This is a genomic window from Streptomyces vietnamensis (assembly GCF_000830005.1).
Taxonomy (GTDB): Bacteria; Actinomycetota; Actinomycetes; order Streptomycetales; family Streptomycetaceae; genus Streptomyces; species Streptomyces vietnamensis.
Genome location: NZ_CP010407.1, coordinates 686,119 through 741,641, shown reverse-complemented (window position 1 = coordinate 741,641; position 55,523 = coordinate 686,119). Strand labels below are relative to the sequence as shown.

The 55,523-nt window shown below is 73.9% G+C and carries 52 protein-coding genes and 1 pseudogene (2 of these 53 only partly in view); 21 read left to right on the top strand and 32 right to left on the bottom strand.

Annotation, left to right across the window (positions count from 1 at the left end; genetic code table 11):
- Window positions 1-62: the 3' portion of a response regulator transcription factor gene (locus SVTN_RS03290; RefSeq protein ID WP_041127730.1), read on the top strand. 586 nt of this gene lie to the left of the window's left edge; the window shows 62 of its 648 coding nt (coding positions 587-648); its start codon lies beyond the left edge, outside the window; the stop codon is at window positions 60-62.
- A 7-nt stretch (window positions 63-69) separates the two neighbouring features.
- Here the strand turns inward: SVTN_RS03290 and SVTN_RS03285 are convergent, their stop codons facing one another.
- The 3 genes from SVTN_RS03285 to SVTN_RS03275 are packed head-to-tail and all read right to left on the bottom strand — an operon-like array spanning window position 70 to window position 2,417.
- Window positions 70-432 carry a DUF952 domain-containing protein gene (locus SVTN_RS03285; protein ID WP_041127729.1) on the bottom strand — a complete coding sequence of 121 codons (363 nt, stop codon included), beginning with the start codon at window positions 430-432 and terminating at the stop codon, window positions 70-72.
- A gap of 40 nt (window positions 433-472) precedes the next feature.
- The gene (locus SVTN_RS03280; protein WP_052498917.1) at window positions 473-1,414 is read right to left on the bottom strand and encodes a LysR family transcriptional regulator; all 942 of its coding nucleotides are present in this window, start codon (window positions 1,412-1,414) and stop codon (window positions 473-475) included.
- Window positions 1,415-1,436: 22 nt separating this feature from the next.
- On the bottom strand, window positions 1,437-2,417 hold the full coding sequence (locus tag SVTN_RS03275; protein WP_041127728.1) for a GlxA family transcriptional regulator: 981 nt from the start codon (window positions 2,415-2,417) through the stop codon (window positions 1,437-1,439).
- Window positions 2,418-2,505: 88 nt separating this feature from the next.
- Between SVTN_RS03275 and SVTN_RS03270 the strand changes: the two genes are divergently transcribed.
- The 4 genes from SVTN_RS03270 (at window position 2,506) to SVTN_RS03255 (ending at window position 5,403) form a co-directional block, all read left to right on the top strand.
- Window positions 2,506-3,444 carry an NADP-dependent oxidoreductase gene (locus tag SVTN_RS03270; protein WP_052498916.1) on the top strand — a complete coding sequence of 313 codons (939 nt, stop codon included), beginning with the start codon at window positions 2,506-2,508 and terminating at the stop codon, window positions 3,442-3,444.
- Window positions 3,445-3,709: 265 nt separating this feature from the next.
- Window positions 3,710-4,144, top strand: coding sequence for a MerR family transcriptional regulator (locus SVTN_RS03265; RefSeq protein ID WP_052498915.1), 435 nt, complete (start codon window positions 3,710-3,712; stop codon window positions 4,142-4,144).
- A 50-nt stretch (window positions 4,145-4,194) separates the two neighbouring features.
- Window positions 4,195-5,010, top strand: coding sequence for a maleylpyruvate isomerase family mycothiol-dependent enzyme (locus SVTN_RS03260; protein ID WP_041127727.1), 816 nt, complete (start codon window positions 4,195-4,197; stop codon window positions 5,008-5,010).
- A gap of 93 nt (window positions 5,011-5,103) precedes the next feature.
- The gene (locus SVTN_RS03255; RefSeq protein WP_041127726.1) at window positions 5,104-5,403 is read left to right on the top strand and encodes a DUF1876 domain-containing protein; all 300 of its coding nucleotides are present in this window, start codon (window positions 5,104-5,106) and stop codon (window positions 5,401-5,403) included.
- A gap of 88 nt (window positions 5,404-5,491) precedes the next feature.
- On the opposite strand, the gene SVTN_RS03250 is transcribed toward SVTN_RS03255, so the two are convergent.
- Window positions 5,492-6,112 (bottom strand): CBS domain-containing protein, encoded by a 621-nt coding sequence (locus SVTN_RS03250; RefSeq protein WP_041127725.1) that lies wholly within the window; start codon window positions 6,110-6,112, stop codon window positions 5,492-5,494.
- Between the two features lie 173 nt (window positions 6,113-6,285).
- Here SVTN_RS03250 and SVTN_RS03245 point away from each other — a divergent pair, with 173 nt between their 5' ends.
- Window positions 6,286-7,536 (top strand): YncE family protein, encoded by a 1,251-nt coding sequence (locus tag SVTN_RS03245; RefSeq protein ID WP_041127724.1) that lies wholly within the window; start codon window positions 6,286-6,288, stop codon window positions 7,534-7,536.
- Between the two features lie 66 nt (window positions 7,537-7,602).
- Here SVTN_RS03245 and SVTN_RS03240 read toward each other — a convergent pair whose 3' ends face one another.
- From SVTN_RS03240 to SVTN_RS46535, 7 genes are all read right to left on the bottom strand, one after another.
- Window positions 7,603-9,672, bottom strand: coding sequence for a galactose-binding domain-containing protein (locus tag SVTN_RS03240; RefSeq protein WP_078908162.1), 2,070 nt, complete (start codon window positions 9,670-9,672; stop codon window positions 7,603-7,605).
- 141 nt (window positions 9,673-9,813) lie between these two features.
- On the bottom strand, window positions 9,814-10,407 hold the full coding sequence (locus tag SVTN_RS03235; protein ID WP_041127722.1) for a TetR/AcrR family transcriptional regulator: 594 nt from the start codon (window positions 10,405-10,407) through the stop codon (window positions 9,814-9,816).
- A 67-nt stretch (window positions 10,408-10,474) separates the two neighbouring features.
- Window positions 10,475-11,248, bottom strand: coding sequence for an ABC transporter ATP-binding protein (locus SVTN_RS03230; protein WP_041127721.1), 774 nt, complete (start codon window positions 11,246-11,248; stop codon window positions 10,475-10,477).
- A complete protein-coding gene (locus SVTN_RS03225) occupies window positions 11,235-12,278 on the bottom strand; it encodes a taurine ABC transporter substrate-binding protein (RefSeq protein ID WP_041127720.1) in 1,044 nt (347 codons plus the stop codon). Before SVTN_RS03225 ends, SVTN_RS03230 begins: the two co-directional genes overlap by 14 nt.
- A 40-nt stretch (window positions 12,279-12,318) precedes the next feature.
- Window positions 12,319-13,191 (bottom strand): ABC transporter permease, encoded by an 873-nt coding sequence (locus SVTN_RS03220; protein ID WP_041127719.1) that lies wholly within the window; start codon window positions 13,189-13,191, stop codon window positions 12,319-12,321.
- The gene (locus tag SVTN_RS03215) at window positions 13,188-14,312 is read right to left on the bottom strand and encodes an LLM class flavin-dependent oxidoreductase (protein WP_041127718.1); all 1,125 of its coding nucleotides are present in this window, start codon (window positions 14,310-14,312) and stop codon (window positions 13,188-13,190) included. Before SVTN_RS03215 ends, SVTN_RS03220 begins: the two co-directional genes overlap by 4 nt.
- Before the next feature lie 183 nt (window positions 14,313-14,495).
- Window positions 14,496-14,594: a putative leader peptide gene (locus tag SVTN_RS46535; protein ID WP_425428941.1), complete on the bottom strand. Its 99-nt coding sequence runs from the start codon at window positions 14,592-14,594 to the stop codon at window positions 14,496-14,498.
- Between the two features lie 124 nt (window positions 14,595-14,718).
- Between SVTN_RS46535 and SVTN_RS46090 the strand changes: the two genes are divergently transcribed.
- Window positions 14,719-14,853 carry a hypothetical protein gene (locus SVTN_RS46090; protein WP_281192293.1) on the top strand — a complete coding sequence of 45 codons (135 nt, stop codon included), beginning with the start codon at window positions 14,719-14,721 and terminating at the stop codon, window positions 14,851-14,853.
- 2 nt (window positions 14,854-14,855) lie between these two features.
- Here SVTN_RS46090 and SVTN_RS46085 read toward each other — a convergent pair whose 3' ends face one another.
- The gene (locus SVTN_RS46085) at window positions 14,856-15,536 is read right to left on the bottom strand and encodes a GntR family transcriptional regulator (protein WP_041127717.1); all 681 of its coding nucleotides are present in this window, start codon (window positions 15,534-15,536) and stop codon (window positions 14,856-14,858) included.
- Between the two features lie 66 nt (window positions 15,537-15,602).
- Window positions 15,603-16,811 carry a CaiB/BaiF CoA transferase family protein gene (locus SVTN_RS03205; protein ID WP_052498912.1) on the bottom strand — a complete coding sequence of 403 codons (1,209 nt, stop codon included), beginning with the start codon at window positions 16,809-16,811 and terminating at the stop codon, window positions 15,603-15,605.
- Window positions 16,812-17,015: 204 nt separating this feature from the next.
- Here SVTN_RS03205 and SVTN_RS03200 point away from each other — a divergent pair, with 204 nt between their 5' ends.
- Window positions 17,016-18,197, top strand: a complete 1,182-nt coding sequence (locus tag SVTN_RS03200) for an acyl-CoA dehydrogenase family protein (protein WP_052498910.1) — start codon at window positions 17,016-17,018, stop codon at window positions 18,195-18,197.
- A gap of 49 nt (window positions 18,198-18,246) precedes the next feature.
- On the opposite strand, the gene SVTN_RS03195 is transcribed toward SVTN_RS03200, so the two are convergent.
- From SVTN_RS03195 to SVTN_RS44120, 3 genes and pseudogenes are all read right to left on the bottom strand, one after another.
- Window positions 18,247-18,750 carry an FBP domain-containing protein gene (locus SVTN_RS03195; RefSeq protein ID WP_041127716.1) on the bottom strand — a complete coding sequence of 168 codons (504 nt, stop codon included), beginning with the start codon at window positions 18,748-18,750 and terminating at the stop codon, window positions 18,247-18,249.
- A gap of 72 nt (window positions 18,751-18,822) precedes the next feature.
- Complete coding sequence (gene yczR / locus SVTN_RS03190; protein ID WP_041127715.1) at window positions 18,823-20,292, bottom strand: MocR-like transcription factor YczR; 1,470 nt, start codon at window positions 20,290-20,292, stop codon at window positions 18,823-18,825.
- A 437-nt stretch (window positions 20,293-20,729) separates the two neighbouring features.
- Window positions 20,730-22,106, bottom strand: a pseudogene (locus tag SVTN_RS44120) (DUF6777 domain-containing protein); the annotation flags it as partial.
- 93 nt (window positions 22,107-22,199) lie between these two features.
- Between SVTN_RS44120 and SVTN_RS03180 the strand changes: the two are divergent.
- Window positions 22,200-23,510, top strand: coding sequence for a streptophobe family protein (locus SVTN_RS03180; protein ID WP_425428940.1), 1,311 nt, complete (start codon window positions 22,200-22,202; stop codon window positions 23,508-23,510).
- A gap of 36 nt (window positions 23,511-23,546) precedes the next feature.
- Here SVTN_RS03180 and SVTN_RS03175 read toward each other — a convergent pair whose 3' ends face one another.
- The 4 genes from SVTN_RS03175 to SVTN_RS03160 all read right to left on the bottom strand — a co-directional run bounded on the left by SVTN_RS03175 (window position 23,547) and on the right by SVTN_RS03160 (window position 29,235).
- Entirely contained in the window at window positions 23,547-24,659 is a 1,113-nt protein-coding gene (locus tag SVTN_RS03175) for a hypothetical protein (RefSeq protein WP_041127712.1), read from the bottom strand.
- Window positions 24,660-24,795: 136 nt separating this feature from the next.
- The gene (locus SVTN_RS03170; protein WP_052498908.1) at window positions 24,796-25,788 is read right to left on the bottom strand and encodes a serine/threonine-protein kinase; all 993 of its coding nucleotides are present in this window, start codon (window positions 25,786-25,788) and stop codon (window positions 24,796-24,798) included.
- On the bottom strand, window positions 25,785-26,429 hold the full coding sequence (locus tag SVTN_RS03165; protein ID WP_041127711.1) for an SH3 domain-containing protein: 645 nt from the start codon (window positions 26,427-26,429) through the stop codon (window positions 25,785-25,787). Before SVTN_RS03165 ends, SVTN_RS03170 begins: the two co-directional genes overlap by 4 nt.
- A gap of 97 nt (window positions 26,430-26,526) precedes the next feature.
- Window positions 26,527-29,235, bottom strand: a complete 2,709-nt coding sequence (locus tag SVTN_RS03160) for an FHA domain-containing protein (RefSeq protein ID WP_041127710.1) — start codon at window positions 29,233-29,235, stop codon at window positions 26,527-26,529.
- Window positions 29,236-29,336: 101 nt separating this feature from the next.
- On the opposite strand from SVTN_RS03160, the gene SVTN_RS03155 reads away from it, so the two are divergent.
- Window positions 29,337-29,987 (top strand): TetR/AcrR family transcriptional regulator, encoded by a 651-nt coding sequence (locus SVTN_RS03155; RefSeq protein WP_041133486.1) that lies wholly within the window; start codon window positions 29,337-29,339, stop codon window positions 29,985-29,987.
- Window positions 29,988-29,998: 11 nt separating this feature from the next.
- Here the strand turns inward: SVTN_RS03155 and SVTN_RS03150 are convergent, their stop codons facing one another.
- Window positions 29,999-30,805 carry a class II aldolase/adducin family protein gene (locus SVTN_RS03150; protein WP_041127709.1) on the bottom strand — a complete coding sequence of 269 codons (807 nt, stop codon included), beginning with the start codon at window positions 30,803-30,805 and terminating at the stop codon, window positions 29,999-30,001.
- 134 nt (window positions 30,806-30,939) lie between these two features.
- Here SVTN_RS03150 and SVTN_RS03145 point away from each other — a divergent pair, with 134 nt between their 5' ends.
- Window positions 30,940-31,686 (top strand): hypothetical protein, encoded by a 747-nt coding sequence (locus SVTN_RS03145; RefSeq protein WP_159026410.1) that lies wholly within the window; start codon window positions 30,940-30,942, stop codon window positions 31,684-31,686.
- The gene (locus SVTN_RS03140; RefSeq protein ID WP_041127707.1) at window positions 31,683-32,021 is read left to right on the top strand and encodes a winged helix-turn-helix domain-containing protein; all 339 of its coding nucleotides are present in this window, start codon (window positions 31,683-31,685) and stop codon (window positions 32,019-32,021) included. The genes SVTN_RS03145 and SVTN_RS03140 overlap by 4 nt, the downstream gene beginning before the upstream one ends.
- On the opposite strand, the gene SVTN_RS03135 is transcribed toward SVTN_RS03140, so the two are convergent.
- On the bottom strand, window positions 32,018-32,839 hold the full coding sequence (locus tag SVTN_RS03135; protein ID WP_041127706.1) for a DUF3626 domain-containing protein: 822 nt from the start codon (window positions 32,837-32,839) through the stop codon (window positions 32,018-32,020). The genes SVTN_RS03140 and SVTN_RS03135 overlap by 4 nt on opposite strands.
- A 159-nt stretch (window positions 32,840-32,998) precedes the next feature.
- Here SVTN_RS03135 and SVTN_RS03130 point away from each other — a divergent pair, with 159 nt between their 5' ends.
- Entirely contained in the window at window positions 32,999-33,658 is a 660-nt protein-coding gene (locus tag SVTN_RS03130; protein ID WP_041127705.1) for a ThuA domain-containing protein, read from the top strand.
- 155 nt (window positions 33,659-33,813) lie between these two features.
- Window positions 33,814-35,211: an NADP-dependent succinic semialdehyde dehydrogenase gene (locus SVTN_RS03125; protein ID WP_041127704.1), complete on the top strand. Its 1,398-nt coding sequence runs from the start codon at window positions 33,814-33,816 to the stop codon at window positions 35,209-35,211.
- Window positions 35,212-35,303: 92 nt separating this feature from the next.
- Here SVTN_RS03125 and SVTN_RS03120 read toward each other — a convergent pair whose 3' ends face one another.
- Both SVTN_RS03120 and SVTN_RS03115 read right to left on the bottom strand, forming a co-directional pair.
- Complete coding sequence (locus SVTN_RS03120; RefSeq protein WP_041127703.1) at window positions 35,304-36,332, bottom strand: PHP domain-containing protein; 1,029 nt, start codon at window positions 36,330-36,332, stop codon at window positions 35,304-35,306.
- 10 nt (window positions 36,333-36,342) lie between these two features.
- Window positions 36,343-38,427 (bottom strand): SpoIIE family protein phosphatase, encoded by a 2,085-nt coding sequence (locus SVTN_RS03115; protein WP_041127702.1) that lies wholly within the window; start codon window positions 38,425-38,427, stop codon window positions 36,343-36,345.
- A 242-nt stretch (window positions 38,428-38,669) separates the two neighbouring features.
- Between SVTN_RS03115 and SVTN_RS03110 the strand changes: the two genes are divergently transcribed.
- Window positions 38,670-41,984 (top strand): ATP-binding protein, encoded by a 3,315-nt coding sequence (locus tag SVTN_RS03110; protein WP_041127701.1) that lies wholly within the window; start codon window positions 38,670-38,672, stop codon window positions 41,982-41,984.
- A gap of 14 nt (window positions 41,985-41,998) precedes the next feature.
- Here the strand turns inward: SVTN_RS03110 and SVTN_RS03105 are convergent, their stop codons facing one another.
- Window positions 41,999-42,856 carry a siderophore-interacting protein gene (locus tag SVTN_RS03105; RefSeq protein ID WP_041127700.1) on the bottom strand — a complete coding sequence of 286 codons (858 nt, stop codon included), beginning with the start codon at window positions 42,854-42,856 and terminating at the stop codon, window positions 41,999-42,001.
- Window positions 42,857-43,016: 160 nt separating this feature from the next.
- Between SVTN_RS03105 and SVTN_RS03100 the strand changes: the two genes are divergently transcribed.
- Together SVTN_RS03100 and SVTN_RS03095 are read left to right on the top strand one after the other, a co-directional pair.
- Window positions 43,017-43,217 (top strand): hypothetical protein, encoded by a 201-nt coding sequence (locus SVTN_RS03100; protein ID WP_041127699.1) that lies wholly within the window; start codon window positions 43,017-43,019, stop codon window positions 43,215-43,217.
- A gap of 175 nt (window positions 43,218-43,392) precedes the next feature.
- A complete protein-coding gene (locus SVTN_RS03095; protein ID WP_041127698.1) occupies window positions 43,393-44,571 on the top strand; it encodes an acyl-CoA dehydrogenase family protein in 1,179 nt (392 codons plus the stop codon).
- Between the two features lie 101 nt (window positions 44,572-44,672).
- On the opposite strand, the gene SVTN_RS03090 is transcribed toward SVTN_RS03095, so the two are convergent.
- From SVTN_RS03090 to SVTN_RS03065, 6 genes are all read right to left on the bottom strand, one after another.
- On the bottom strand, window positions 44,673-45,515 hold the full coding sequence (locus SVTN_RS03090) for an SDR family oxidoreductase (RefSeq protein WP_041127697.1): 843 nt from the start codon (window positions 45,513-45,515) through the stop codon (window positions 44,673-44,675).
- Between the two features lie 17 nt (window positions 45,516-45,532).
- Complete coding sequence (locus SVTN_RS03085) at window positions 45,533-46,462, bottom strand: ScbA/BarX family gamma-butyrolactone biosynthesis protein (RefSeq protein ID WP_041127696.1); 930 nt, start codon at window positions 46,460-46,462, stop codon at window positions 45,533-45,535.
- An 82-nt stretch (window positions 46,463-46,544) separates the two neighbouring features.
- Window positions 46,545-48,071, bottom strand: a complete 1,527-nt coding sequence (locus SVTN_RS03080; RefSeq protein ID WP_052498905.1) for an FAD-dependent monooxygenase — start codon at window positions 48,069-48,071, stop codon at window positions 46,545-46,547.
- A 68-nt stretch (window positions 48,072-48,139) separates the two neighbouring features.
- A complete protein-coding gene (ppnP, locus tag SVTN_RS03075; RefSeq protein WP_041127695.1) occupies window positions 48,140-48,421 on the bottom strand; it encodes a pyrimidine/purine nucleoside phosphorylase in 282 nt (93 codons plus the stop codon).
- A gap of 122 nt (window positions 48,422-48,543) precedes the next feature.
- Window positions 48,544-49,110 carry a YciI family protein gene (locus SVTN_RS03070; protein ID WP_041127694.1) on the bottom strand — a complete coding sequence of 189 codons (567 nt, stop codon included), beginning with the start codon at window positions 49,108-49,110 and terminating at the stop codon, window positions 48,544-48,546.
- Between the two features lie 68 nt (window positions 49,111-49,178).
- Window positions 49,179-50,096, bottom strand: a complete 918-nt coding sequence (locus SVTN_RS03065) for a potassium channel family protein (RefSeq protein WP_052498903.1) — start codon at window positions 50,094-50,096, stop codon at window positions 49,179-49,181.
- 229 nt (window positions 50,097-50,325) lie between these two features.
- On the opposite strand from SVTN_RS03065, the gene SVTN_RS03060 reads away from it, so the two are divergent.
- The 3 genes from SVTN_RS03060 (at window position 50,326) to SVTN_RS03050 (ending at window position 54,172) form a co-directional block, all read left to right on the top strand.
- The gene (locus SVTN_RS03060; protein WP_041127693.1) at window positions 50,326-50,826 is read left to right on the top strand and encodes a GNAT family N-acetyltransferase; all 501 of its coding nucleotides are present in this window, start codon (window positions 50,326-50,328) and stop codon (window positions 50,824-50,826) included.
- Window positions 50,827-51,041: 215 nt separating this feature from the next.
- Complete coding sequence (locus SVTN_RS03055; protein WP_041127692.1) at window positions 51,042-51,962, top strand: oxygenase MpaB family protein; 921 nt, start codon at window positions 51,042-51,044, stop codon at window positions 51,960-51,962.
- On the top strand, window positions 51,944-54,172 hold the full coding sequence (locus tag SVTN_RS03050) for a serine/threonine-protein kinase (RefSeq protein ID WP_041127691.1): 2,229 nt from the start codon (window positions 51,944-51,946) through the stop codon (window positions 54,170-54,172). The genes SVTN_RS03055 and SVTN_RS03050 overlap by 19 nt, the downstream gene beginning before the upstream one ends.
- Window positions 54,173-54,175: 3 nt before the next feature.
- Here the strand turns inward: SVTN_RS03050 and SVTN_RS03045 are convergent, their stop codons facing one another.
- Complete coding sequence (locus tag SVTN_RS03045; protein ID WP_041127690.1) at window positions 54,176-54,838, bottom strand: M15 family metallopeptidase; 663 nt, start codon at window positions 54,836-54,838, stop codon at window positions 54,176-54,178.
- Between the two features lie 71 nt (window positions 54,839-54,909).
- Here SVTN_RS03045 and SVTN_RS03040 point away from each other — a divergent pair, with 71 nt between their 5' ends.
- Window positions 54,910-55,523, top strand: the 5' portion of a protein-coding gene (locus SVTN_RS03040; protein ID WP_041127689.1) for a phytoene desaturase family protein. The gene runs 955 nt beyond the window's last position; the window shows 614 of its 1,569 coding nt (coding positions 1-614); the start codon lies at window positions 54,910-54,912; the stop codon falls past the right edge of the window.

Genomic DNA, 55,523 nt, shown 5'->3' with positions numbered 1-55,523 from the left:
TCGACGACGGCACCAACAACCGTCGTGTCCTCGCCGTCCTGGCCTACCTGAACAAGGACTGACGGCCGGTCAGCCGGTTGCGGTCAGCCCCGTGGCCCGGCCGTCCGCGTCCCAGACGACCTCCAGGATCCCGTCGACGGCGGCGCGGTCGATCGGCCCGAACACGTGCGGGAAGAGCGTCTCCTCCGAGACGCCGGGCGGCGGGGTAGGCGCGGCGGCCTCCCACTCGGTCCTGGCCGCGATCCGGCTCTCGTCGAGGAGGAGCACCAGGAGCGGCCGGGAGGCGCTGCGGTAGAAGGCGTTGACGACGGCGAGCGTGGTCGGCTCGTCGGGGGAGCAGTGGACGAAACCTTCCTCCGCGAGGGAGGCGGGGGCGTACGGTTCCTCCGGCCGGGCGGACCATTCGGCGGGCGTGACGACGTGGTAGATCATGTTCCGGTTATAGCAGGAGCCACTGGCGCTCCCCCCCGGGTCACCAGGTGCGTCCGGCCTCGATCAGCAGGTCCCGCACGCGCGTGACGTCGGGGTTGTCCGGGCGGCCCGGGCGCTGCACGAGATAGCCGGTGTTGAGGGGCGGGTCCTCCGGTTCGTGCAGGGACACGAGGGCGCCGGAGGCCAGCGCGGTCTGGCAGAGGTAGCGCGGCAGGACGCTGAACCCCGCTCCGGCGACGACCGCGGCGAGGACCCCGCGCAGATCGGGAACGGTCACGGCCGCGGAGCGGGAGAGCCGCGCCCCGAACACGTGCCGCCAGTAACGGCGGGCGATGGGCAGGTCCTCGGCGTACGTGACCAGGGGGACGGGATGCAGCGCCGCCGGTCCCTCCAGGGCGAGGCGCTCCTTGACGCGGTCGGCCCACACGGGGGCCGCGACCAGGACGAACTCCTCGTCGGTGAGCGGTACGGAGGTCAGCGCCCGCCCGCGCGGCCGGAAGGTGGCGATCACCAGGTCGTGCCGGCCCGCGCGCAGCTCGTCGAGGAGCGGCTCGGTCAGGCCCGGGCTGACCCTCAGCCGTACCCCTTCGGCCGTCAGCGGGACGAGCGCGGGCAGGACGCGCGTACAGAGCAGCTCGGCGGGGCCCGCCAGGTGGACGGGCGCGGTCCGCTCGTGGGGCGCGGCCTCGTGCCCGGCCGCGGCGGCCAGCGCGTCGAGCGGCCCGGCGACCCGGGCCGCGAGGTCGTGGGCGACAGCGGTGGGGGCGACACCGCGCGGCAGCCGCTCGAACAGCTCGCGGCCCGTCTGCCGCTCCAGGGCGCGGATCTGGGTGGTCACCGTCGGCTGCGACAGACCGAGCAGCCCGGCGGCGGCGGTGAACGAACCGGAGCGGTAGACCGCCAGGAAGGTCCGCAGCAGGTTCAGGTCGGCCGGCGGCTGCGCCGCACCGCCCGCACCGCCATCGGAATCCTTATGCCTCATGGGCGCCAAGCCTACCCAGGGCCTATGGGAGGGCGGCGGCCCCGCCCCGGAAGGTGCGCCGGTAGGCGAGCGGGGAGACGCCGATCGCCGCGTGGAGGTGCTGGCGCAGCGAGGTGCCGGTGGCGAAGCCGACCTGGCCCGCGATGTCGTCCACGGCGAGGTCCGTGGACTCCAGGAGATGCCGGGCGCGGGCCACCCGCTGCTGGATCAGCCAGCGGCCCGGGCTCATGCCGACCTCCTCGTCGAACCGGCGGGCGAAGGTCCGCAGGCTCATCCGGGCGTGGTCGGCGAGCGTGCTGAGCGCCAGCGGCTCGTGCAGGTGCTCGAGGGCCCACTGCCGGGTCGCCGAGGTGTCGTTGGCGGTGGTCTCGGGCACGGGCTGCTCGATGTACTGGGCCTGCCCGCCGTCCCGCCAGGGCGGCACGACGCACACCCGGGCCACGAAGTTCGCGACGGCGGTGCCGTGGTCCTTCCGTACGAGGTGCAGGCAGGCGTCCACGCCGGACGCGGCGCCCGCCGAGGTCAGCACGTCGCCGTCGTCGACGAACAGCACGTCCGGGTCGAGCGCCACCTGCGGGAACCAGTCGCGGAAGACGGGGGCCAGCGCCCAGTGCGTGGTGGCGGGACGACCGTCCAGGAGCCCGGCGGCGGCGAGGACGAACGCGCCCGTGCAGATGGACACGATCCGCGCCCCGGCGGGCACGGAGGCCAGCGCCTCGGCGACCCCGGAGGGGAGCTCGCGGGAGAGGAGGGACATGTCGAAGGGCGGAAGGATGACGGTGTCGGCCGTGCGGAGCGCCTCGGGCCCGTGCTCGGCGGTGACGGAGAAGTCGGAGTTGGTACGGACGGGCCGGCCGTCCACCGAGCAGGTCAGGACCTCGTAGTGCTCGGCCACCGAGCCGAACACCCGGCTCGGGATGCCCAGTTCGAAGGGGTAGACCCCGTCCAGGGCGAGGACGACGACACGATGCCTCGGAAGACGGTCACCCGTGGCAGGACTCATGGCAGGATCCCTTCGAAAGATGGCAATCGTGCCATGGTACGCGGCGGTGCGGGCGGCGAGTCTGGACGGCATGACGAATCACCCCACCATGCGAGCCATCAGCCAGGACGCCCACGGCACCCCCGAGGTCCTCCGGGAGGTCGTGGTCCCGCGGCCCGTGCCCGGCCCCGGCCAGATCCTCGTCGCCGTCCGCGCGGCCGGCGTCAACCCGACCGACTGGAAGCACCGCTCCGGCCCCCTCTTCCTCAACCGCCTGCCGCTCGTCCTCGGCTGGGACGTCTCCGGCGTCGTCGAGGCCGTCGGCTTCGGCGTGACCCTGTTCAAGCCCGGCGACGAGGTCTTCGGGATGCTGCCGTACCCGCACGGCGCCGGCTCCCACGCCGAGTACGTGACCGCCCCGGCCCGCGCCTTCGCCCACAAGCCGGCCGAGCTCGACCACGTCCGGGCCGGCGCCCTGCCGCTCGCCGCCCTCACCGCGTACCAGGCGATCGTCGACACCGCCCGGGTCGGCCCCGGGCAGCGGGTCCTGATCCACGCGGCCGCCGGCGGCGTCGGCCACCTCGCCGTCCAGATCGCCAAGACCCGCGGCGCGTACGTCATCGGCACCGCGAGCGCCCCGAAGCACGCGTTCGTCCGCTCCCTCGGCGCCGACGAGGTCATCGACTACCGCACCACCGACTTCACCGAGGCCGTCCAGGACGTCGACATGGTCCTCGACCTGCTGTCCGGGGACACCCGCACCCGCTCCCTCGACGTCCTCCGCTCCGGCGGCACGCTCGTCTCCCTGCTCCCGCCCACCGACCCGGACGAACCGGCGAAGGCGGCCGCGCGGGGCGTCCGCGTGGAGACCCTCCTCGTCGAGGCCGACCACGCCGGCATGAACGCCATCGCCGCCCTCGCGGCCTCCGGCGCCCTGCGCCCCCACGTCGAGGCCGTCTTCCCCCTCGCGGAAGCCACCAAGGCCCACACCCTCGGCGAGACCGACCGCACCACCGGCAAGCTCGTCCTCACGGTGGACGGTGCCTGAGCCCGACTCACGGGGCCCGTGTCCCGGACGCCGTGAAGACTGCGAACGGGCGCGCAGCGCGGCCGCTGCCGGGGCGCGGTCGACGGCGTCGAGGACGGCGAGCAGGGAGGAGGGGCGGCGGTCGGGAGCAAGGCGGTGGTCGTGGCCCGAACGGGCCCCAGGAGTAATGGACATGGCGGCCACGCTCGTGGTTAATGCCGACATGAAGTCAAGCGGTACGCCCCCGACGCCTCCCGCGTCTCCCACGCCTCCCGCGTCTCCCACGATGAGCATCGGCGAACTCGCGGGCCGGTTCGGTCTCGCGACCCACGTGCTGCGGCACTGGGAGTCCACCGGGCTCCTCGACCCCGCCCGCGACCCCCACGGCCGCCGCCGCTACGACGACACCCACGTCACCCGCGTCGCCGTCGTCCTCCGGGCCAAGCGTGCGGGTCTCTCCCTCGACGACATCCGGGAGCTGCTCCGGGCCGGCGACCCGGGCGCCCGTCGGCGGCGGCTCGCCGCCCACCGCGAGGAGCTCCGGCGCCGGATGGCGGAGGCGCAGGCCTGTCTCGACCTCGTCGAATGCGCGCTGGGCTGCGCCCACGACGATCTCGCCGACTGCCCCCGCTTCCGGGAGGCCGTCGCCGCCACGGCCGGTGGCGAAGACCTCCCCGCCGGGACCGGTGCAAACGGACCTACTCGCTGGTACGGTCCCTGACCTACCGGCGGCTCCACACGGGAGCCGCCGGACCGGGGAGGGGCGGAACCATGACGCGGCGAACGGGCGGGGTGCTTCCCGAAGGGCTTGCCGAGGCGATACGCGGGACCGCCGACGACATCGCGGCGGTCCTGCGCACCCCGGCGCGGGACGCCGGCCGGCTGCCCGTGCCCCGCTCCACCTGGACGGTCGGGGAGGCCGCCGCCCACCTGGCGCAGGCGAACGCCCTCATGGCCGACCTGGCCGCAGGACACGAGCGCCCCTACGGCGACGGCACCCCCGGCAGCCTGGCCGAGGCCAACGAGCGCGCCCTCGCCGGATTCGGCGAGCGGGCGCCCGGCCCGCTCGCCGAGATGATCACGGCTCAGGCCGCCGCGTTCCTGGGGAGCATCGAGGAGCGCGACCCGGCCGAGCCGATCTCCACACCCCTCGGCCGCCTGAGCCCGGCCGTCCTCGGTTCGTACCTGCTGACCCACATGCTCGGCCACGGCTACGACCTCGCCCTCGCCCTGAACCGGCCGCACATGCTCGACGCCCGCCGGGTCGAACTCACCCTGCCGTTCATGATCGAGGCGATGCCCCGGGTCGCCGACCCCGCCGCGGTCGCCGGCCTCACCGCGAGCTTCGCCGTACGGCTCCGCAACGGCCCGAGTTTCGGCGTCACCGTCACGGACGGCACGGTCAGGACCGACCACGAACCACCGGCCCGGCCCGACTGTACGATCCTCACGGAGCCGGTCGCCTTCCTCCTCCTCGGTCTCGGGCGGCTCGACCCCTGGCCGGTGATCGCGCGGGGCAAGGCGCTCGGCTGGGGTCGCAAGCCCTGGCTCGCCCCCCGCTTCCCCCGCCTCTTCCGCGCGCCCTGACCGTGCGTTCCCGGCCCCGCCGATGGATCCTGGAGGTATCGGAAGGGGCCGTGCCTCGGTTGCGCGCGACCCGGCGATGCAAGGAGGCGGACCATGAGCCGCACGCTGGAATGGACGGTCGGCGTGGAGCTGACCGAGGACAGCGGCAGGACGAAGGCCGAGGCCCGGCTGGACACCGGCACCTCGACCATCACGGGCCACGGCTCCGCGCGGTGCAACCCGGCGGACGTGGACGTGCCGGCGATCGGCGACGAACTCGCCGCGAGCCGGGCGATGAAGAACCTGGCCGACAAGCTCATGCGGGAGGCCAACCGGGAGATGGAGGCGGCGGGCGCCGGGACCGTACCCCAGCACACCGGCCCCGGCTACGGCTGGCCGGAGGCGGTCTCCTGACGGACCTGACGGAACCGCCTTCCGCGCCGGGAGCCCGACGGGCCGGTGACGCCCCGCCGGGCTCCCCGGTCGTGCGCCCCGACACCCCTTAGGGGGTGTCGCCCTCCCCGTCCACCGTGTCGCCCTCCCCGTACGCCATCCGGTCCACGACCTCCACCACCCCGTCCACCGTCTCGCAGAGGCGGACCAGGATCGGGCCGAGGCCCGGGCGTTCCAGGGTGCCGCTCAGCGTCACCCGGCCCTCGTCGACGTCGATGTGCACGGCCGAGGGGGAGAGGCGCAGGATCCGGACGATCACGTCCTCGCGGATCTCCTCCTGGATCGAGCGGTCCCGCCGCAGGAACAGCTGGAGCAGGTCGCTGCGGCTGAGCACCCCGATCAGCCGGCCGTCCGCGTCCACGACGGGGAGCCGCTTCACCCGGTGCCGTTCCATCAGGCGGGCCGCCTCGACGGCCGTCCAGGAGGGCCGGGCGGTCACGGCCGGGCTCGACATCATGGCCTCCGCCGAGCTCGGCCCGTCCTTCGCCGTGTGCCGCCGCAGCAGGTCCGCCTCGGAGACGACGCCCACCGGCCGGTTCTCCTCGTCGACCACCGGGACCGCGGTGATGCCGTACTCGTCGAGGAGCCGCGCGATCTCCTTGAACGACGTCCCGCGCTGCACCGCGACCGCGGTGGGCGTCATCAGGTCCGCGACACTGCGGTGCCTCATCGTCCGTTCCGTCCCTTCTGTGGTCCTTCCTTCATGATCCCGCACCGGGGAGAAGCGAAGCGCGACGGGGTGCCGGGGCCTGTCCGGCGGATCGGGTCCCAGGGGCTTGTGGGCTCGACACGACCATGGTTACCTCCGGTAACTCGTTGTCGCGACACGGAAGAAGGACCCCCATGCCCTCTCCCCGCCCGTCCGGGACCCGCCGCTTCCTCGGAGCCCTCGCCACCGCCCTCGCGCTCGTCGCCACGACGGGCGGCACCGGAGCCGCCGCACCCACCGGGCTCCGTGAGGTGATGTTCGTCGGCAACAACTGGGACGGCACCGCCGACGTCATCGCCTCCCGCGGCGACTTCGGCCGCATCGCGCGCGTGAACGTGATCCCCGACAAGGAGGAGCGCCTCCGCGAGATCTATCTGAACCCCGTGAAGCTCGCCTTCTTCCTCGGCGTCCGCACCGGACCGGGCGAGGGCCACGACCAGTTCGTCGACGACATGTACGCGACCCCCGACGGCTCCGCCATGGTCGTCTCCCGCCCCAGCTTCGCCGACGTCGTCTCCCTCGACCTGCGCACCGGACGGATCAACTGGCGCTTCCCCGTGGCCGGTTACCGCGCCGACCACATGGCCGTCTCGCCCGACGGCACCCGCGTCGCGGTCTCCGCCTCCACCGCGAACACCGTGCACGTCCTGGACATCGCCACGGGACGCCAGGTCGGTTCCTTCAAGACCGGCGACAAGCCCCACGAGAACGTCTTCACCTCCGACGGCCTGCTCTGGAACATGTCCATCGGCGAGGTCACCACCGCGCTCGACGCCCCCTGGCTCGACTGGACCAAGGGCGACCGGAAGATCACCGTCGTCGACGCCCGCACCTTCGAGACCGTCCGCGTCATCGACATGCGCGACCGCCTCGACGCCTTCGGGCGCGGCGACCTCTCCGACGCCGTCCGCCCGCTCGTCTTCACCCCGGACGAGAAGAAGATCTACTTCCAGGTCTCCTTCTTCAACGGCTTCCTGGAGTACGACGTCGAATCCGACCGCATCACCCGCCTCAAGAACCTCCCGGGCAACCCGGCGACCGACCCCGACCGCACCACCTGGGTCAACGACTCGCGCCACCACGGCCTCTCGATCAGCCCCGACGGCGACAAGCTCTGCGTCGCCGGAACCATGGACGACTACGCCACCGTCGTCGACCGCGCCACGCTCCGGCAGGGCCCGCTCGTCCCGGCCTCCAAGCCCTACTGGGCGACCGTGAGCGGCGACGGCAAGTCCTGCGTCATCTCCGAGAGCGGCGCCGACCGGGTCACGGCCGTCGACTTCGCCACCGGACAGCGCGTGGCCTCCGTCGACGTCGGCGACCACCCCCAGCGGGTACGGCTCGCCCGCGTCCCCGCCGACTGGACCGGCCCCACGGCCGGCTGACACCCCGCACACGGAGAGGGGCTGTCGGATCCGCACCCGGATCCGGCAGCCCCTCTTCCCTTGCGCTCAGGACCTGTTGACGGCCACCTCGTAGAGCGAGTAGCCCCAGTCCGTGGCCCGCTTCACCCCGTGGATGCGCACGTAGCGGGCCGACTGCGAGTCGAACGTCGCCGTGTCGTAGCCGCCGTCGCCCGCGTCCGTGGACCACACGTCCCGCCAGGTCGTGCCGTCCTCCGACAGCTCGATCCGGTACGCGCGCGCGTAGGCCCGCTCCCAGTCCAGCGTGACCCGGCCGACCCGGCGCACCGAGCCCAGGTCCACCTTCAGCCACTGGTCGTCCGACCACTCGCTGGCCCAGCGGGTCCCCGTGTTGCCGTCGACCGTGAGGCCGGGCGAGAAGTCCACGAACGGGTTCCACCACTGCGTGGTGGAGGCCGACACCGGCTGCCCGGCCGCCAGGTTCACACCCGGCTCGTGGTCCTCGGTCCGCTTCCAGGTCGTCAGGTACGACTCCGCTCCCCGCGACAGGTCGTCCACGACGCTCTGACCGCCGGGGGAGAGCCGGATCTGCTCGACCCAGTCCGGCACGAGACCGTTGTGCGCGGCGCCGTCGGTGTTGAGGTCCCAGGTGCGCTCACCGGTGACCTGGCGGTCGAGGACCGAGCCTCCGTCGAAGCTGCGGAACGGGTACTTCACCGCGTTCGGCGCGTCGGCCCCGACCGGACCCGGATGGGCGCCGACGCCGTTCATGTCGGTGCCGTAGCCGAGCCCGACCCCGTACTTCCTGCGCAGTTCGGCCTTCTGCCCGGCCTCGCCGACGAAGCCCTGGGCGCTGCCCATGTACTGGGCGACGAAACCGCCGAGCCCGTAGACCCGGTCCGTCCAGTCCAGGTCCATCCAGCTGTGGCTGGAGATGACGCCCGGGTACTCCTCGGCCTCCAGGATGTCGAGCGCCCGCCCGGCGGCCTTGACGCTCATGTGGTCCAGCTCCAGCATCATGCCGCGCTGGATCATGCCCTTCAGGGCGTACTCGCCGAGCCGGGTGAGGCCGCGGGTGTTGCACTTCGCGTCCGAGGCGTACGAGGGGACGCTCACCCCGGCCGGCAGCTTCTCGGCCATCGCGGGCGGCGCGGCGGCGAGGCCGATCGGGTTGTCGTGCTGCGGGCCCGCGCACTTCTCGGTGGCCCAGAAGGTGCCGGTCGACAGGAACTGGCCGATGTTCACGGCGACACCGGTCGTGCCGCTGTCGAAGCGGACGCCGCACAGCGCGTTGTCGAACTTGTGGCACAGGAACATGCTGCGCACGCCGAGCCCGTACAGCTCGTCGAGACCCTTGTCGATGTCCGCCTGGCTGCACTGGGCGATGTCGAGGATCTGCTTGCAGCCGAAGGGCTCCGAGGTCTCCACGCCCAGGACGACGGCGAGCTTGCCCTCCTTGATCACCGAGCGGGCCTGCGCGGAGTCGGTCACGATGCGGAACCAGCCCTTGCCCGGGCCTCCGTACATCTTGTCGATGTAGTCCTGCAGCTCGTAGCTCTTGCGGGCTTCGAGCCGGATGGCGTCCATCTCGTCGCAGCCGCGGTCGCGCGGCAGGAGCGAGCAGATCAGGCCGTTGGTCACCAGGTCGTTGACCAGGACCCGCTGCCCGCCGCGCCAGGCCCGCTCGACCCACGCGTAGTAGTTCTGCTGGTGGCTCATCGAGTCGGGGGCGGGCCAGTCCTTGAAGGTGGGCCAGCCGACGGGGTCGTGCTTGCCGTTGTCACCGCCGGTGAGGTGCTCGAAGAGCGCGCCGGAGCCGTCCGGGTAGTGCTCCGGGCAGTCCTTGAGCGCGTCGGCGGCGCCGGCATTGGAGAAGGTCGCGCCGCAGATCATGCGGCCGCCGAAGCCCTCGTTGGACATCAGGTGGTTGTGCGCGTCGACGAACCCGCGCACCTTGCCCTGGGCATCGGTGCCCTTGAAGGGGGCGCCCGTGACGTTGATCTGGGAGTCGGGGGCGGGCCGCGCGGTGGGTTCCCACCACGAACCGGCGTCGGCCGCGGGGACCGGCCCCGCACCGAAGACGACGGTGGCCAGGGCGATGAAGAGCGAGACGAGGGCGAACCGCCCGCCCCCTCTGCGCGTTGTTGGTCGATTCATGGTCAGCGATGCCTTCGGTCATGGGGGAGTACCGGGCGCGGGCCGCCAAGTGTTTCTTGCGGTAACAGCGGCCCGGCCCGAGGATCGCGAGGATCGCCGAGTGAGTCAAGGGTCCGGGTCAAACGACCTGTTGATGAAGTGTCAGCCGCCGATCAGCGTGACCAGTTGTTCGGCCGTCGCGTCGAGCAGTGCCGCGGCGGTCCGCTCGTCGCCGAGGACCAGGTACTGCAGGGTCAGCCCGTCGATCATCGCCGCGAGCAGATGCGCGAGCAGGTTCACGGGCACCTTCGGCTCGACCTCGCACACCGCGCAGACCTGCTCGATCAGGACGGTCCCCGAGGCGACGTACTGCTCGTACTGGGCCCGCGCCAGATGCTCGAACCCCTCCTCGCGCAGGGCGTACTGGGTGAGCTCGTACGTCAGCATGTGCTCGGCCGGATGGGCCGTGACGTGGTTCCAGTACGTGCCGAGGGCGCCCCGTACCGTCTCGTGCAGGGTCGCCCTGGGCTCGACCGCGGACATGACGTGGACGACGTAGGTGTCGGTGATCGACTCGATGGCGGCCTCCAGGAGCGCCTGCTTGGAGTCGAAGCAGTAGTGGAAGACGCTCAGCGAGACCCCCGCCTCGGCACAGATCGACCGGGTGGTGGTCCGGGCGACGCCGTCCCTGGCCATCGCCCTGATCGCCGCCTCGACCAGCTGCCTGCGTCGTTCGGCCGACGGCATCCGCGCCATGGTTCCTCCTCGCGTCCGGCGCACAGGGTAACCGCACCCTCCGCGCACGGCGCCGGACGCGATCCCGTCAGGCCGCCGAGCTCCGCGTCGCCGTCGCCAGGTCCGCCCGCAGGGCGGCGAACGCGGGGTCGCCCCGCAGGGAGGCCACGTCCGTGCTCGGGTCGCGGGGGAGGGGCACCGGCACCTCGGCGACCACACGCCCGGGGCCGGCCGCCATCACCAGGACCCGGGAGCCGAGGAGGACGGCCTCCTCGGCGGAGTGCGTGACGAAGAGGACCGTCGTGCCGGTCGTGGCCGCCAGCGTGCGCACCTCCTCCTGGAGACGCTCGCGGGTCAGCGCGTCGAGTGCGGCGAACGGCTCGTCCATCAGCAGGATCTGGGGCTCCGCCGCCAGCGCCCGCGCGATCGCGACCCGCTGCTGCTGCCCGCCCGACAGCTCCCAGGTCCGCCGGCCCGCCATGCCGGACAGGCCCACCAGGGACAGCAGCTCCTCGATCCGGGCCGCCCGGCCGGGGCGGGCCACCCCGTGCCGGGCCAGGGCGAAGGCGAGGTTCCCGCCCACCGTGCGCCACGGGAAGAGGCGCGGCTGCTGGAAGACGACGCCGACCTTCCTGCGTACCTCCACGGCTCCGGTCGCGGGCCGCTCGAAACCCGCCACCAGGCGGAGCAGCGTCGTCTTGCCGCAGCCCGAGGGGCCGACCAGGACCACGAACTCACCGGGGTCCACGGCCAGCGAGACACCGGCGACCGCGACGACGGGCGCCTTGGCCGTCCCGTACCGGACACCGACGTCCGAGAGCTCGATGTCGGCGAGGCGCGCGGCGGTGTCAGCGGGCGACACGGGCGAGCTCCTCCACCGCGAGGGCCTTCGCGAACTCGGCCTGCTCCGGCACGGCGTCGATGGCCTTCTGGCCCTTGAGGAAGACGGCGGCGTCGTGCAGGTTGGCGGCGAGCGCGCCCGGCGCCCCCGGCCTGCCGAGGTACGGGGCGCCCTGCTGCTCCTTCGCGGTGAGCAGGACCAGCTCGGCGAGCTGCTTCCGGGCCTCGTCGGGGGCGAGGTCGAGCTCGGCGCCGATGGCGCCGGCCGCCTTCGCCGGGTCGCTCTTGGCCAGCTTCACGGCCTGGTCCTCCGCCTTCAGCCAGGCGTCGACGATCTCCGGGTGCTTCGCCGCGAACGCGTCGGTGACCACCCCCAGATCGGCCGTCGGCTTGCCCTGCCCCGCGATCGCACGGCTGGTGACGAGGACCTTCCCGTCCTTCTTCAGCTCGGTCAGGCTCGGCGTCCACACATAGGCGGCGTCGATGTCGCCGCGCTGCCAGGCCGCGAGCGCGTCCTGAGGCTGGAGGTCGACGAGCGTCACGTCGGAGGCCTTCAGGCCGGCCGACTCCAGCGCCACCAGCAGGGAGTAGTGGGAGGTCGACCCGAAGGGGGTGGCGATCTTCCGGCCCTTGAGGGCGGCGACGGACGCGATGTCCTTCTTGGCGACGAGCGCCTCGTTGTCGCCGATCAGATCGTGGATCCACAGCACCTTGTACGGGATGTCCAGCGGCGCCGACAGACCCTTGGTCACCGGGCTCGAACCGAGCAGCCCGAGGTCCACGGACCCGGCGATCACGGCGGTGTTGACGTCGCCGCCCGAGTCGAACTTCACCCAGGACACCTCGGCGTCCGGCAGGGCCTTCTCCAGGAGCTTCTGGTTCTTCACCACCAGATCGGCGTTGGGGATCGCCTGGTACGCGATGCGCACCCGGACCTTCCCGCCCTTCCCCTCGGCGTCGTCGGCACCCGTGCCGCAGGCGGTGGTGGACAGGGCGAGCAGCAGGGCGGTGGCGGAGGCGGCGAGGACGGCGCGGCGACGGGACGAGGGCATGACGGTTCCTTAGGAGAGATCGGGTGTGGTCGTGGGGTTCTCAGGCGCGGCCGCGCCACGGGACGGCGGCCCGCTCCAGGCCCCGGAACAGCGCGTCGAGGACGATGCCGGAGAGGCCGATCGCGATGATCCCCGCGATGACGACGTCGGTCCGGTTGTAGCGCTGGGCGTCACGGATCATGCCGCCGATGCCGGGGACGCCGTTGATGGTCTCGGCGGCGACGACCGAGGTGTACGCGATGCCGACGGCGATCCGTACGCCGGTGAGGATCTCCGGCAGCGCGGCCGGCAGCCGGATCGAGAACAGCAGCGCCGACGGGCCCGCGCCCAGGGCCCGCCCCGCCTCGACCAGGTCGGCCGGGACGCCCCGTACGGCGGCCGCGGTGGCGGCGGCGATGGGCGGAAGCGCCGCGATGAGCAGCAGCCAGATCTTCGGGGACTCGTCGATGCCGAACCAGATGACGAGCAGGGAGAGGTACGCCAACGGGGGCAGCGTGCGCAGGAACGTGACGGCCGGCTCCAGGACCACGGCCAGCGGCTTCACCACGCCGATCAGCAGCCCCAGCGGGATGCCGACGAGCGTCGCGTAGCCCGTGCCGATGGCGATCCGGCGCAGGGAGACCGCCAGATGCTCGACCAGCAGGTGGTCGCCGATGCCGCGCACCCCGTCGTGGACGGTCGACGCCCGTACGAAGGCCTGCCACACGTCGCCCGGGGAGGGGACGAGGACCCGGGGCCAGACGCCGACGGAGACCACGGCCTGCCAGGCGGCGAGGAGCACCACGAGCGCGAGGAGCCGCAGCGCGGCCCAGCGCAGGGCGGCCACCCCGGCCCAGGCGCGGCGGGCCGGGTGCGCGGAGGCGGAAGCGGTTCGGGCGGTCGTCGTGCCGCCCGTCGTGTCGAGGACGGTCACGCCGCCGCCTTCCCGGCCGCCGCCTCGGTGAGCGCCCGCAGCCGGGGCGCCACCTCCTCGCCGACGCGGTAGGCCTCTTCGAGGTGCGGGTAGCCGGAGAGGACGAACTCGTCGATGCCGGCCCGCCCGTACTCGAAGAGCCGCAGCGCGACCTCGTCGTGCGAACCGACGAGCGCCGTCCCGGCGCCCTCGCGGACGAGTCCGATGCCCGCCCACAGATTGGGCGCGACGGTCAGGCTCTCGGCGGAACCGCCGTGCAGCGCGGTCATCCTGGCCTGCCCGGTCGAGTCCATACGGGCGAACCGTTCCTGCGAGGCGCGGACCGCCTCGGGATCGAAGCCGGCGAGGATGCGGCCGGCCTCCTGCCAGGCCTCGGCCGAGGTGTCCCGGGTGATGACGTGGAGGCGGATGCCGAAGCGCAGGGTGCGGCCCTCCCGCGCGGCCTTGGCCCGTACCCGGGCGACACGTTCCGCGACGGCGGCCGGAGGCTCGCCCCACAGCAGCTGCACCTCGGCGTGGCGCGCCGCGACGTCCTCCGCCTCGGGGGACGCGCCGCCGAAGTAGAGGGGGACGGGGGTCCCGACGGAGGGCGCCGTCAGACGGGCCCCCTCCACCCGGACGTGATGTCCGCTCAGCGTGACGGCCGAACCGTCGAGCAACTCACGGACGACGCCCATGAGTTCGCCCGTCCTGACGTATCGCTCGTCCTTCGGGAGGTGGTCGCCGTACGCCTTCTGCTCGACCGGGTCGCCGCCGGTGACCACGTTCAGGGCGATGCGGTCGCCGAAGAGGCGTCGGAAGGTGTCCGCCTGCTGCGCGACCAGCGTGGGCTGCGCGAGACCGGCGCGGAACGCGACGAGGAAGCCGATCCGCTCCGTCACCGCGGCGACGGCCGAGGTCAGAACCCAGGGATCCACGCAGCCGAGCCCCACGGGCGTCAGCAGCCGTGCGAAACCGGCCTGTTCGGCCGCGCGGGCCACCTGCGCCAGATAGCCGAGGTCGGCGCCGCGGCGGGTCGCGGCGGCGGAACGGCCCTGGACTGCGGTGACCCCGCCGGGGTCGCGGCCGTCGCCGCCGGTGGGCAGGAACCAGTGCAGGACGGGAGCGGGGGAAGAGGACATGCGGACGTACCTCGGGGAAGAGCGGAGCCGGAACGGGTGCGCGCGGCACCCCGTCAGGCGCGCGGAGCGTGAAGGGAGGCCCATGGGTCCAGGGCCGTGGAAGGTGTCGGCAGCGACGGAGACGGTCGGCGTCGGAGAACGACGGTCGACGGTGTGAGGAGGTGCGGAGCGCCGGGAGAGGGCTCAGCAACAGGCCGCGTGGCGACACGACTCGAACCGACACAGCATCCCCGCGACACGCAGAAGATCCACGTGGCGGCGGGAGACGAGGGCGGGAGTCATGCGGGCATCCTTCCCGCGGCGAGTGCCGGCCCACAAGTCGCGTCCGCGATACGGACGCAGACGTCTCGGGTTTCGGGATCCGCTTCGGCCCGCACACGGCGTCCGGGCGGGCCTCGGCCGGCTCGTGGCCGCGAGCGTGCTCGCGGACCCGCTCCACGCGGCCGACAGCGTCCACCGGGCCCCGGCCGTCGTGTCCGTGCTCCTGGTGGTGACGGGCGCGGTCCGGCGCGCGGGCGCGGGGTCGGCCACGCCCGGCTGAGGTCAGTCCTGGTCCGGGCGTTCCTGACCCAGCACCTCGCGCAGCGCCGCCACCGCGTGGGCCCGGTGCTCGTCGAGCCAGTGGAGGGTGGCCTCCTCGTCGCCGTGGCGAAGGGCGGAGATCACGGCGCGGTGCTCCCGCACGGCCAGCTTCCGGTGCGGGGCGTCGGTGTAGTAGAGCGAGCGGTACGCGTCGGTGGCGTCCCACAGGGTCGTGATGAGGCGGACCAGGCGCGGCATCCCGGACGCCTCGATCAGGGTGAAGTGGAAGAGCCGGTTCGCCGCCGCCATCGCGGCCACGTCCCCTTCCTCGGCGGCCCGTTCCACGTCCCGCTGGATCCGTTCGAGCGCGGCGACCGTGCCGTCCGGCATCCACCGCACGGCCATGCGGACCGCCTCGGTCTCCAGGAGCTCCCGGATCCGGTAGATCTCCTCCAGGTCGTCCAGGGACAGTTCGGCGACGAAGTAGCCCCGGTGGACGTGATGGACCACCAGGCCCTCGGCCTCCAGGGCCTTCAGGGCCTCCCGGAGCGGCACCCGGCTCACCTCGAACCGCGCCGCCAGGGCCTCCTGGCGGATCGGCCCGCCGGGCCGGAGCTCCCCGCTGGTGATGGCGCGCCGCAGTTCCTCCAGGACGAACTGCTGGGCGGTCTGCGGCCGCCGCCTCTCCGTCGCGCTGCTCATCGCCTGTGACCTTCCGTTCCCTCGTGTCGCCACCGGCGGATCCCTCCGCCGGTGGCGACCATCTTGCTACGTGTGGCCGTTCGCCGCCGACCCCCTGTGGACAAGTCCGCCCAGCTCCGACCGGACGTCGTGGGTGTGCTCGCCGAGGCGCGGGGGAGCGGTGCGGTAGGAGGGCGGGGTGGCGCCGAGCCGGATCGGGTGGGCGACCTGACCGGGACCGGCCGCGGACTCCGGGACGCGCGGGGCGAGCCCCAGCCGGTCGGCGAGGTCGAAGGCGGCGGCCAGGTCGTTGATCGGCCCGCAGGGCACGCCGGCCGCCGTGAGCTCCTCGAACCAGCCGTCGGCGGTACGGGTGGCGAGCGGGCCCGCGAGGGCCTCGACCAGCTCCTCCCGGTGGGCGACCCGGGCCGTGTTCGTCACGAAGCGGGGGTCCCCGGCCAGCTCCGGCCGGCCGAGCCGCTCGCACAGGATCCCGAACTGCCGGTCGTTGCCCACGGCGAGGACCAGCGGCCGGTCCTGCGCCTCGAACACCTCGTACGGGGCGATGCTGGGGTGCCTGTTGCCCATCGCGCGCGGCACGACCCCGGCGCCGAGGTGGGCGGCGGCCTGGTTGGTGAGCGCCGAGAGGAGGGAGCCGAGCAGGGAGACCTCGACCCGCTGGCCCTCGCCGGTGCGTTCGCGGTGCCGCAGGGCGGCGAGGACGCCCATGCCCGCGTGGAGGCCGGTGATGACGTCGACCAGGGCGACCCCGGCCTTCGTGCCCGGCCCGTCCGGTTCGCCGGTCACGCTCATGAGGCCGCCCATGGCCTGGACGAGCAGGTCGTAGCCCGGCAGTCCGGCGCCCTCGGCGGTGCCGAAGCCGGTCACCGAGCAGTAGACGAGCCCCGGGTTGGACGCCCGCACGTCCTCGTAGCCGAGGCCGAGCTTCTCCATCGTGCCGGGGCGGAAGTTCTCGACGAGGACGTCCGCGCGGTCCACGATCGCGCGGGCCGTGGCCAGGTCTTCAGCAGCCGTGAGGTCGAGCGACACGGAGCGCTTGTTCCGGTTCACGCCGAGGAAGTACGTGGCCTCCCCGGCGGCGAACGGCGGGCCCCACGCACGCGTGTCGTCCCCGGAGCCCGGCCGCTCGATCTTGATCACGTCCGCGCCCAGGTCGGCGAGGAGCATCGTCATGTACGGCCCGGCGAGCACCCGGCCGAAGTCGGCGACGACGATCCCGGACAGGGCGCCGGCCGTGGGGGGCGTCCCTGGTGTGCCGGGCTGATCTGCGTGCATGCGGCTTCCCTCGCTCCCGCTGGAGGTTGGATCCAGAAAACCGGAGGTTGGATCCAGGCGACTGGAGATCGGATCCAGGAGGCTGGAGATTGGATCCAATCGGACCGTACGGTTCGGATCTCGGATTTTCAATACTGGATCCAATATCCGATCTAGGGCTACGCTTCGGCTCGCCGAGTTGCCACAGTCGCCAGGAGGCCGTCCGTGAAGTCGCCGTCCACCCCCGTCCACCCCTTCGACCTGCTCGCCCTCGACGGACTCCTGACCGACGAGGAGCGGGAGATCCGCAACACGGTGCGCGCCGTCGCCGACCGCGAACTGCGGCCGCACGTCGCCGGCTGGTTCGAGAAGGGCGAGATCCCCGCCCGCGAACTCGCCCGCACCCTCGGCGGCGTCGGCGTGCTCGGCATGCACCTGGAGGGCTACGGCTGCGCGGGCACCAACTCCGTCGCGTACGGCCTCGCCTGTCTGGAGCTGGAGGCCGTCGACTCCGGACTGCGCTCCCTCGTCTCCGTACAGGGCTCCCTCGCCATGTACGCGATCTGGAAGTACGGCTCCGAGGAGCAGAAGCAGCAGTGGCTGCCGAAGATGGCGGCCGGCGAGTACATCGGCTGCTTCGGCCTCACCGAGCCGGACGCCGGATCGGACCCGGGCGCCATGCGGACCAACGCCAAGCGGGACGGCTCCGACTGGGTGCTGAACGGCACCAAGATGTGGATCACCAACGGTTCGGTCGCCGACGTCGCCGTCGTCTGGGCGCGCACCGAGGACGGCGTCCGGGGCTTCCTCGTCCCGGCCGGCACCCCCGGTTTCAGCGCCCCCGAGATCAAGATGAAGCTCTCGCTGCGGGCGAGCGTCACCAGCGAACTGGTCTTCGAGGACGTCCGCCTCCCGGCCGACGCGATGCTGCCCGAGGCCCGCGGCCTCTCCGGCCCGCTCGGCTGCCTCAACGAGGCCCGCTTCGGCATCGTCTTCGGCGCGCTCGGCGCCGCCCGCGACTGCCTGGAGACGGCGATCTCCTACGCCAGGGACCGGGTCGTCTTCGCCCGTTCCCTCGCCTCGTACCAGCTGACCCAGCAGAAGCTCGCCGACATGTCCGTCGAGCTCGGCAAGGGCATGCTCCTCGCCCTCCACCTCGGCCGGCTCAAGGACGCGGGCGCCCTCACCCCCGAGCAGGTCAGCGTGGGCAAGCTGAACAACGTCCGCGAGGCGATCGCGATCGCCCGCGAGTGCCGCACGATCCTGGGCGCCAACGGCATCACCCTGGAGTACCCGGTGCTGCGCCACGCCAACAACCTGGAGTCGGTGCTCACCTACGAGGGCACGAGCGAGGTCCACTCCCTGGTCATCGGCAAGGCGCTCACCGGCGAGCAGGCCTTCCGCTGAACCGGCGAGCCGTCCCGGTCCCCCGGGACCGGGAGGCGGTCCGGGCTCCTCAGCCCGACGTCACCCGGTCGACGAACGCGTCCAGGTTGCCCGTCAGCCGGGCGACCTGCTCGTCGAGGGTGAGGGACTCCTCGTGGCGCCGGTGCCGCAGCTTCGGCTGCCGCCGGCCCCGGACGTAGAGGGAGCAGGCGAGGTCGGCGCAGAGGTAGATCCCGACCGTGTTCCCCTCGCGGCCGCGGCTGCCGGCCAGCGGCGCGACCAGGAGCGTGACGCCCGAGGACGCGTGCGCGGTCAGGCAGACCTGGCACATGCTCGACTTCACGGCGCTGGTCCGGCCGGTCGCCGGGACCCGCAGGGTCACGCCGAGCGGCCCGTCCTCGCGCGGCAGGACCAGGTGCGCCCGCAGGGGCGCGCCCGGGTCGACCCAGCCGAGGAAGTCCAGGTCGTCCCAGGGCAGTTCGGCGAAGTCGAGGGGCAGCTTGAGTCGCGCCGCCTCGCCCTTGGTGCAGTTCACGAAGGACGAGCGGATCTGTTTGTCGGTCAGTGGTTCCACTCGGTGGACCGTACACGGACCTTCCGGGGCGGGCATCCCAATATGCGGGCCCCCTCAGGTATGAGGGCCCCCTCAGGCCACCCAGTCCGGCAGGGCGGGATCGGCGAAGTGCCCCGGGGCGCCGTCCAGGGCCGCCGCGAGCCGCTCCGCCGCCGGTTCGTACGCGTCCACGGGCAGGGTGAACGGGATCCGCAGCCGGTGCTCGTGCGTGCCCGGGTCCACCCCGAACCGGGCGCCGCCCTCCACCCGTACCCCCTGCCGCAGGGCCCGGGCCGCGAGGGAGGAGGCGACCGGCCGGCCCAGGTCGATCCAGAGGCACATCCCGCCCGGCGGCACCGCCCACCGCCACTCGGGCACATGACGGGCGAGGGCTTCGGTCAGCGCGGTCCTGCGCTGCCGCAGCTCGTCGAGGCGCCGGGGCAGGATCACATCGAGGCGGTCCATCAGGGTGACGGCCACCAGCTGGTCGAGCACGGAACCGGACAGGTCGGCGGTGATCCGGACCCGGGCCAGCTCGGTCACGACACGGGACGCGGCCCGCACCCAGCCGACCCGCAGCCCGCCCCAGCAGCTCTTGCTCAGCGAGCCGACGGAGACGATCTGCCCGCCGTCGCCCCCGCCGGCCGCCGCCGCGAACGGCGGCGGCGCGGGCACGTCCAGGGCCATGTCCGTCAGCGTCTCGTCGACCACCAGCCAGGTCCCGGTGGCGCGCGCGGACCGCGCGAGCTCCCGGCGCTGCTCCGCCGGCATCAGCCGCCCGGTCGGGTTGTGGAAGTCCGGGATCAGATAGGCCAGGCGCGGCGCGGTCTGCCGGAGCGCCGCGTCGACGAGCCCGGAGTCCCAGCCGGCCTCGGTCACCGGCACCGGCGTGACGCGGAGCATGCGCCCGCGCATCGCGTCGAGGGCGTTGGGGTACGAGGGGTTCTCGGCGAGCACCCGGTCGCCGGACCGGCCGAGCAGCGTGAGCACCAGCGAGACGGCCTGCTGCGCACCCGTGGTGACGAGGATCTGGTCCGGGAGGGTCGGCAGGCCCCGGGCCGTGTAGCGCTCGGCGATCGCGGCGCGCAGCGCGGGCAGACCGTACGGGTGGTAGCCCTGCGCGCCCGCGTAACGGGGCAGTTCGGCGGCGGCCACCGCAAGCGCGGCGGACAGCTCCTCCTCCGGAGCGTGCGGCGCGGCGAGGGCCAGGTCGATGGTCGCGCCCGCGTCGTCCTGGAAGGCGCCGAGAGCGGTGGGGGCCTGCCCGTCCGGCAGCGCGGTCCACGTACCGGCGCCGCGCCGGCTGTGCGCGTAACCGCTCTCCCGGAGCAGGTCGTAGGCCCCGGTCACGGTGGTCCGGCTCACCGTGAGCACCGCGGCGAGCTCCCGCTCGGCCGGCAGCCGCAGGCGCAGCGCCACCCGGCCGTCGAGCAGCGCCTCCCGTACGGCCCGCGCGAGCTCCCGATACCCGAACCGGCCCTCCGGGGGCGGGGTGAGGAGCGATGCGAGCTGGCGACCCGTCAGGGTCCGGTCCGCGGTGTGGACCACACGTGCCACTGCCATGCCAATCACTCCTCATTGGCTCTGCTGTCCGGGCCAATAAGGTTACAGACTCCTTTCCAGTGGCCTGGTGGCCGTGTTCATCAGGGAGAGGGGACGAGCGATGTCCGGACACTTCACCGACCGCGACGAGCGGATGTGGCAACTGTGCGCGGAGGAGCGGACGGCCCGCCCCCTGGCGATCGGAGCCTGGCTCCGGGCCCTTGCCGGGGCGGCTTCGAAGCGGCGTCGGACGGTCAGAGGACGGGTACGGACCCCGGACCGGGCGCCGGAGCGGACGCCGAACCCGAGACCGAACGTGACGCCGAACCCGACACGGAACTCGACACCGAACCCGACGGGACCCGAGCCGACAGCGAGGAGAGCGACGCGGCCGGGGAGACGGCCGCCGCAGGCTGGTCCGCCTGCTGTTCTGCCTGCTGGTTCGGCGACCGGCTCGTGAGATCCGCCGAACCGTCCGACGCGGGTGCCGACTCCGGGCTCGACGACTCCGTCGACGGCGACGAGTCCGTGGGGCCGGAGGAGTCGGACGGCGACTCCGGTGACGACGTCGACGCCGAGGGGGAGAGCGTCGAGGGGCACGGCGACGGGGTGACCCCGTCGATCGGCGTCGGGGTCTCCGTGCCCGTCACCGTCACGCACGGCACCGGCGACGACGGGGAAGGGCTGGGCGTGGACGGCGAGGGCGACAGCAGCGTGGACGGAGGGATCGTCGGCGGCGGGGGAGGCGGCGGGGTCGGCCTGTCGTGCTCGCCGGTGTCGCCGTGCTTCCGCGCGAACCAGCCGTCGTCCTGGGGGTCGTACACGACGAAGACGTTCACGACCGTCACCGACGGCGCCACCACGACGACCTGCTGGGAGCTGTACCCCTGCCATGGCGCGCCCGTCGTGCGCGGCGCCTTCTGCGCCACCGGGCCGGTCAGCGGATTTCCGCAGGCGCAGCGCACCCGGGGTACTCCGTGACCGTCGACCATGACCGCCGTGCCGGCCTGGAGCACCGCCTGGTAGGTGGTGGCCGCGCCGTTGCGGAAGCCGTGGTTCGTCACCCGGGTGTCGACCCGGAGCTGAAGCGGGGTCAGGGAGCGGAGGTAGTCCGGCACGTCGTTCGGCGAGATGCCGACGACCGAGGCGAAGGCCGCGTTCTTCGCGGGCTCGCCGGAGAGGTACCGGACCTGCTGCTCGACGTCGCAGCTGGAGACCGACCGGGTCCCGCCGTAGAGGCCGGGCGTCGACCCCGACATCTCGGGCACGGCCGAGGCGGTACGGGGCGGCAGCGAGGGCGGCGGGGCGGAGCCGTCGCCGGCGCGTGCCGTCGACCGCGTGAACGGGTCCGGGCCGGACGCGGCGGCGTTCTGCAGGAAGACCTCGCCGCCGGATCCCGCCGTGTCGTTCTTGCCGTCGGGGCGGTTGGTGAGGACGACGGCCAGCGCCGCGGCCGCCACGAGCACGGCGGTGACCGAGGCGACCTTCGGTACGGAACGCCACCAGGGACGGCCACCGCCCTTGCCTCCGCCGCCGGGCGAGCCGCCTCCGCCACCGGTCGCCCCGCCTCCGCCGCCGGTCGCCCCGCCTCCGCCGCCGGTCGCCCCGCCTCCGCCGCCGGTCGGCCCGGAACCGCCGCCGCCTCCGGAGGCACCGCCGCTTCCGGAGGCACCGCCGCCGGACGAACCGCCACCCCCCGAACCGCCGCGGGGCGGTCCGGGCGGTGGCGGGGGGCCGCCGCTTCCCGGGCGTGTTGTGCCCGGACCCGAGAGGGGGCCCGAGGGGGGACCTGTGGGGGGAACCGACGGAGGGCCGGACGGCGGATGGGAAGTCATGTTTTTCCCTTTCTTCCGTTCCGCGCCCATTGTGTGCGCCGAACGGCGTCCGTCCGCAAGCGGAGCACCGGCCCCGGTACTAGCGTGGACCGGGTGACGAGCAGTCGGCTCCCCACCTCCGCGCGGTCAGCCGCGACCCCGACCGGGCCCTACGTCCGCGTCGCCCTCCAGGCCCTGGCCGCCGTGGTCGCCGGGTTCGTCGCGATGGGCGTCGTCGCCGGGCTCGGCCTCTGGGCCGCGGGCGCCGCCGACCTGCCCGGCGGCTTCGCCGCGATCCTCGCCGCGGTCGTCGTCATGGCCTCGGGCGGCAAGGTCGAACTCTCCGGCGACGCGGGCGCCCTCGCCGGCACCCAGGCCGAACTGACCGCCATGCCGCTCACCGTCACCCTGGTGGGCGCACTGGTCACCGGCTACTGCTTCCTGCGCCCGCTGCGCCACCACGCGGTGACCGGCGCCCGTGAACTCCTGCTCCGCGCGGCGAGCGTCGTCGTGCTCTGGCTGGCCGCCCTCGCGGGCCTCTCGGCCCTCGCCCGGCACGACTTCCCCCTCACCCTCGGCGGGGGCGACTCCACGGGGTCCCTCATGGACCTCTTCGGTGAACTCCTCGACGCCACGAACCCGACCGTCGGCTTCCGCACCGACCTCGGGCCCACGCTCTTCTACGGGCTCCTGTGGATCCTCGGCGTGCTCGCCATCGCCCTCCTCGTCTCCCGCAGGACCCCGCTGCCGCCCCGGCTCGTCCGCTACCACGAACCCGTCCGGCCCGCCGCCTTCGCGATGCTCCTGCTGCTCCTCGCGTACGTCGTCATCGGCCTGGTCATCGGGATCGTCGTCGCGGCGACCAAGGGCCACGCCGCCGAGACCCTCGCCGTGCTCCTCCTCGGCCTCCCCAACATCACCTGGATCGCGCTCGGCGTGGGCATCGGCGGCTCCTGGCAGGGCAGGGCGGAAGGACCCTTCGGCCTGCCCATGCCACAGATCCTCGACGCCGTCCTGCGCGGCAAGGGCGACAGCCCGGACCTCTCCACCGTCGACCTGTCCTCGCTCGCCGCCCAGGACGCGCGCGCGTGGTGGCTGCTGCCCATCGCGGCCGTCCTGGTGCTCGCCGCCGCGTTCGTGGCGGCCGTCCGCTCCCCGGCCCGGATCTCGCTCTGGCAGCACGCCCTGCACCTGGGCATCGCCTTCGCCCTCGCCATGCTGGTCGCCGCACCGCTCACCCTGGTCGAGGCCCGCTTCGGCCTCTCGGTCCTCGGCATCGGCGACCTCGCCTCCCTCGGCGGCGAGGTCCTGCTCCGCCCGGACGTCTGGAAGACGGTCGGCTTCGCACTCCTCTGGGGCCTCGTCGCGGGCTTCCTCGGCGGCCTCCTCGCCACCCGGGTCCACCGCAAGGGCGAGGTCGACTAGGGCCTGTCCGGCGGATCAGGGTCGGACAGGCCCTGGCTAGCGACCCATCCCGTAGGCCTGCGACGTCGCGGCGGGGCGGGTCCGGGAGAGCCTCGCGGCCGTGCCGCGGGCCGTTTCGAAGGCCACGACCGGATTGCCGTTCCTGCGCCACGGCTGGGCGCCGCACCACGGTCCGATCAGCCGGAACTGCTCCAGGGCGGGCCCGTACATCATCGACCGGAGCATGTAGTGCGCCAGCAGGTGGCGCAGGACCGGCAGGCGCTCGTCATCGGGCGCGACCGTGTCGAAGGAGGCGGCGATCCGCTTCAGCCGACTCCTCGTCATGGGCGTGGCGGGCAGCGCCACGGCGCCGGGCCGGTCGGTCAGTTCGTTCAGGGCGTGCAGATAGATCCCGGCGAGCGGGCTGCCGGCCGGGGCCTTGCGGACCGCCCGGCCGGCGAACCGCATCATCCGCCGGTCGCTGCCGAACCACTTGGCGCACCAGTACTGCAGGGCCTGCCAGTGCCCCTCGTAGTGGTGGGGTGCCCGGGCGACGAGGCCTTCCCAGAGCGGCTTGAACTCCGCCCGCCCGTACTGGGCTCCGCGCGCTGCCGTGATCATGACCACCCAGGGGCCCGGGTTCGCGGGGTCGAGCAGCGCGGCCCGCCGCGCCTCCTCGATCGCGGCCGGGAGCATGGCGCGGAAGCGGTCCATGTCCGAGGTCAGGACCTCGTGGGCGTAGCCGCCGCCCCGGATCTCCCAGGCGCGGTGGACCATGAGGCCCGCGTGGAGGGTGGCCGCGTCGCAGTTCCCCGGCTCGGCCGCGCGCCACGAGTCGAGCCAGGCGTCGTCCTCCTGGGCGATCTGCTGCAGGAGTTCGAGCCGGGCCCAGCGCTCGTCCCAGTCGTCGCCCGCGGCCGTGACGTACCGTTCGGCGGCCCGCCAGTCCCCTTCCCACGCGGCGTGGGCCACGGACTGCCGCTCCTCCGCCCGGTGGGCCGGCGGCGGCGGGCCGGGGCGCTGCGGGTCGAGCACCTCACGCGGCGGCAGGCCGTAGTGGGACGCCACGAAATGCTCCCCGACCCATCCGGCGGCACGGCCGGGGGAGACGAAGAGACGGTGGAGCACGATCAGGAACACACCGAGTACGACGGTGAGGAGGATGGTCACGGCGGGGAATCATCCCCGAGTCGATCACTCTCCGCAATGGCTCAGGCCAACGATAAGGCGAGGTCGGAGCGGTGACGGCCGAGGGCCTGTCTCCCCGGTCCGGCTGATCCGGCCTGATCCGAAAGGCACCCCCTCCCTAGTCCAGCTCCCGGAAGACCGGTCGCGCCCACGCGGGCGGGGCGGGCGGCGCGCCGAGCCGTCGCGGGCCCCTGGGCGCCGCCGGACCGCCGCCGGGCGCGTCCGCCAGGACGGCGCGCAGTTCGGCGACGAACTCCAGGCACGTCCCGTACCGCTCCTCGGGCGTCTTCGCCAGCGCCCGCGCGAACACCGCGTCCGCCGCCGACGGCAGCCCCGGCCGCACCTCCGAGAGCGGCGGCGGCGGATCGTACTGCTGCGCCCACAGCACCGCCCAGTCGTTGTCGCGGCGGAACGGCGGCGCCCCCACCAGGGTCTCGAAGACCACGCACGCCAGGCTGTACACATCGCACCGGCCGTCCACCGGCTTGCCCGAGATCTGCTCCGGCGCCACGTAGTCGAGGGTTCCGACGAACTCGCCCACCGTCGTGAAGCCCGTCAGCGAGAGAGATTTCTTCGTCAGGCCGAAGTCGGTCAGGTACACGTGCTCCGGGTGGTCGCCGTCGGTGCCCTCGGCGACCAGGACGTTGCCGGGCTTCACGTCGCGGTGCACCAGGTCGTGCGCGTGCGCCGCGTCCAGGGCCGAGGCCACCTGCGCCGCGATCCGGCCCGCCTTCACCGGCGGCAGCGGCCCCTCGCGGTCGAGGAGGGCCGCCAGGTCCCGCCCCGCCACGTACCGCATCGCGATGTAGAGGACGCCCTCCGTCTCGCCCGCCTCGAAGACCGGCACGATGTGCGGGTGGTCGATCGAGGCGGCGACCCGCGACTCGTGTGCGAAGCGCTTGCGGAAGGTGTCGTTGCGGGCCAGCTCGGGCGCAAGGAGCTTCAGCGCCACCGTACGGTCGAGACGCAGGTCCCTGGCCCGGTACACGACCGCCATGCCACCGCGCCCGATCTCGCTCTCCACGCGGTAGCCCGCGATCTCCTTGCCGAGCAGTCCAGAGGGCCGGCCCGCCGGGATCTCCGCGTCCCCGTGCGCCCCGACGGCCGTCATCGGCCCTCACCCGCCGGTCCGGTCGGTCCCACGACCTGCGTCGGCGGCGGCCCGGCCGCCACCGCCGGATCCACCTGGGGCACCACCTGCGTCGGTTCGTGTCCCGGCTCCTCGGGCTCCTGGACGGGTTCGGCCGAGGGCGCCGCCGACGCCGCGTACGTACTGAGCCCGACACCGTCGCAGTACACCCAGCGCTCGTGCTCCGCGTCGTACAGCCAGACCGACTCGCCGTCGACGACCATGCCGACCCGCAGGCCGCGGGTCCGCAGCCGGAAGCCCTCGCCGTCGAGCCGGCCCGCGCCCAGCTCCTCCGCCGCCCGCCGGTAGCGGCCGAGCGCGTCCTCGGCGCGGGCGATGAGCGGCCGGGGATCGGCGGTCCTGGTCAGCGGCCGGCCCGCCGCCGGAGGGTCGTCCGGCACGCTCACGAGCAGGCGGGCGTCGACCCACGCGGTCCAGCCGTTCGAGCACAGCACCCGCCCCCAGTCGCCGGTCCGCTCCACGAGCCGTACGGGCAGGAAGGCGTCGAGGGGCGTCGTGGGCAGCTCGGGATCGGGCGCCTCCCAGGCGGAGAGCCCGGAGCGGGGCACCACATGGGTGGGTCGGAAGTCCGGCACGTCGTACTCGGACACGGGGACGCTCACGGCCTCACCTCCCTCACAGGGACGCTCACGGCCCCACCACCTCCGTCACGGGGACGCTCACGGTCCCACCACCTCCGTCACGCGGATGCACACAGACCTACCTCCGCATCACGACCGGCTCGTGGCGCCGCAGCAGCCGGGCCACGGCCAGAGCGAGGACGAGACAGAGCACCACCATCATGCCCATGTCGAACAGCCAGGCCTCGGCCGTGTGCCGCATCAGCGGATCGGCGGTCTTCTCGCTCGGCGCGATCCTCCCGATGTCGATCGTCGCGCCCATCGCCGCGAACGCCCACCGCGAGGGCACCAGCCAGGCCAGCTGCTCCAGGACGGGCGTGCCGCGCACCTTCAGGAGCGCCCCGCAGAACACCACCTGCACGATCGCGAGGAGGACGAGCAGCGGCATCGTCACCTCCTCCTTGCGGACGAGCGCCGAGACCAGCAGACCGAGCATCATCGCCGTGAAGGCGAGGAGCGCGACGGCGAGGGTGATCTCCACGAGCGGCGGCATCAGGACGCCCTTGCCGCCGGGCACGTTCAGCGGCACGCCGATCAGGGCGACCAGGGTCAGGACCACCGCCTGCACGACCGTGATCAGTCCGAGGACCACCACCTTGGAGGCGAGGTAGGCGGAGCGGGACAGGCCGACGGCTCTCTCGCGCCGGTAGATCGTGCGCTCCTTGACCAGTTCGCGCACCGCGTTCGCCGCGCCCGTGAGGACCCCGCCCACGCAGAGGATGAGCAGCACGTTCAGCGTCGACTCGGGGTTGAGGCTGCCCTCGGACAGGGCCCGGGCCATCGCGCCCATCACGAACGGCAGGGCGATCATGATGGCGAGGAAGGTCCGGTCGGCGGAGAGCGCCGCCGCGTACCGGCGCACGAGCGTCCGCAGCTGGGAGCCCCAGCTCTGCGCCTTCGGCGGCGGCCCGGGCTCCGCGGCCGCCCGGCCGTCGGCGGGCCCGGGGGCGCCGGCGGGCACGGCGGGCGCGGGGGTGTCGGGGTGGGCCATCGGGTCCGCGACGTACCGGCGGTGGAAGCGGGAGGCCCGGTACTGCTCGGCCCAGTCGCGGTCCCGGTCGTTCTCGAAGGCCTCGAAGGCCTCCGGCCACTGCTCGAAGCCGAAGAAGCCGAGGGTGTCGGCGGGCGGCCCGTAGTACGCGACCCGGCCGCCCGGCGCGAGCACGAGCAGCCGGTCGCACACGTCGAGGCTGAGCACGCTGTGGGTGACCACGACGACCGTGCGGCCGTCGTCCGCGAGCCCGCGCAGCATGTGCATCACGGAGCGGTCCATGCCCGGGTCGAGACCCGAGGTCGGCTCGTCGAGGAAGAGCAGGGAGGGCTTCGTGAGCAGTTCGAGGGCGACGCTGACCCGCTTGCGCTGGCCGCCGGAGAGGCTGTGGATCGGCTGCTCGGCGCGCTCCACGAGTCCGAGCTCCCGGATCACCTCGTCGACCCGGGCCCGCCGTTCGGACGCCACGGTGTCCTCGGGGAAGCGGAGTTCGGCGGCGTACCCGAGGGCCCGGCGGACGGTCAGCTGGAGGTGCAGGATGTCGTCCTGCGGGACGAGCCCGATGCGCTGGCGCAGCTCGGCGTAGTCCCGGTAGAGGTCACGGCCGTCGTAGAGCACCGTGCCCCGGTCGGCCGGACGCTGGCCGGTGAGCGCGCCCAGGAGCGTCGACTTCCCGGCACCGGACGGGCCGACGACCGCGAGCAGGCACTTCTGGCCCACCGGGAACGACACCTCGTCGAGGAGGGTCTTGCGCCCGTGGTCGACGGTCACCGCGAGCGAGCGGACGTCGAGGGACACCTCGCCGGTGTCGGTGAACTCGACGAGCTGCCCGCCGATCAGACAGAACGCGGCCCGGCCGATGCCGACGATGTCCTCCGACGTCACCCGGGCGTCGACGACGGGAGCGCCGTTGAGGAAGGTGCCGTTGTGGCTGCCGAGGTCGTGGATCCAGTAGGTGCCGTCGGGATGGGCGCGGAGTTCGGCGTGCCGCCGGGAGACGACGAGGTCGGCGACGACCACGTCGTTGTCGGGGGCGCGCCCGATCCGGATGCTGTGGGTGGGCAGCGGCCGCACGGACGTCGGCTGCCGGAAGGTACCGGTCGCGGCCGGATGCCGGACGGAGGGGGGCCGCGGCGTCACGGGCCGGCCGTGACCGACCGCCGACGGTTCCGGCAGGGGGAGCGGCGGGGCCTCGGGCGGCGGCTCCCGTACGGGCGCGACGGCGGCCTCGGGCGGGAGGTCGCGTACGGCCTCCGGAGGTGGCGGGGGCGGCAGCAGCGGGGGGTCCTCCGGCTCCGGTGCGGGCCAGGGCTCCGGTGCGGGCTCCGGCCGGGAATGGGGCGGCGGCTCCGGTGCGGACTTCGGCCGGGAATCGAGCGGCGGTTCCGGTGCGGGCTCCGGCCGGAACTCGGGCGGCTCCGGTACGACGCGGGGTTCGGCCGGTACGACACGGGGCCCCGCCGGCTCGGCCGGGGTACCGGTCAGGAGGACCGCGCGCGGCCCGTCGGCCGGATGCCCGAACCGTACGACCGTCCCGGGACCGACCTCCCGCGGCCGGACGACCCGCAGCCCGTCCGCGAACGTGCCGTTCGTACTGCCCTCGTCCACCAGCGTCCAGTGGCCGCCGGCGGCGCTGAGCACCGCGTGGTGCCAGGACGCCCGGGCGTCCTGGAGCACGATGTCGCTGGTGGGGTCGCGCCCGATGCGATAGACGCGGCTCGGGTTCATGAGCGTCGCGTCCCCGTCGATCTCGAGGACCAGATCGGGCGCCGCGGGCACGACGGGCCGCTCTGCCATGCGTCGAATTTTATCCGCCGGTGCTGATCGCCGCCCGGGAAGAGGACGCCGGTAAGGTGGGCGTCCGCCGCGCGAGCGGCCCGAACGAGGAGGACGCACCCGTGCCGAAAGGTGTCACCAGGCGGCGGCCCCGCACCCGCGCGGCGCTCCTGAAGGCGGCCCTGGAGACCTTCGCCGAGCACGGCTTCCACGCGACGACCATCGAGCAGGTCTGCGAGCGCGCCGGCTACACGCGGGGCGCGTACTACTCGAACTTCGCGAGCAAGGAGGAGCTCTTCCTCGCCCTCTTCGACGAGCACAGCGAGCGGACCGTGCGGCGCCTCGCCGAGGCCATCGACGCGCTGACCCCCGAGGAGTACACCCTGACCCGGCTCGCGGAGCTCGCCGCCCGCGTCGAGCCCGACGAGCGGGACTGGTACCTCGTCACCACCGAGTTCACCCTGCACGCGATCCGCGACCCGCAGGCCGCCTGGGTGCTCGCGCGCCACGACGAGCGGCTGCGGGCCGAGATCGCCCGCGGCCTCACCCTCGTCCTGCGCCGGGCCAGACGCGAACTGACCGTGGAGGCCGACCGGTTCGCCCGCCTCCTCATCGCTCTGCGCGAGGGCGGTCTCGCGCAGAGCTACGTGGAGCCGGCCGAGCTGCCGCCCGGCACCCTGGAACGGCAGTTCCTCGCCCCGCTCCTGGAGGCGACGACGCGCGAGATCCCCGACCAGGGCCTGTCCGGCGGATCAGGGCCGGACAGGCCCTAGGGGCCCGCGGATCAGTCGAAGAGGTCGGGATCGGACGCGGTGATCTGGTCCCACAGCGGGCGCGCCTGGAACCAGCCGGCCAGGTGCCCGCCGATCTGCCCCCGGGTGAGCAGGGCCGTCTCGCGGTCGATGAGCTGCGGGGTGCCCGCCGCCATCGCCAGGAGCTGCGCCTGGCAGGAGCGCTCCATGGTGACGAACCACCACACGGCCTCGGCGACGGAGTGGCCGACCGTGAGCAGCCCGTGGTTCTTGAGGATGACCGCCTTGAAGTCGCCGAGGGCCTTGGCGACCCGCTCGCCCTCCTCGGTCTCGTTCACCACGCCCCGGTAGTCGTCGTAGATCCCGTGGTCCTCGAAGAACGCGCAGGCGTCCTGGGTGATCGGATCGAGCGGGATGCCGAGGCTGGAGAAGGCCTTGCCGTGCAGGGAGTGCGAGTGCGCGGCGGCGACCGCGTCGGGGCGGGCCGCGTGGACCCGCGAGTGGATGACGAACGCGGCCCGGTTCACGGGCCGCCGCCCTTCGAGGACGTTCCCCTCGTGGTCCACCAGGATCAGGTCCGAGGCCTTGATCTGGGTGAAGCTCATGCCGAAGGGGTTGACCCAGAAGGCGTTCGGGTCGCCGGGGTCGCGGACCGTGATGTGCCCGGCGACCCCCTCGGAGAAGCCGAACCTCCCGAAGATCCGGAACCCGGCCGCGAGCTGCTCCTTGCGATAGCGGCGCTCCTCCTCGACGGACTCGAAGGCCGGCGGCAGCGGCACGATCGCCCCGGCGGGCAGCGGCCCGACGGCGGCGGCGAGAGCGGACGGCACGGTGCTCATGAGGGCTCCTCGGTGAGGGGGCGGTGGGGCGCGGCGCGCCAAAAGATACAGAGATGTATCCGATACGACAACGGATCCGAAGTGCTTCGCGGAGTCTCTTGTTCCAACTGGTTTGTGATGCAAAGCTGATGTGCATGGCAGACGCATCGGTGCCCTCACCGGGCACACCCCAAGAAGTCCTCGCAGGCCTCGGCGAACTCACCCGCCGGGTCCGGGCCGCTCAGCGCGGGGCCTGGTTCCCCCTCCTGCTCCTCGGCGTGCTCACGCTGGGCGGAATCCTGGCCGGCCGCCTCACCTTCGAGGTCAAGACCGTTCCCTGCCCGGCGGGCGACCCCGCCGGTGGCACCGGCTGCACCCTGATCAGCCAGGGCTCGCCCCTCTACTGGACGGTCGGCCTCGCCGTCGCCTACGCCGCGACCGCCGTGTTCTACGTACGCCGCTCCCGCGACCGAGGTGTCGGCACCCCCGTCCGGCCGTACATCCTCACCGGGATCGTCCTGGTCGGTCTGGTGGCCGCCACCCAGATGTGGAGCCTTCGTCACGGGATGCCGAACCCCGGCGAACCGCTCGACTTCTGGGGCCTGCGCCTCGACGCGGACTCCGGGGTGACGCTGTTCCTCGAACAGCTCACCGGGAACGCCACAGTCGTCGGGCTGCCCCTGCTGGTGCTGGCCTGGGTGGAACGCAGCCGCGTCCTGCTGCTGCTCGCCGCTGTGTACCTGGCCATCGAACTGGTGCCGCTCAGGCCCGGCGGGTGGGGGATCCCGGCCACCTCTCCCTGGTCCACCGTGCCCCACTTCGCCGTCCCCGGCGTGCTCCTTCTGCTCGGCGCCCTCGGCTCCGCCCTGGCCGAGTCCACCCACCGGCGCGCCGCCTCATGACCGACCAGCCCGCCCCGCACCCTGTCACCGGCCTGGACGACGTGGTCCACCAGCGCGTGCGCCTCGGCATCCTCACCGTCGCCCACCAGGCCCGCCGCGTCGAGTTCGGCTTCCTGCGCACGGCCCTCGGCCTCACCGCCGGAAACCTCAGCCAGCACCTGACCGTCCTGGAGAAGGCCGGCCTCGTCGAGATCGAGAAGGGGTACGAGGGAAGACGACCCCGCACCTGGCTCTCCCTCACGCCCGCCGGCGACCGCGCCCTCAAGGACGAAGTCACCCAGCTCAAGCGGCTCATCCAGCAGATCGAACAAGGCGGTCCTGGCCGGGAGCCCTAAGGGCGGGCGGCGGGGGCGCCGAAGCGGGCCAGGTAGTGCCAGACCTTCTTCACGTCCTGCTGGTCGTACCGTCCCGAGGCGGCCGCCTCCTGCACGATCCGGGGGTCGAGGCGGCCGTCGACGGCGATCCGGGCCGCGAGCTCCACGTACTCGGGTCCCCGGAAGTCGGGATACCGCCGCAGCTCGTCGACGGAGACGCGGAAACCCCCGTGCCACTCCACCGGGCACGGCAGCCGCCGCGCCGCCTCCTCCACCTCCGTGCCCCGGTGGCTCGGGTCCAGGACCAGCGCCTCCACGTCCCGCCCGATCATCACCGGGCCGTGGACCTGCGCCTCGATGTAGTCGTCGAGCGGATCCTTCTCGTCGGCCTCGGCGAGGGCGATCAGGCGCATCCGGGACGCGACGCCGAAGTCGTCGGGCTCCAGGAAGCTGTCCGGATAGCAGAAGGTCGCCCGGTGCAGGGCGGCCGTCGTGAGCCGCAGATGGGCGGAGCCGAAGCGGGGAGCGGCGCCGAAGGGGCGGCGGCGGAAGTCGAGGGCGCCGTACACGGGGCGCGTCTCCGCCGGGGCCGCGTCGTACGCCCCGCCGAAGATGCGGCTCTCCCAGTGCCAGCGGTCCCCGCCGGGGCGGGCGGTGAGGCCGCCGTTGCTGGTGCCGGTGACGAACTGGGAGCGGTAGACCCCCTCGTCCGCGAGCCGGTGCAGGAAGTGCGGGTGGAAGTTGAGGGTGATCCGCAGGGCCGGGTCGAGCGGATCGCCGGTGGAGCGGTCGGCGACGTGGGCGAGGGCCTGCCGGGCATGATCATGAAGGGGCGTCATCGGGGCAGTGTGCAGGAGCGGAAGGGGTTGCGGCCCGCGGTTTTCGGTGGCTACGGTCTGGGCGGCTGGGGAAAGCGCTTTCCTTCGGGCTTTCCCCAGGCTTTTCCCCGGCTCTCTCCGCCATCCGCCCCGTTCCGTACCGCCCCTGGAGTCCACCGCGTGCCCACCGCCGACGTCCTGATCTACACCCGTACGGCGGGATACCGCCACGACTCGATCCCCGCCGGCGCCACCGCCCTCGCCGAGCTGGCGCGCGAGCTCGGAAGGGCGGCCGAGGTCACCGAGGATCCCGGCGTCTTCACCCCCGAGCGACTCGGCCGGTGCGCCGTCGTCGTCCTGCTGTCCACGACCGGGAACGTCCTGACGCCCGAGGGCCGCACCGCCTTCGAGGCGTACCTCCGGGGCGGCGGCTCGCTCCTCGCCGTGCACGCCGCCGCCAACGCCGAGCCGGACTGGCCCTTCTACGGCGAGCTCCTCGGCACCCGGTTCGACGGCCACCCCGAGATCCAGCCGGGCCTCGTCCTCGTGGACGACCGCGACCACCCGGCGACCGCCCCGCTCCCGGCCCGCTGGGCCCGCACCGACGAGTGGTACAACTTCACGTCCCACCCGGGGGACGCCGGCGTACGGATCCTGGCGCGGGCCGACGAGACCTCCTACCGGGGCGGCACCCACGGCGACGACCACCCGCTCGTCTGGTGCCGGGAGGCCGACCGGGGCCGCTTCTTCTTCACCGCGCTCGGGCACGCCTCGGAGACGTACCGCGACCCGGCGTTCCGCGCCCACCTCTCCGGCGCCCTGGCCTGGCTGACGGCCTAGGGGCGTCTTGCCGAACAGGCCGGATCAGGTCGGACAGGCCCTGGCCCGGCCCGCCCCACCGGCCCGCGGGTCACCCCACCGCCCCGCCCCTGTTGCGCCGACGCCCAGGGAGCGGAAGGTTGCAGACGGGGGCCGATGTCAGGAGGAGAGACGTCATGGGCATCGCCACCGTGAACCCCGCGACCGGCGAGACGCTGCGCACCTACGAGGCCCACGGGCCCGAGGAGGTCGAGCGGCGCATCGCCGCCGCGCACGAGGCGTACCGCCAGTACCGCACGACCTCCTTCGCCGAACGCTCCCGGCTCATGCGCGCCGCCGCGACCCTCCTCGACGAGGACACCGAGGACATCGCCCGCACCATGACCACCGAGATGGGCAAGCCGATCGCCGCCGCCCGCGCGGAGGCCGCCAAGTGCGCCAAGGCCATGCGCTGGTACGCCAAGCACGCCGAGGAGCTGCTCGCCGACGAGCACCCGGCCGAGAGCGACGTCCAGGACTCCGGTGCGGACGTGGCCCGGGTGCACTACCGGCCCCTCGGCCCGATCCTCGCCGTCATGCCGTGGAACTTCCCGCTCTGGCAGGTGATCCGCTTCGCCGCGCCCGCGCTGATGGCGGGCAACACCGGCCTCCTCAAACACGCCTCCAACGTGCCGAGGACCGCCCTCTACCTGGGCGACCTCTTCCGCCGAGCCGGATATCCCGACGGCTGCTTCCAGACCCTCCTCATCGGCTCCCGCGACGTCGAGGGCGTCCTCCGCGACCCCCGGGTGGCGGCCGCCACCCTCACGGGCAGCGAGCCGGCGGGCCGGTCCGTCGCCGCGATCGCGGGCGACGAGGTGAAGAAGACCGTCCTGGAGCTCGGCGGCAGCGACCCGTACATCGTCATGCCCTCCGCCGACATCGTCGGCGCGGTGAAGACCGCCGTCACCGCGCGCGTGCAGAACAACGGGCAGTCCTGCATCGCCGCCAAGCGGTTCATCGTCCACCACGACGTGTACGACGACTTCTCGGAGCGCTTCACCGCCGCCATGAACGCCCTCACCGTCGGTGACCCCCTCGACGAGTCCACCGACGTCGGCCCCCTCGCCACCGAGCAGGGCAGGACCGACCTGGAGGCGCTCGTCGACGACGCCGTCGCGCGGGGCGCCACCGTACTCTGCGGCGGACACCGCCCGGAGGAGCCGGAGCTCCGGACGGGCTGGTACTACCGGCCCACGGTCCTCACCGGCATCACCCCGGACATGCGGATCCACCGCGAGGAGGCCTTCGGTCCGGTCGCCACGGTCTACCCGGTCCGCGACGTCGAGGAGGCCGTGGCCGTCGCCAACGACTCCCCGTTCGGCCTCAGTTCCAACGTGTGGACGCGCTCCCCGGAGGACATCGCGTTCTTCGTCCGCGACCTGGAGGCGGGCGGCGTCTTCGTCAACGGCATGACCGCCTCGCACCCGGCGCTCCCCTTCGGCGGGGTCAAGCGCTCGGGGTACGGCCGCGAGCTCTCCGGCCACGGCATCCGCGAGTTCTGCAACGCGACCACGGTCTGGCAGCGCGCCTGACGGCCGGGTGGCCCGCCCGTCGGCCCGGCGGCGCGCCCGACGGCCGGGTGGTTTGTCCGCCGACGCGGCGGCGCGCCCGACCCGCTCCCCGCTCAGGCCGCCGTCCACTCCAACAGCCGTTCCGCCGACCAGGTGTTGACCACCCGGTCCGGCGGCACCCCGCACTCCTCGGCCCGCGCGCAGCCCAGGATCTGCCAGTCCAGCTGACCCGGCGCGTGCGCGTCCGTGTCGACGGCGAAGTACGTGCCCGCCGCGACCGCCGTCCGCAGCAGCCGGCGCGGCGGATCGAGGCGCTCGGGGCGGCTGTTGATCTCCACCGCCGTGCCCGACTCGGCGCAGGCGGCGAAGACGCGCTCCGCGTCGAAGTCGGACTCCGGCCGCAGCCGCCCGCCCGCCACCAGGCGTCCCGTGCAGTGCCCGAGCACGTCCATCAGCGGGTCGCGCACGGCCCGTTCGAGGCGGCGGGTCATCGCCCGGGCGTCCATCCGGAGCTTCGAGTGGACCGAGCCGACCACCAGGTCCAGGCGGGCGAGCAGCTCCGGTTCCTGGTCGAGCGAGCCGTCATCCAGGATGTCGCACTCGATCCCGGTCAGGAGCCGGAAGGGCGCCCACTGCTCGTTGAGCCGCGCCACCACGTCCAGCTGCTGCCGCAGGCGCTCGGGGGACAGGCCCCGCGCCACCGTGAGCCGCGGCGAGTGGTCGGTGAGCACCGCCCACTCGTGCCCGAGCGCCGCCGCCGCACGCCCCATGTCCTCGATGGTCGCCCCGCCGTCGGACCAGTCCGAATGCAGATGGCAGTCGCCGCGCAGGGCCGCCCGCAGCGCCTCGCCGCCCCGGCCGTCGGCCTCCGCCGCGCCCAGCGAGGCCTCCAGCTCCTCCTCCAGGTGCGCCAGGTACTCCGGAACCCGGCCCTCCAGGGCCTCCCGCACCACCGCCGCCGTCTTCGGGCCGACGCCCTTCAGGGACTCCAGGGTGCCCTCGGCCGCGCGCCGGGCCGCCTCGCCCTCCGGCAGGGCGGCGACGACCGCGGAGGCGGTACGGAAGGCACGCGCCCGGTAGCCGGGCGCCTGGGCGCGCTCAAGGAGGAACGCGATGCGGTTCAGGGCGGCGACGGGGTCCACCGCGACCTCCTCAGCCACCGCCCGGGGCGGATTCGGCCGCCACCGGCGCCGGCCCGATCTCGCACCACACGGCCTTGCCCTCGCCGCGCGGCTCCACGCCCCACCGGGAGGCCAGCGCGTCGATCAGGAGCAGCCCCCGGCCCGAGGTGGCGGCCTCGCCGGGGGTACGCCGCCGGGGCCAGGCGCTCGACCGGTCCTGCACCGAGAGCCGCACCCGCCGGACCGGCTCCGGCAGCACCTCCAGGGTCAGCACCGCGCCGCCCTCGGTGTGAAGGAGCACGTTCACGAGGAGTTCGCCCGTCAACAGCTCGGCGTCGTCGACGAGTTCCGGCATGCCCCAGTCGCGCAGCGCCTGCCCGACGGCCGCGCGGGCGTCCGAGAGGCCCTGCGGATCGGCCTGGTGGATGTACTGGTGGATGCGCGGCGCCCGCGGCGTGCCCGGGTCGGGGCTGCGGCGCAGCACCAGGAGCGCCACGTCGTCGCCCGAGCCCCACCGCTCCCAGAGGCGCTCGGAGAGGTGGTCGGCGAGCGCCTCCGCCTGCGGCGGGCCGCTGCTGATCGCGCCCGACAGCGCGGCGAGACCGGACTCGATGTCCGCGCCGGGCTGCTCGACGAGCCCGTCCGTGCACAGCACCAGCGTCTCGCCGGGCACGAGGTCGAGCCGGGTCTCCGGGAACTCCTCGTCCCCGAACACGGTCGCCAGGCCCAGCGGGAGCCCGCCCCGCAGCTTGGGCTGCCCGACCCGGCCGTCCGTGTGCCGGATCAGCGGACCGAGATGCCCGGCCCGTACGGCGCGCAGGGTGCCGCTCACCAGGTCCACCTGCGCGTACGTGCAGGTGGCGAAGCGGTTGGTGTCCAGCTCGGCGAGGAACCGGGAGGCCCGCGCGAGGACCGTCGACGGGGCGTGCCCCTCGCCGGCGTACGCGCGCAGGGCGATCCGCAGCTGCCCCATGATGGCGGCGGCGTGCGTGTCGTGGCCCTGGACGTCGCCGACGACGATCCCGACCCGGCCGCGGGGCAGCGGGATCACGTCGTACCAGTCGCCGCCCACCTGCCGTCCGCTCCACGCCGCGTGGTAGCGGACGGCGATCTCGCCACCGGCGAACTGCGGGATCCGGCGCGGCAGCATCGTCGCCTGGAGACCGGTCGCCAGCTCCCGCTCCTCGTCGAAGAGGATCGCCCGCTGGAGCGACTGGGCGACGATCGCCGCGAGACCGAGCGTGAGGTTGCGCTCGTCCGCGTTGAACGAGGTGCGGCGCCGGTAGAAGAGGGCCATGCCGCCGAGCGAACGCGCCTGGGCCACCAGCGGGAGGTAGCAGGCGGCCTGGAACTCAAGCCGCGCCAGGTACGGGGCGAGCTCCGGGAAGTCCCGCCCGAGCGACGGGAACGAGGACACGAACCGGGGCCGCCCGCTCAGCACCGTCTCGGCCAGCGGCAGTTTCCGGTCGAGGCGGCGGCTGCGGAAGTCGTTGAGGACGTCGAGGGATTCGCCGCTGAGCGCGATGATGTTGAGCGAGCCGTTCTCGACGAGACCGAGCGCGAGACCGTCCGCGCCGAGCCGGGCGAGGCCGCCCGGGCCGGTCAGGGCGGCCGTCACGTCGTCCACGGTCACCGCCCGCGACAACGCGTTCGTCGTCCGCTCGACGATGCTCGTCTGGACCTCGCGCCGCTTCTCCAGCTCCCGGACGAAGGCGAAGTGCGCGACCTCCGCGGTCGTGTCCCGCACGACGCCGACGATCCGCCGGGCCCAGCCGTCCGGCGAGCGCAGGATCCGCGCCTGCACATGCGTCCAGTGGGGTGCTCCGTCGGCCTGCGGGATCGGGAAGTGCGCCGTGTACGAGACCGCGCCACCGGTGATGGCCTTCCGTACGACGCCCTCCAGCTTGGCCCGCTCCTCCGGGTCCAGACGCGTCACGAGCGACGCCGGACGCCCGTCGTAGGCGTCCGGAGCCACGCCGAAGAGCAGCAGCCCGGACTCGTCGACATCGATGGTGCCCGTGTCGAGATCCCACTCGAAGCTGCCGGTCCGGTTCATGGCGAGCCACTCGGCGGGCCCGATCTCGCCACTGCGCGTACGCCGGTCGTCATCGGTCATCCTCCCCATTGTCGAACCCACACCCCGCGGACGCCATGGCGGTGCCACGGCGTGGCGCGAGTTCGCCGCGACGAGGAGGACGAGCGGGCTGCGCCGCACCGATCCGGCCCCTGCCGCGCCGCGCCGCGCCGGGCCGCGCCGCGCCGGGCCGGGCCGGTCGACTGGTCCGGCCTGTGGGCAGGGCACAGCCCGACGCGTGGGCGGAGGACGGACGCCCCGGCCGCGCCGGGCAGAATGGGCCGGTGCAGCCGTCCTACCGTGTTCTCGGTCCGTGCCAGGCCTTCCGTACCGACGACGGGGCGGAGGCCGCCCTGAGCGGTGCCAGGCTCCGGGCCCTCCTCACCGCGCTCGCCGCCGCCGGCGGCCGCCCCGTGGGCCCCGGCGCGCTGATCGACCAGGTCTGGGCCGACGGCGACCCGGCCGACGACCAGGACCGTACGGCGGCGCTCCAGGCCCTCGTCGGCCGCCTGCGCCGGGCCCTGGGCCGAGAAGCCGTCGTCTCGGAGCCCGGCGGCTACCGGCTCGCCGCCGACCCGGACGCCGTCGACCTGCACCGCTTCGAACGGCTCGCCGCCGAAGGCGCCGCCGCCCTCGCCGCCGGCCACGCCGAGCGGGCGGCCGCGCTCCTCGACGAGGCCCTGGGCCTCTGGCGCGGGCCCGCCCTCGCGGACCTGCCCGGCCGGGACACCGACCCCCTGGTCGTACGGGTCGAACAGCGGCACGCCCAGGCACGGCGCGACCGGCTCGCCGCCGACCTGGCCCTCGGGCGGGCCGCCGACGTCCTCGCGCCGCTCGCCGCGCTCGCCGCCGGACAGCCCCTCGACGAACCCCTCCAGGCCCTGCGGATCCGCGCCCTGCGCGCCGCCGGGCGGCCGGCCGAGGCCCTCGCGGCGTACGAGGAGGTGCGCGAAGCCCTCGCGGACCGGCTCGGCACCGACCCGGGGCCGGAACTGCGCTCCCTGCACGCCGAACTCCTCGCGGAGGACAAGCCCCTACCAGCCGCGCCACCGAGCCCCCTGCCCGCCCGTCTGACCTCGTTCATCGGCCGGGCCGACGAACTGGGCGCCCTCGCCGCCGCCTGGGACGGGCGGCGGCTCGTCACCCTCACCGGACCCGGCGGCGTGGGCAAGACACGGCTCGCCCTGGAGGCGGCCGGGACGTACGAAGGCCCCGTCCACCTCGCCGAACTCGCCTCCGTACGCGAGGAGTCCACGGTCGCCGCCGCCGTCCTCACCGCGCTCGGGGCCCGCGAGACCCAGCTCTGGCACACGCCTGCCGTCACCCCTGCCGACCCGAAGGACCGGTTCGCGGCCCTCGTCGAGCACTGCGCCGGGCGCCGGATGCTCCTCGTCCTCGACAACTGCGAGCACGTCGTCGCCGAGGCGGCGGAGCTCGCGCAGGCGCTGCTCACCCGCTGCCCGGGCGTGACCGTCCTCGCGACGAGCCGGGAGCCGCTGGGGGTGCCGGGGGAGGAGGTGCGGCCGCTGGGCCCGCTGCCCATGGACATGGCGCTGCGGCTCCTCGGGGAGCGGGGCGCGGCCGCGCGCCCGGGCTTCGACGTGGCGGAGGACCCGGAGGCGGCGGAGGAGATCTGCCGCCGGCTCGACGGGCTGCCGCTGGCGATCGAGCTGGCGGCGGCGCGGCTGCGGATGCTGTCGGTACGGCAGATCGCGGACCGGCTCGACGACCGCTTCCGGCTGCTGACCTCGGGCGCGCGGACCGTGCTGCCGCGCCAGCAGACCCTGCGGGCGGTGGTGGACTGGTCGTGGGAGCTCCTCGACGAGGCCGAACGGGCGGTGCTGCGGCGGCTCGCGGTGTTCACGGGCGGGTGCGACCTGACGGCGGCGGAGGCGGTGTGCGCGAGCGTGTCCGACCTCCCGCCCACCGCCCTCCCGCCTACCGACCCCTCGCCCACCGACTCCCCGCCCACCGACGTCCTCGACGTCCTCGACGTCCTCGGCGCCCTCGACGACAAGTCGCTCGTCGTGGCCGCCCCGGACGACCGCGGGATGCGCTTCCGGCTCCTGGAGACCGTGGCCGAGTACGCGGGGGAGCGGCTGGACGAGGCCGGGGAGCGGGCGGCGGTCGAGCGGCGGCACCTCACGTACTACCGGGAGCTCGCCCGCCGTACCGACCCGGAGCTGCGCGGCCCGGGCCAGGTCACCGCCATCGCCCGCTTCGAGCGGGAGCACGACAACCTGCGCGGCGCACTCCGGACGGCCGTGGCGCTCGGCGACGAGCAGGAGGTGCTCTGTCTCGTCCACACGCTCAGCTGGTTCTGGCAGCTCCGCAACCACCAGGTCGACGCCCGCACCTGGGCCGTCGAGGCCGGCCGTCTCGGCCCCGACCCGTTCCGGGAGCCCGTCCGCCCCGCCGAGCCGCTGGACGGACGGTGCGTGGACGTGCCGCCGCCGTGGACCGGGGAGCGGCTGTGGGAGGCCCGGCGCGGCGGCCGGCTGTACGCCCTGGCGACCGAGGGCGTCGAGGGCACGGACCTCGAACGGTCCGAGACCCGCGCCCGGCTCGCCGCCCTGGTCGCCGCGTACCGCCCCGGCCTCCCGCAGACCTGCCGCCAGCCGGGCACGATGTGGTACTTCGCCCGGCTCATGACCGGGGAGCTCGCCGGCCTCGACGAGACGCTGACCCTGATCGTCGACGCCTGCCGCGCCCACGGCACGGGCTGGGACCTGGGCTTCGCGCTCCTCATGCGGGCCAAGCTCGCCGGCCTCGGAGCCGACGCCGCCGAGGCGCTCGCCCTCTTCGAGGCCGCCGGGGACTCCTGGGGGATCGCGGAGTCCCTCGCGGCCCGCGGCGAGGCGTACGAGCGCGAGGGCCGGCTCGCCGAGGCCGCCGCCGACTTCGAGCGGGCCACCGACGCCGCCGCCCGCGTCGGCGCGCGTTCCCAGGTGCCCGTCTTCACGGTCCGTCTCGCGGCCGTACGGCTCCGGCTCAGCCCGGAGGGGGACGAGGAGGCCGAACGGCTCCTGGCCGAGGCCGCCGACGAGGCAGGGCAGTGGGGCGCGGAGTCGGCCGGCACGGGCCGGCTGCTGCTCGCCCAGCACTACGGCCACACCGGGCGCACCGGCCTCGCCCGCGCGCAGCTCACCCTCCTGGAGGGGGAGTTCGGGGAGGTCACCCCGGCCCTCTTCTGGGGCCTCGTCGGCGGCACGTGGGCGTGGCTCGACTGCCTCGACGGCGCCTACGACCGGGCCCTGGAACGCCTCGCCCGGGCCGTCGTGGACGTGGAGACCCTCGCCCACCTCGTCGCCCCGCACCTCGTCGTCGCCCAGTTCGGCACCGCCGCCTGGGCCCGCGGCGGACGCGGCGCACCGGGCGACGCCGAGACGGGGGCCCGGCTGCTCGGCGCGTACGACGCCCACGCCGGCTCCGACTCGGGCGGCGGCTTCCGGCCCTTCACCCCGCAGACCGAGGCCGCGATCCGGGCCCGCGCCGAGGCCGTGCTCCGCGCGGCCCTGCCCCCGGAGGCGTACACCCGCCGGTACGAGGAGGGCGCGGGTCTCTCGCTCAGGACGGCCGCCGCCCTCGTCCGGGAGTAGGGCCTCGTCCGGAACTAGCCGAGCGACAGGCGCTCGCGGGCCTCGGCCAGGTCCTCCGGGGTCGGCGCGTCGTCCTGGGTGAGGCGGCGGCGCCAGTAGCCGGTGAAGTGCACCGAGCGCCGGTCGACGCCCCGCTCCTCCACCAGGTGCCGCCGCAGCCCGCGCACCGCCGAGGCCTCGCCCGCCAGCCAGACGTACGGCCGGCCGCCCGGCAGGGTGTCCGCCCGCACGGCCTCGGCGGGCGAGTCGCCGTCCCGCAGGTAGCGCACGGTCAGGTCGCCGGCCGTCGGCAGCGGCTGTTCCTCGGCCGCGTCGGGGACCTGGACGTACGCCAGGGCCCGCTGCCCCGGCGGGAGCGCGGCGACGACCGTGGCGAGCGCGGGGAGCGCGCAGGCGTCGGCGTACAGGAGCGTCCAGTCGCCCGCGCCCGGGTCGACGGGGACCGCGAACGCCGCCGACGGGCCGAACATGCCCAGCACGTCCCCGGACCGCGCCGACCGCGCCCAGCGGGTCGCGGGGCCCGCGTCCTCGCCGTCCCCGTGGAGGAAGAAGTCGATGTCGACGGTCCCGGCCGCCGGATCGTGCGCCCGGAGGGTGTAGCTCCGCATCCACGGGCGTTCTGTCTCGGGGAGCGCCGCGTACGCCCCGTACCAGCGCATCACGTCGCCGTCGGGCTCGGGCACCGGCAGCACCGGCTCCGCCTGGCCCGGCCGGGGGAAGAACAGCTTCACCTGCTGGTCGGGGCCCGCGAGGACGAAGCCGTCGAGGCCCGGGCCGCCGAGGGTGACCCGGAGCATGCGCGGGGTCACCGGGCGGACGGCGGTCACGCGCAGGCGGCGCAGGGGCAGGGACTGGGACTGGGGCTGGGACATCGCGTACTCCTCGGGGACGGCGGGGCCGGGCCCCCACCCTCCCCGTGCCCGTCGACACGCCACCGACAGCCCGTCGACACGGGAGGACCGCGGCCCCGGATGCGCTCACGGGGACCGGACACGAGAATGGCGAGTGCCGGACGAACACGTAGGAGGCGGCATGAACGCTGAGCCCGACAAGACGTCCCTGGGGGAACGCCCGACGCCCGACAAGCTGCTGCATGCCGGGTCGGAGGGCGAATTCACGGCGGAGGATGTGGTCCTCGCCTCCGGCCGTGACGTGAATCCGAAGAATCTCGCCTGGGCGGAACGCCGCATGGCCGAGAAGGGCCGCGCCTGCATGGACGAGCTTCTGCCGTAGGAGGCACACCACCCCCGCAGGCCCCGGATCGGTCGCGCCGAACCGGGGTCGCGGGCTGCCCGGACGGGCCACGAGGCTTCCGCATTTGTGGAACACGTTCTACCGTGTCCGCCGTCGCGTGCCGCGAACGAGACGTCGCGGACGCCGCAGGACGCCGCCACGGGAGGACGCCGCCATGCACCTCGAGTACACGCCCGCACAGAACAGCCTGCGCGCCGAGCTGCGGGCCTACTTCGCCGAGCTGGTCCCGGACGACGTCCACACCCGTTACGCGGACCCGGCCGCCCAGAAGCGCTTCTACCGCGAGACCGTGCGGCGCCTCGGCACGGACGGCTGGCTGGGGGTGGGCTGGCCCACCGAGTACGGCGGGCGCGGACTCACGCCCATGGAACAGTTCATCTTCTTCGACGAGGCCGCGCAGGCCGGCGTGCCGCTGCCCCTCATGGCCCTGAACACCGTCGGGCCGACGATCATGCAGTACGGCACGGACGAGCAGAAGGCGTACTTCCTGCCCCGGATCCTCTCCGGCGAGATCGACTTCGCCATCGGCTACAGCGAGCCCGACGCCGGCACCGACCTGGCCGCCCTGAAGACCCGCGCGGTGCGGGAGGGGGACACGTATGTCGTCAACGGCCAGAAGATCTGGACGACGAACGGCGACACCGCCGACTGGGTCTGGCTCGCCGTCCGCACCGACCCCGACGCCCCGCCGCACAAGGGCATCACCATGCTCCTCGTGCCGACGAGCGACCCCGGCTACTCCTGCACGATCATCAACACCCTCGCCTCGCACGACACCACCGCGAGCTACTACGACGACGTCCGCGTCCCGGTCTCCCGACGGGTCGGCGAGGAGAACAAGGGCTGGCGGCTCATCACCAACCAGCTCAACCACGAGCGCGTCACCCTCGCCGCCCACGGCACCATGGCGATCCGCGCCCTCCACGACGTCCAGCGCTGGGCCGCCGGCACCCCGCTCTCCGACGGCCGCCGCGTCGTCGACCTCCCGTGGGTCCGCCGCACCCTGGCACGCACCCACGCCCGCCTCGACGCGATGAAGCTCCTCAACTGGCAGATGGTGAACGCCGTCCAGCACGGCACCCTCACCCCCCAGGACGCCTCCGCCGTCAAGGTGTACGGCTCCGAGGCCCGCCGCGACGCCTACGCCGCCCTCATGGAGGTCGTCGGCTCGGCGGGCGCCCTCAAGGAGGGCTCGGCGGGCGCCGTCCTCCACGGCGAACTGGAACGCGGCTACCGCTCGGCCGTCATCTTCACCTTCGGCGGCGGCAACAACGAGATCCAGCGCGAGATCATCTCCTGGATCGGCCTGGGCATGCCCCGCGTCCGCCGGTAGGGGGGTGTCCTGGCGGTCTCGTGCCGGGCCGGACGAGGGTGTCGGCGAAGCCGATGGGTGCCACCCGCGGCCGGGGTCCCGGCCGCGGGCCGGCGGACCGGTCAGGCGAACGCCTGCGCGTGGTCCGCCGCCCAGGTGTCGAAGGTCCGTGCGGGTCGTCCCAGCAGCGCGGGCACCGCGGAGTTCACCCGCGCCTTCGCGCCGGCCCGCTGGCGCCCGGCGCTGTGCAGCAGCGCTTCGGCGATCACCTCGGGATAGCGGTCCAGCAGGGCGGAGCGGGCCCGCTCCGGCCCGAGTTCCTCGAAGCGCAGCGGTCGCCCCAGGACCTTCGAGAGCACGGCGGTCTGTTCGAGCGCGGTGACCGGCTCCGGACCGGAAAGCGCGTGCACGCGGCCCTCCTGACCGTCCTGTGTCAGGGCGTGCACCGCCACCTCGGCGATGTCGCGCGGGTCCACGCAGGCGTTGGCGGACTCCCCGTGGAGCGCGCGCACGACGCCCTCGGAACGGATGGCCGGTGCCCACGACAGCGTGTTGGACATGAAGGACCGGGGGCGCAGCAAGGTCCACGCCAGTCCCGATTCCCGCACGGTCCGCTCGTTCTCGCGCTGCCAGCGGGTGATGAGGTCGTCCGCCTCCGGATCCTCCACGGCGGCCGCGGAGAGCTTGACCAGGTGCCGTACGCCGCAGGCCCGGGCCGCGTCGATGAACCGCGCGTCGTCCTCCTCTCCCACCTGGTTGGTGACCAGGAAGGCGGCGCGTACTCCCGTGAGCGCCCGGTGGAGGCTTTCGGGGTCCGTGAAGCCGCCGCGGACCACGGTGACGTCGGGCCCTTGGAAGGTGGCGAGTTCGGGCCGCCTCGTGAGGATGCGCAGCGGCCGGCCGGGGGCGAGCAGGCGGGCGACCTCCCGCCCCACCGTGCCGGTTGCTCCGGTGACAAGGATCATGTCTGCGTTACCGTCCGTCAGCAGGGGGGAAGGGAGGAGGAGAGCTCGGCGAGGAACACCGCGCCGTCGTCCTGGCTCCCCGTGATGGTGACGCCGGTCGTTCCGGCGCTCGATGTGGGCAGGGCGGCCCGTATCCAGCAGGGGGTACCGAACTCCGCGTAGCGCTGGAAACTTATGCGCCCCGAGGAGGGGACGAACGGCTGGGACGGCGTCTCCAGTTCGGCCGCCTGCCTGGCTGCTTCGAGGAGCAGCATCCCGGGCACGTGGTCCTTCTCGCCCTGGAACAGGACCGGGTGCCCGGTGTCGACCCGCAGCTGCCACGTCCGGTCCTGCGGCGTGGGCGAGAGCAGGACGTCCTCCGCGCGCGACCGGCCGACGAGCCGGGCCGTCACCGGAGGTGTCCGCGGGACCTCGAATCCCGGGACGGCACGGTCGCCCCGTATCCGCCGGTAGGCCTCCGGGCCGACGATCCGCCCCAGGACGGCACCCGTGGACACGACCGATCCCGCGCGGCGCACGACCATGTCGACCCTGAGCCGGGAGACGTGCCCACGGGTCCGCTTCACATCGGAGCAGACCACCTGCACCTCCACCTCCCCGGGCCCGTCGTCGATGGCGAGCCGGTTCATGCGGCAGGCGAACTGCAGCTCCGCCAGGAGGAAGTGGTGTCCCACCGGAACGCCGTACCCGGCATGTAACACGAGCAGGGTGGCCTGGCGCATGGTCTCGGTGACGAGCAGGGGATCGTAGCGGTGCCCGTGTACCGGTGTGAAGTAAGGGTGTTCACCGGGCCAGTGGGCGATGACCGAGTAGTGGTGGTCCCGCGTCCGCGTCCAGCTGACCGGGAAGGCGTCGGCCTCCCTGGCGCGATGCAGCTGGGCCAGTGACGCGGGAAACGGCCCGCTGGGCGACCGGAGGCTTCCCTCGTCGATCGTCGTCGTGTTCATGAGATCCCCCGTGGTCTCCGGGGCGGCGACAGGCGAGCCGCGCCCGAAACAAGATCCAATCAGACGGATGATCCTCCGTCGATCAAGTTATTGCTCCACGAAGAGGTCCAGGCCACGGGCGCGTAGGCGGCGTCCACCGGGGCTCGCCGAACCACAGGCGCAGCGCGTCGGTGAGGTCGCCCGCGTCCGGTGCCCAGGCGATGTGGCCGTCAGGACGCACCAGCACCGCGTCGCACGGGAGGGCGGCGTCCGGTGAGGCGGCGACGGTGTTCAGCACATGGGCCCAGCCCCGGGCCGACTCGCCGTACGCCGCGGCCCGCTCGCCGGACAGGAGGAGCAGAGGCCGGCCGTCGGGCAGCAGCCCCGTGACGTCCTGCGGCTCCGCGCCGTCCCTCACCACGACGTTCTCCAGGAACCGCCCCTCCCACCGGGAGGCGAAGCCCGAGCGGGCCGGGTACACCGTTTCCTGCGCGCTGATCAAGTCGCCCACGTGCCGGCGGGTCTGCTCCAGCGTCAGCAGTTCGGCGACCATCGCGCGGAGCGGGTCGAGTTCGGGGGCGGGACGCATCAGCGTCAGCTGGACGCGAGTGTTGTCGATGACCCGCTGCGCGGCCGGCCTGCGTTCGTCGTCGTACGTGTCGAGCAGCCCCTTGCCCGCCGTTCCGCGCACGGCGTGGGCCAGCTTCCAGCCCAGGTTGAGCGCGTCGACCAGTCCGGTGCTCAACCCCTGCCCCCCGATCGGGAAGTGCACGTGCGCGGCGTCCCCCGCCAGGAACACGCGGTCCTTGCGGTAGTGGCGCACCAGTCGGGTGAAGTCGCTGAACCGCGTCACGGAGAGCGCATCCTCCATCGGGATGTCGTACCCGGCGATCCGGGACGCCTCGTCCTGCAGTTCCCGCACGGTCGCCCGTGTGCGCCGGTGGGGATGGGGCCCGTCGCAGTCGAGCGTGCGTATGAGGGTGTGCCCGTCGGGAACGGGCTTCGCGACGATCCAGCCCCGCTCGGTACGGCACCAGCCCCGCGGCGCCCTGCCGGGCTCGATCAGCCGGACCAGGCCCATCATCGCCGAGACCGTCGCGGGGTGGGTGTCCTCGGCGAAGCCGGCCTCCCGGCGTACGGTGCTGCGCGCGCCGTCGGCCCCGACCAGGAACCCGGCGCTGTACGTGTGCTCGCCCCCGGGCCCTTCGGCCACCACTTCGACCCCGTCGGGCCCCTGGCGCAGCGCGGTCACCCGGTGGTCGCGCAGCACGGTCACCCCGCGATCCCGGGCCCGCTCCTCGAACTCCCGCTCCAGATCGGCCTGTGCGCGCTTGAGGACGGGCTCCGGCTCGGCCGCGGGAACCGTGATCGTCAGCCCGGGCATTCCGGCGAAGTGGAACTGCTCGGTCACCGGAGCGTCCGAGAACCGCGGCAGCCCGAGGTAGCCCCGCCGGGCCAGCGCCTGCACGGCCCTGGCGTGGACGGTCCCGGCCTTGGGCCGACCGGATGTCGCGCTCTTCTCCTCCAGCACCACGACATCGATCCCGTACGCCCCCAGCTCGGCGGCGATCAGCATGCCGACCGGGCCGCCTCCGACGACGACTATCTCGGTGTGCGTGGTGGTGCGCATGGCAGTTCTCTCCTCCGCCGGTCGATGGGTACAGCGGTTGCGGGCCGTTTCCTCGTGGTTCCGGACGGTCAGCGGTACTCGCACAGGTAGGCGGTGTCCACCGCCACCTTCAGCTGGAACCTGCTGTCGCCGGGGACCTTGAAGCGGTCCCCGGCGGCGAAGGTCTCCCACTCGGCGGCACCCGGCAGCAGGACCGTCAGGGCGCCGCTGACCACGTGCATGACCTCCGGAGCGGCGGTGCCGAACTCGTACTCCCCGGGAGCCATGACGCCGATGGTCGCCGGGCCCTCCTCCTGCGTGAACGCGATCGACTTGACCGTGCCGTCGAAGTACTCGTTGACCGTAAACATGGGCGTCCTCGGGGGAATGCGGGCGGAAAAGGGGTGGCCCGGTCATCGCGTACCGGCCACGGGTACGGGCACCTTAACGGCGCGGGCGCAGCCCCTTCCGGCGGTCTCACGTGCTGGACCGGTCAGGTCGTCGGGCGGCCGCCGAAGGACCAGTCGTGGACCTCGATGTCGGCGTACCGCTCGGGGGTCCGCAGGACGGCCGCGGCCGTCGCCGCGTCCGGGGCGCGGACCAGGGCCGCCGTGCCCACCCAGGTCGTGCCGTCGTCGGACAGCAGGGGGCCGTAGGCGATCAGGTCGTCGCGGTCCGCCGGGGCGGACGGAGGGGTGAGGTCGACGGGCTCGCCCTCACCGAGACCCAGGACCAGGTAGCGGTTGCCGCCCTCGCGGCCTCCGGGGAACTCCCACATCGTCCGTCCCAGAGTGTTCCGCCACCGCCGCAGCAGGACGTCCCGGTACACCCCGGCCTGGTAGTTGGGCTCGTCGAAGGCGAACGCCCGGGCCGCGGCGGCGTCGGGAAGGTCGACGATGTGCACGCTCCCGGTGCAGTTCTCGCCCGCCGCGTCGAAGGTCGGCCCGCGCGCGATCAGCTCCTTCGCGAAGCCGTCCATGTACGCCCAGTGCGCTTCGAGGAGGGCCTGCCTCAGGGGCATGGACGCGGACCGGTCGCGGTGGTAGCAGAGGAATTCCATGGGGTCAGGATGTGGCTCCCGGAGCGATCATGTCGAGGGGATATGGGACCGAGGGGACGGGGGCCCCGTCACGGTTCGCCGTCCGCACCGTCCGCACCGTCCGCACCGTCCGAGCCGTTCCAGGGGCGCCCGTGGTCCGCCGCGAAGGCCTTGAACACCCTCTCGGGAGGCCCGTCCGTGCGCAGGAAGCGTTCGTCGAGCACGGTGGCCAGGTCGACGAGGGCCGTGCGCAGGACCGCCGCGGAGAGCCGGACGTCCGGATGCCGGGCCCGCTCCGCCCGGTCCGTCAGGTCGACGGCGTGGCCGAGCTGTCCGGCCAGGGAGATGTTCTCGTCCCCGTCGTAGAAGTAGTACGACTCGGCGTACTGGAGGAAATCCACGGTCACGGTCGAGAGCGCCGAGGCGAGTCCGTCGAGGAGCGCGGCACCCCCGGCGGAGTCGAGGGCCCCGGCCGTGACGCGGCTGCGGCGCAGGTGGGACAGGCGCAGGGCGAGCGCCCTGCGGCGGGCGAGGGCCGGATAGATGCCGAGGATCCAGGCGACGGTCGCCGACAGCAGGGCGAAGCCCACCAGGGCCTCGATCGGGGTGAGGAGACGCAGCCACCCCGAGGTCGGCGCGATGTCGCCGAGACCGAGGGTGGCCAGGGTGACCAGCGAGACGTACAGCGCGTCGAGCGGGCCCGCGTGCTCGGAGGGGGTGAGATCCGTGGCGTACGAGAAGTCGTCCGGCATGTGGGGCCAGTAGATGAGCGCGCACCCGACGGCGACGACGCACGCCCAGATGGTGACGACCGTCATCATGCCCACCGGCCCCGCGAGACCGACGGGCCGCCACCGCGCCCCGCGATGGGCCGAGAGACGCCACACGCTCCGCATCACCAGCCTGCTCAGCCCGCCGTGCCGGGTGGGGTGCCAGATCGTGTGGAACACGTCCCGCAGGATGAACAGGATCAGCGCCGCTCCCACGAGGACGAGCAGCCAGGTCATCCCGGCACCGTCCGTCCCGCGCCCGACCGTGCGGGCCGGTCGACACGTTTGCAGGCCATGCATCGAGCATGCGCGGCCGGGCGGCGCTCCGCACGGGGACGGCGCTCGGTCGGGCACCGCCCGTCGGGTACGCGCCCGCGTCCGGCTTCACCCGGCCGGTCACGATTTCCCGTGACACCCGATCCGGCGTGTTCCACCATGGACGGATGTCGAACAACGAGGCCGCCGCATGACCGCCTCCCTCCTCGTGGTGCCGCTCACCGCGGCGCACGCCGACGCGGTCGTCGCGATCTACCGGGCCGGTGTCGAGGAGGGCAACGCCACCTTCGAGACCGCGGCCCCGACCTGGGAGCAGTTCGACGCGGCCAAGCTGCCCGAGCACCGCTTCGTCGCCCTCGACGGGGCCGGGCGGGTACTGGGCTGGGTCGCCGTCACCCGGGTCTCCGAGCGGGCCGCGTACGCCGGAGTCGTCGAGCACTCCGTCTACGTGCACCCCGACGCCCGGGGGCGGGGCGTCGCCTCCGTGCTCCTCGACGCGCTCGTGGCGTCCACGGAGGCGGCGGGGATCTGGACCATCCAGTCCGGCATCTTCCCCGAGAACGCGGCCAGCCTCGCCGTCCACGCGCGCGCCGGCTTCCGGGTCATCGGCACCCGCGAGCGCATCGGGCGCCATCACGGCGTCTGGCGCGACACCGTCCTCGTCGAACGCCGCAGTCCCCACGTCGGCTGACGGCAGCCGAGAGGCGAGTGCCGGGTGCCGCCCGCCGGGTGCCGCCTGCCGATCGCCGATCGTGCCGATCGCCGTCCGCCGTCCGCCGTCCGCCGTCCGCCGTCCGCCGAGCGGCGAGACTGCCGCGGCGGTCGGCCACCGGCCGAGTGCCCGTCGCGGAAGAGGCCGCGTCCCGACCGGTCACCCGGGAACGGTTCCGGCGTAGCCTGAGCGCCATGAGGCAGGACGCCGACCCCGGGCTCTTCGGTCCCCGCTCCGTGACCTGGCAGCTGCACAGCGACCCGGTGATGTGGATCGCCGGTGTGCGGGCCCTCTGGCTCCAGGCGCTGCACCCCGTCGCCGTCCGCGGCGTCATGATCAACAGCAGTTTCCAGGAGGACCCCTGGGGCCGGCTGATGCGGACCGCTAACTTCGTCGGAACCCTCAGCTACGGGACCACCGAGGCCGCCGAGGCGGCCGGCGCCCGCGTCCGGCGGATCCACCGGCTCCTCGGCGTGGACGACCCCGAACTGCTGCTCTGGGTCCACTGCGCCGAGACCGACTCGTACCTCTCCGTCGCGCGCCGCTCCGGGATCCCCCTCACCGACGCCGACGCCGACCGGTACGTCGACGAGCACCGCACCTCCGCCCGGCTCGTCGGCCTCGACCCGGACGCCGTCCCCGCGTCCACCGCCCAGCTCGCCGCCTACTTCGACTCCGTCCGTCCCCGCCTCGCCGCCGGACCGGACGCCCGGACCGTCGCCGACTTCCTGCGTCGCCCGCCCGTCAAACCCGTCCTCGTCCCGGCGCGCGAGGTGATCTGGCGGCGCGTCAGCGCACTCGCGTACGACACCCTGCCCCTCTACGCCCACGCCCTCTACGGCTGCCCCGCCCCGCCGCCGGAGACCGTCACCCGCCGGCTCGTCGCCACGGCCAACCTCCTGCGCCACGTCCCGGCCCGCCTGCGCTGGCGGCTGCCGCCCCGGCACATCCTGCGCGCGATGGACCGGCTCGGCCCGGAGACCCGGCCCGACCCGTACGCGCACGCGTACCCCGCCCCGTATTCACTGTCCGACCCGGCGGCCATACTGGAGGAGCCGAGGAGGCAGTACGGAATCGACGGGGGCGGCAGCACGCGATGGGGGACTCCAGACTGATCCAGGGCCGGTACCGCCTGCACGAGGTCATCGGTCGCGGGGGCATGGGCGAGGTGTGGCGCGCCACCGACGAGGCGCTCGGGCGCGGCGTCGCCGTGAAGTGCCTCAAACCGCTCGGACCGCAGCAGGACCCGCAGGCCCTCGCCGTGGTGCGCGAGCGCTTCCGCCGCGAGGCCCGGGTGGCGGCGGCGCTCCAGCACCGGGGCATCACCGTCGTGCACGACTTCGGCGAGTACGAGGGCGTGCTCTTCCTCGTCATGGAGCTCCTGGAGGGGCGCAACCTCAGCCAGCTCCTCGTCTCCAACGACCAGCACCCGCTGCCCGTCCAGGACGTCGTCGAGATCGCCGACCAGGTCGCCGACGCCCTCGCGTACACGCACCGGCAGGGCATCGTGCACCGGGACCTCAAGCCCGCGAACATCATGCGGCTGAGCGACGGCACGGTGAAGATCTGCGACTTCGGGATAGCGCGCCTCGGCGCCGACATGGGCTTCACCTCCAAGCTCACCGGGACCGGCATCGCCATGGGGACGCCGCACTACATGTCCCCGGAGCAGATCGGCGGCGGTGGCGAGATCGACCACCGCAGCGACCTCTACTCCCTGGGGTGCGTGCTGTACGAGCTGGCCACCGGCGCCCCGCCCTTCGACCTCGGCGACTCCTGGGCCATCCTCATCGGCCACCGGGACACGGTGCCGACCCCGCCGCGCGCGCTCCGCGCCGAACTGCCCGACTACTTCGACCGGATCGTCGTCGACCTGCTCGCGAAGGTCCCCGAGGAGCGCCCGGCCGACGCGGGCGACCTGCGCCGCCGGATCGTCTCGGGGCGCTTCGGCGCGCCGTCGTTCCCGCCGCCCGCCGAGGCACCCGCGCTGCCGTTGACGGTGCCCATGCCCGTACCCCTGCCCGAGGAACCGGTGGCCCCCGCGCCCGCGTGGATCCGGGGGATGACCGGCGGGCACCGCCCGGCCGCCCTCACCGGGCCGCGCCCCGCCGCCCACGATCCCGCCGCGGCCGTCCTCACCACCGAGTGGACCACCGCGGCCCCCGACGGCACGCCGCCCGCGCCCGCGCCGCCGCCGGCGGAGCTGGTCGCGGTGCTCGCCGGCCGCTTCCGGGCCGGCATGGGCCTCGGCCGGCTCGGCCGCTGGGACGAGGCCGAGTCCGTGCACCGGTCCGTCGCCCGGGACCGCGCGAAGGCCCTCGGCGAGGACCACCCCTCCACCCTCACCAGCCAGTACGAGGTCGGCTTCGCCCTCGCCCGGCTCGACCGCCCCGCCGACGCCCTGCACGTCTTCGGCAAGGTCGCCGAGGCCCGCGCCCGCGTGCTCGGCGAGGACCACCCCGACACCCTGGCGGCACGCCAGGAGCGGGCCTACGCGCTGGGCCGCCTCGGCCGGCACCCCGAGGCGTACCAGGTGTACGCCGAGGTGCTCGCCGCCCGTGAGCGCACCGTCGGCCCCGACCACCCCGACACCCTGCGCTGCCGCCACAACCTGGCGTTCACGCTCGGCCGCCTCGGCCGCCTGGAGGAGTCGTACCGCACGGCGCACGAGGTCGCGGAGGCCCGGGCCCGGCTGCTCGGCGAGGACCACCCCGACACCCTGGTGACCCGCCACGAGGTGGCGTTCACCCTCACCCGCCTCGGACGCGGAGAAGAGGCGCTCGTCCAGTACCGCGCGGTCGCCGACGCGCGCGCCGCCGCCCTCGGCCCCGACCACCCGGACACCCTCGCCGCCCGCTACGACACCGGGGTCTGCCTCGGCCGGCTCGGCCAGGCCGCGGACGCCCTCGACCTCTGCCGCGACCTCGTCGCAGCCCGCACCCGCGCGCAGGGCCCCGACGGGCCCGAGACGCTGCGCGCCCGCCAGGCCCTCGCCGTCAACCTCGGCCGGCTCGGCCGCTGGACGGAGGCGCTCGCCGAGTCCCGGGGCGTGCACGCCGACCGCGAGCGGGTCCTCGGCCCCGACCACCCGGACACGCTCCTCAGCCGGTGGGAGACGGCCGTCGCCCTCGGCAGGCTCGACCGCTGGGAGGAGGCGCTGGAGTGCCACCGGGCGATCGCCGCCGCCCGCACCCGGCTCCTCGGCCCCGCACACCCCGACACCCTCGCCGCCCTCGACGACGAGGCCCACTGCCTGGAGCGCCTCGGCCGCGACGCCGAAGCTGCCGCCCTCCTCCTGAAGGCGGCGACCCCGCCGGGGGCGTGAGGCTCAGCCGGACGGCGTGAGCTCCTTCGGGCCGTACGACGCCGAGGGCGCCCCGGTGGCCAGGGCCCAGTACCGGTCGCCGAACGACCAGTGCCACCACTCCGTCGGGTAGTTCACCAGGCCCGCCGTCGTGAGCACGGAGCCCAGCAGCTCCCGGTGGGCCCGCGCCTCCTCCGAGATGCCCTCGGCGCGGGTGTAGCAGGCGCCGCCGCTCTCCTCCGGGTCCGCGTTCATCCGGGTCCCCAGGTCCAGTTCCCGCCCGTCGGCGTCGGCCAGCGTCAGGTCGACGGCCGCCCCGGCGCTGTGCGGGGCGATCTCCGGCGGGGACACGTACCGGCTCGCCGCCGTGCGGATCCGCTCATCGGGCCACTCGGGGTGGAGCGCGCGCAGCTGGTCCGCGTACTCCTCGAAGTACGCCCGCTGGAGCGACGGCGGCCGGTACCCCTCGACGTACAGCAGCCGCAAGCCCCTCGGCAGCAGCTCCTGCGCCTTGAGGAGCCGCTCGACGACACCCTCCCGCAGGTACGCGAACGCGTCCGCCGGGTCCTGTTTGCGGGTGTCGACGAGCAGCGAGCCGATGCCGCGGACGTCGACGAGGCGTTCGCCGCACTCCGTCACGGGTATCGCGGCGACCCTCGGGTCCGACATCAGAACGATCTCAGTCATGCCGTGATCATGCCGGATCATGACCGGACGGCGGTCTTCCCCCGGCACGCGCGCGCGTGTGAGCATGTGCCATGACTGACCGTGATCCACTTCCCGACGCCCCGGCCCCCACCAGCTCGTACGACGCCGTCGTCGTCGGAGGCGGGCACAACGGGCTCGTCGCCGCCGCCTATCTGGCCCGCGCCGGACGTTCCGTCCTCGTCCTGGAGCGGCTCGGCTCCACCGGCGGGGCGGCCGTGTCGACGCGGCCGTTCGCCGGGGTCGACGCCCGGCTCTCCCGGTACTCGTACCTGGTCTCGCTCCTCCCGGAGAAGATCGTGCGCGAGCTCGGGCTGCGGTTCGCCGTGCGGAAACGGTCCATCTCCTCGTACACCCCGAAGGGCGACGGCGGCCTCCTCGTCGGCGGCGGACCCGACCGCACCCGCGCCTCCTTCGCCGCGCTGACCGGCTCCGACAGCGCGTACGAGGCCTGGCAGGCCTTCTACGGACGCACCGGCGAGGCCGCCCGCCGCATCTTCCCCACGCTCACCGAACCCCTCCCCACCCGCGCCGAACTACGCGCCCGCGTGGACGACGCCGACACCTGGCGGATGCTCTTCGAGGAGCCCCTCGGCGTCACCGTCGAGAAGACCTTCGCCGACGACCTCGTCCGGGGCGTGGTCCTCACCGACGCCCTCATCGGCAC

Bases quoted from the DNA above. Each gene is read 5' to 3' on its own strand.
- SVTN_RS03250 (WP_041127725.1), bottom strand. From the start codon at position 6,112: ATGAGGCACCGCAGTGTCGCGGACCTGATGACGCCCACCGCGGTCGCG.
- SVTN_RS03170 (WP_052498908.1), bottom strand. From the start codon at position 25,788: ATGACGGCCGTCGGGGCGCACGGGGACGCGGAGATCCCGGCGGGCCGG.
- SVTN_RS03280 (WP_052498917.1), bottom strand. From the start codon at position 1,414: ATGAGGCATAAGGATTCCGATGGCGGTGCGGGCGGTGCGGCGCAGCCG.
- SVTN_RS03270 (WP_052498916.1), top strand. From the start codon at position 2,506: ATGCGAGCCATCAGCCAGGACGCCCACGGCACCCCCGAGGTCCTCCGG.
- SVTN_RS03225 (WP_041127720.1), bottom strand. From the start codon at position 12,278: ATGCCCTCGTCCCGTCGCCGCGCCGTCCTCGCCGCCTCCGCCACCGCC.
- ppnP (WP_041127695.1), bottom strand. From the start codon at position 48,421: ATGTTTACGGTCAACGAGTACTTCGACGGCACGGTCAAGTCGATCGCG.
- SVTN_RS03260 (WP_041127727.1), top strand. From the start codon at position 4,195: ATGACGCGGCGAACGGGCGGGGTGCTTCCCGAAGGGCTTGCCGAGGCG.
- SVTN_RS03135 (WP_041127706.1), bottom strand. From the start codon at position 32,839: ATGACGCCCCTTCATGATCATGCCCGGCAGGCCCTCGCCCACGTCGCC.
- SVTN_RS03055 (WP_041127692.1), top strand. From the start codon at position 51,042: ATGAGGCAGGACGCCGACCCCGGGCTCTTCGGTCCCCGCTCCGTGACC.
- SVTN_RS03235 (WP_041127722.1), bottom strand. From the start codon at position 10,407: ATGGCGCGGATGCCGTCGGCCGAACGACGCAGGCAGCTGGTCGAGGCG.
- SVTN_RS03255 (WP_041127726.1), top strand. From the start codon at position 5,104: ATGAGCCGCACGCTGGAATGGACGGTCGGCGTGGAGCTGACCGAGGAC.
- SVTN_RS03100 (WP_041127699.1), top strand. From the start codon at position 43,017: ATGAACGCTGAGCCCGACAAGACGTCCCTGGGGGAACGCCCGACGCCC.
- SVTN_RS46085 (WP_041127717.1), bottom strand. From the start codon at position 15,536: ATGAGCAGCGCGACGGAGAGGCGGCGGCCGCAGACCGCCCAGCAGTTC.
- SVTN_RS03080 (WP_052498905.1), bottom strand. From the start codon at position 48,071: ATGCGCACCACCACGCACACCGAGATAGTCGTCGTCGGAGGCGGCCCG.
- SVTN_RS03160 (WP_041127710.1), bottom strand. From the start codon at position 29,235: ATGGCAGAGCGGCCCGTCGTGCCCGCGGCGCCCGATCTGGTCCTCGAG.
- SVTN_RS03125 (WP_041127704.1), top strand. From the start codon at position 33,814: ATGGGCATCGCCACCGTGAACCCCGCGACCGGCGAGACGCTGCGCACC.
- SVTN_RS03115 (WP_041127702.1), bottom strand. From the start codon at position 38,427: ATGACCGATGACGACCGGCGTACGCGCAGTGGCGAGATCGGGCCCGCC.
- SVTN_RS03265 (WP_052498915.1), top strand. From the start codon at position 3,710: ATGAGCATCGGCGAACTCGCGGGCCGGTTCGGTCTCGCGACCCACGTG.
- SVTN_RS03140 (WP_041127707.1), top strand. From the start codon at position 31,683: ATGACCGACCAGCCCGCCCCGCACCCTGTCACCGGCCTGGACGACGTG.
- SVTN_RS03095 (WP_041127698.1), top strand. From the start codon at position 43,393: ATGCACCTCGAGTACACGCCCGCACAGAACAGCCTGCGCGCCGAGCTG.
- SVTN_RS03065 (WP_052498903.1), bottom strand. From the start codon at position 50,096: ATGACCTGGCTGCTCGTCCTCGTGGGAGCGGCGCTGATCCTGTTCATC.
- SVTN_RS03090 (WP_041127697.1), bottom strand. From the start codon at position 45,515: ATGATCCTTGTCACCGGAGCAACCGGCACGGTGGGGCGGGAGGTCGCC.
- SVTN_RS03105 (WP_041127700.1), bottom strand. From the start codon at position 42,856: ATGTCCCAGCCCCAGTCCCAGTCCCTGCCCCTGCGCCGCCTGCGCGTG.
- SVTN_RS03205 (WP_052498912.1), bottom strand. From the start codon at position 16,811: ATGCACGCAGATCAGCCCGGCACACCAGGGACGCCCCCCACGGCCGGC.
- SVTN_RS03145 (WP_159026410.1), top strand. From the start codon at position 30,940: ATGGCAGACGCATCGGTGCCCTCACCGGGCACACCCCAAGAAGTCCTC.
- SVTN_RS03275 (WP_041127728.1), bottom strand. From the start codon at position 2,417: ATGAGTCCTGCCACGGGTGACCGTCTTCCGAGGCATCGTGTCGTCGTC.
- SVTN_RS03085 (WP_041127696.1), bottom strand. From the start codon at position 46,462: ATGAACACGACGACGATCGACGAGGGAAGCCTCCGGTCGCCCAGCGGG.
- SVTN_RS03150 (WP_041127709.1), bottom strand. From the start codon at position 30,805: ATGAGCACCGTGCCGTCCGCTCTCGCCGCCGCCGTCGGGCCGCTGCCC.
- SVTN_RS03215 (WP_041127718.1), bottom strand. From the start codon at position 14,312: ATGTCCTCTTCCCCCGCTCCCGTCCTGCACTGGTTCCTGCCCACCGGC.
- SVTN_RS46535 (WP_425428941.1), bottom strand. From the start codon at position 14,594: ATGACTCCCGCCCTCGTCTCCCGCCGCCACGTGGATCTTCTGCGTGTC.
- SVTN_RS03070 (WP_041127694.1), bottom strand. From the start codon at position 49,110: ATGGAATTCCTCTGCTACCACCGCGACCGGTCCGCGTCCATGCCCCTG.
- SVTN_RS03060 (WP_041127693.1), top strand. From the start codon at position 50,326: ATGACCGCCTCCCTCCTCGTGGTGCCGCTCACCGCGGCGCACGCCGAC.
- yczR (WP_041127715.1), bottom strand. From the start codon at position 20,292: ATGGCAGTGGCACGTGTGGTCCACACCGCGGACCGGACCCTGACGGGT.
- SVTN_RS03240 (WP_078908162.1), bottom strand. From the start codon at position 9,672: ATGAATCGACCAACAACGCGCAGAGGGGGCGGGCGGTTCGCCCTCGTC.
- SVTN_RS03245 (WP_041127724.1), top strand. From the start codon at position 6,286: ATGCCCTCTCCCCGCCCGTCCGGGACCCGCCGCTTCCTCGGAGCCCTC.
- SVTN_RS03050 (WP_041127691.1), top strand. From the start codon at position 51,944: ATGGGGGACTCCAGACTGATCCAGGGCCGGTACCGCCTGCACGAGGTC.
- SVTN_RS03285 (WP_041127729.1), bottom strand. From the start codon at position 432: ATGATCTACCACGTCGTCACGCCCGCCGAATGGTCCGCCCGGCCGGAG.
- SVTN_RS03045 (WP_041127690.1), bottom strand. From the start codon at position 54,838: ATGACTGAGATCGTTCTGATGTCGGACCCGAGGGTCGCCGCGATACCC.